Raw genomic sequence first — 53,686 nt, forward strand, 5'->3', positions numbered from 1 at the left:
CCCACTTCCGGGCGGCCGGCTCCCCGGCGGGTGTGCAGGTGCGCGGGTGCGCGGCGTCAGAACTGGAGTGCCCAGCGGTCCAGGTAGCCCTCGAAGTACTCGGACCCGCCGGTCACGCGCAGCCGCCACACGCCGTTGGCGATCCTGGCGGAGGCGTCGACGCCGTACAGGCGGTGGACGTCGTTGGACGGGCCGCTGAAGTCGGCGTCCTTCAGGCGGTAGGCGGTGCCGTCGGGTGCGATCAGGTCGATGACGAGGTCGTAGGGCCAGCTGTGGACGATGTCGACGGCGACGTCGAGGTTGGCCGGGCCGCGGCCGGCCACACCGGTGACGGTGATGGGGGAGAGGAGCGGCGCCTCCTCGACGGGGGTGTCCGTGTCGTTGGTGAACCGCGGGCCGGGCGGCCGGTTCGGGATGGTGCCGGTGTACAGCAGCCGGTCCGGGGTGCCCGGTTCCAATGCGCCGATGGATCCGCTGGTGGCGGCCGAGGTGAGTGCGGAGGCGACCTGGGCGGGTGTCGCGGTGCGGTGGTCCGCCAGGTAGAGCGCGGCGGCGCCCGCGGCGTGCGGGGAGGCCATCGAGGTGCCCGACATGGTGGTGTAGTCCTCGTCGTAGATGATCCCGGCCGAGGTGATCTCGTCGCCGGGCGCGTGCAGATCCACCAGCGGGCCGTAGTTGGAGTACGAGGCGACGTCGTCCTCGATGTCGGTGGCCCCCACCGTGATGGCGGTCGCCACCCGGGCGGGGGAGTGCTGCGAGGCGTCGATGCCCTGGTTGCCGGCCGCGACGGTGTACGTCAGACCGGAGGCGATCGAGTTCCGCACCGCGGTGTCGATCACCTCGTCGGGCTCGCCGCCCAGGCTCATGTTGACGACGGCGGGCTTGACGGCGTGGGAGGTCACCCAGTCGACGCCCGCGACGACCTGCTCGGTGGTGCCGCTCCCCTCGTCGTCCAGCACCCGGACGGCCACCACCGAGGCCTGCTTGGCCACCCCGTACGTCGCGCCCACCGCGGTGGCGGCCACGTGGGTGCCGTGGCCGTGGCCGTCGTCGGCCACGGCGTCCCCGTCGATGGCGTCGAAGCCGTAGGAGGCACGGCCGCCGAAGTCCTCGTGGGTGATCCGGATGCCGGTGTCGACGACGTACACCGTCACCCCCTTCCCGCCGCCGGCCGGGTAGTCGAAGCGGTCGGTCAGCGGCGGGCGCCGCTGGTCGACGCGGTCCAGCCCCCAGGAGGGCGGTGCCGGCTGGCTCCCGTCGGCCGAGACCCGGTGGTTCTGCGACACCAGCGCGACCGCCGGATCGGCCGCGAGCCGCCGCGCCCCGCGTTCGGAGAGCCGCACCGAGAACCCGCGCAGCGCCGTGTCGAAGGTCCGCCCCAGCGCGCCGCCGTAGCGGGCGGCCAGCGAAGCCCCCAGCGGGGCGACCGGCTCCGGTGCCGCCCCCGCCTTCTGCGGAGCGAGCACCACGAGGTAGCTCCCGGCGATCGCCCCCGGCGTCCCGGCCCCCTTCACCACCCCCTCCGGGCCGCTCGCCGCCGCCGGCACCGTGCCTCCCGCCCCCAGCAGCAGGGCCGCCGCCCCCGCGGCCAGCCCGAGCAGAACCCGCCGTCGTGCAGTCATCGCCAACCCCCTGTCCCCCCCGTGGGCGAGCAGCCCGCCGCCCTCGCCCTTGTCAGTCAACTACCCTTTGCCAACAGGAGATTGACGCTCAATCAGAAACATGAAAAGCGGGAAGAATGTGCCACGGGCCGGTCCGCCGTCCGGCGTAGCGGAGCTGGCCCGGGCCGTTTCCACGGGGAGTGCGGGCGGTGGAGGTGGTTTCGATCCGGGCCGTCGGGTAGCCGCGTCAGCAGCAGCCAGCCGACCCTCTGGAGGAGCCATGCTGTCAGGACGAACCCCCGTGACCGCCGGTCGTCCGCACCGCGCGAAGGCCGCTGTGCGGGCCCACGTGCAGGCCGCTGCGCAGAGGAGGGCGGCGGCATGACGGAGTACGGCTACTTCCTGTCCTGCGAGGAGTACACGCCGGCCGAGCTGTTGGAGCAGGCGCGGCTCGCGGAGCGGTCCGGGTTCACCCGGCTGGCGATCTCCGACCACTTCCACCCGTGGACGGACGAGCAGGGCAACAGCCCGTTCGTGTGGTCGATGATCGGTGCGCTGTCGCAGGTCTGCGAGCTGCCGGTGACCACCCTCGTGACGTGTCCGACGGTGCGGCTGCACCCGGTGATCACGGCGCAGGCCGCCGCCACGTCCAGCGTGCTGACCGGGGGCCGGTTCCGGCTGGGGGTCGGCACCGGCGAGGCGCTGAACGAGCACGTGGTGGGCGGGGCTTGGCCCTCGTTCGCGGAGCGGGCGGAGATGCTCGCGGAGGCCGTCCGGGTGATGCGGGCGCTGTTCGCCGGCGGCACCGTCAACCACCGCGGCCGGCACTACACCGTCGACCACGCCCGGCTGTACACCGCGCCCGAGGGCGAACTGCCGGTCTACGTCTCGGCGTTCGGCCCGCGTGCGGCCCGGCTCGCGGCGGACCTCGGCGACGGCCTGGTGACCACCGCGCCGGATCCCGAACTACTGCGCGCCTACCGCGAGGCCGGCGGCACCGGCCCCACCCTGGCCGGGACGAAGGCCTGTTGGGCCCCCGACGAGCAGCGCGCCGCGGCCACCCGCCACCGGCTGTGGGCGAGCGAGAGCCTGCCCGGCGAGCTCAACCAACTGCTGCCCACGCCCCGGCACTTCGAGCAGGCGATCGAGCTGGTGCCGGAGTCGGCAGCCGCCGAGGCGGGCGGCAACGGCCCGGACCCGCAGGCGCACCTCGCGCTGCTGCGGCCGTACGCGGAGGCCGGGTTCGACGAGGTGTACGTCGGCCAGATCGGCGGTCATGTCGAGGAGTTCTTCGCCTGCTACCGCGACCACGTGCTGCCGGAGCTGGCGGGCTGACGGCGCGCGTCGGCCGGGCCCGGTCGGGCCCGGCCGACCGCCGTTGGTCCGGTTGTGGTCGGGCGTGGCCGACCCGGTCGTGGTCAGGTCTCGCTGGCGATCTCGATGCAGGCCAGGTCGATCTGGTCGGCGAGCTGGCGGACCAGATCCGCGAGCGCCGCGGTGGTCACCGGGTCCAGCGCGTTGTCGTCCCGTTCCGCCCATTCCTGCCACTCGTCGGGCAGTGCCCGCAGGAGTTCGACCACCTGCAGGGCGGGAATGGCCAGATCACCGGAGAGTCCGCAGATCACCGGAACGCTGAGCCGCCCCATGGTGTCCACCTCCTTCTGCGCTTCCTGTCTCCATCTTCGTACTCCACCGGGCGTCTGCCCCGGCGCGGGCGGCGGAAACGGCCGTGACGGCGGCGTCGACGCGGACGCCGCCGCCACGGCGAGGGCTACGGCTGCGGTTCGGAGCGGGAGCGGCCGCGTCGACGGTGGCTGGTGTCGCACAGCGGGTAGCGGCGGCTGCGGCGGCAGGTGCAGACGGCGACCACCGGCCGGTCGCAGGACAGCGTCGACCCGTCGGGAAGCAGCAGTTCCACCGGGCCGTCGATCAGCAGCGGGCCGCGCTCGGTCAGCCGCACGCGGGGCACGGGCCGGGCCGGCGGAACGGGCCGGCCGGGCGGCGTGGGCGGCTCGCGGCCGGCGTCAGCGGCGGACACCGCGCACCACCACCAACTCCTCCGCCCGGACGCCGGGTTCGATCAGGCCGGCGCGTTCGAACCAGTCCGCCCGGGAGGTCATCACCGGGCCGAACTCCTGCGTCTTGCGGGCGGCGACGCCGACCTGCAGCCCGGCGGCCCGCAACTGCCGGACGGTGGCTTCGGGTCCGGCCAGCGAGGACTGCACCAGCAGCAGCACGCCGCCGGGCGCGAGCAGCGGCGGCACCTGCCGGCACAGGCGGTCGAGCAGCAGCCGCCCGTCCGGCCCCGCGTCCCAGGCGACGGCCGGCCCGCGGACCGGTGTCCGGGCGCCGTTGGCGGGGACGTAGGGCGGGTTGGAGAGCACCAGGTCGAACCGTCCGTCGGGCACGGGCGCGGTCAGGTCGCCGCGCCGCAGGTGCACCGGCAGCCGGTGCAGGCGGGCGTTCAGCCAGGCCGTCGCCAGCGCCCGGCGGGACAGGTCGACGGCGGTGACCCGGCAGCCGCGGCGGGCCGCGGCCAGCGCGAGGGCGCCGCAGCCGGTGCCGAGGTCCAGGCACCGGGCGCCGCCGCGCAGCGGCTCCCGTCCCAGCGCCTCCAACAGCAATGCGGTGTCCCCTTGCACGGGGTACACACCAGGTGGTCTGAGCAGCAGCATGGCCACGCGTATGCCCGCAGGGCGGACACCGACACCTCGGGACGCACGGTGCCGCCGGCCGCCCCGGATCAGAGGGTCGCCGTGCGGTCGGCCAGGTCGTCGACGACGGCGGCGAGGGTGCCGCGGCGGGCGAGGGCGGCGCGCTGGCGGTCGGCGCCGGTGCCGGCCGTGAGGAGCCGGGCGGCGAGGCGGTGGGCGAGCGGGAGGTCGTGGGTCAGCAGGAGGGCGGGGGTGGCGAGGTCGAGGAGGGCGGTGAGGAGTTCGCGGGCGGGGAGGAGGGCCCCGGTCTGCGGGTGGGGGAGGCGGGCGTCCAGGGCGTGGGCGGCGGCGCTGTGGTGCGCGCGGCGCAGCGCCGTGTCGGGCATCGGCCGGACGGGGTGGCGCTGGTCGAGCAGGGTGTGGGCGAGGCCGCGGAGCAGGACGGCGAGCAGGACGACGGTGTCGAGGTCGGCGGAGGTGTCGGCGACCCGGATCTCCAGGGTGGGCAGGTGGGTCGACGGCCGGGCGTACCAGAAGACGGCCCGGCGGTCGGGGATGACGTCGTGGGCGATCAGCCGGTCGAGCGCGGCGTGGTAGCCGGCTTCGTCGAGGACCGGCGCGGGCCCGAACGTCGGCCAGTGGGAGTACCGTTCGGGGCGGATCGCGGCGGTGCCGCGGTCGGTGCCCTCGCAGAACGGGGAGTTGGCGCAGACCGCCTGGAAGAGCGGCAGCCAGCCGCGCAGCCGGGCGCTGAGCGCGAGGGCCTGACGGACCGTCAGGTCGCCCAGGTGGACGTGGCAGCCGGAGAGTTCCGCGCCGACCTGGTCGGCGACGCCGTCGACCCGCCGGGCCATGTCCAGGTAGCGGGCGTTCGGGGTGATGGTCAGCGGGTGCCGGCTGGGCAGGACGGGGGTGCCGGTGGCGATCAGCCGGCAGCCGGCCCGCTCGGCACCGGTGAGCAGCGCGGTGCGGGACTCGGTGAGTTCGGCGCGCAGGGCGTCGGCGGTGGTGACCGGGCGGGTGCACGCCTCGACCTGGGAGGCGAGGAACTCGTGCTGGGCGCGTTCTCCGAGGGCGCGGGCGGCGTGGGCGAGCACCGGCGCGGCGGCCGGCACGGTGGTGCGGCTGTGCGGGTCGGTCAGGACGAACTCCTCCTCGACGCCGAACCGCAGGGGCACGGCGGGGGGCGGGTCGAGCTGGAGGTTCATGCGGGATGCCCCGGTTCGAGGTCGGTGACGTCGCGGAGAGTGAGGGCCGGGCCGGGCACGTGGGGGGTTCCGCCGTCACCGATCGGGTCGAGCAGGAACGCGGTGTGGTCGCCGCCCTCGACCCGGCCGACCACGCGGCCGGCGAACCAGGCCGCCGCGTCGGCCAGCACGGGCACCCCCGCCGGCCCGGGGCGCCACGCCGCGCGGGCGAACTTGTCGACGTCGTCGCCGGTCGTGCCGCCGAACAGCGCGGCCAGCGCCCGTCCGGCGTCGTCGGAGGTCAGCAGGTGCACGGCCAGGACGCGGGCCCGGGACGCCACCCGGTAGGTGTGGTTCGCGTGCGACAGCCACACCGCGAACCGCACCGGGCGGATCGAGCACTGCGACCCGAACCCGACCAGGCAGCCGGCCCGGGCGTGGTCGGCCCCCGCGGTGACCACGTACACGGGCGGGTCCAGCAGGTCCAGGAAGGGCTCGGGGCCGTTCATGCGGTCAGTCCTCCTCCGGCAGCGGGGTGCGCAGCGAGCTCGCACCGGCCCGCCAGGCGTCGAGCTGGTGGGCGGCGAGACGGTCCTCGGCGCGGCCGTAGGCGAGCGCGCCGAACGCGATGTCCCGCTCGGGGCAGCCCGGCCGGGCCACCAGCGGGTCGATGACGGTGTGCCGGACGAGCTGCTCGTGGACGGCGTCGGCGAGCACGTGCTCGCGGTAGAACAGCGTGCCGCGCGGCGACCCGCCCAGACGTTCGAACGCGGCGGCGAGCCGGGCCGCGCCCGGCGGCGAGGTGATCTCCACGGCCGCGAACTGGCCGACCAGCGCGCCCCGCAACGACCGGTGCAGCCCGAACAGCGACATCGTGTTGACCACCGCGAGCGCCGGGCCGGGCACCGCGTCCAGGTACGCGCCGTACGCCGGGTCGAGCCCGAAGTCCGCCATCATCGCGGCGAACAGTTCGGCGTGCGCCCGCTCGGGCCGGCCCGCCCCGTACTCGTCGTACTGGACGGCGACCAGCGCGGCCTTCGCCGGGTTCGGCAGCCGGGGCACCGCCCACATCTGCGGGTCGGCCTCCTTCAGGTGGTACGGCGAGCGGTGCACCAGGTACTCGCGGGCCTGCGCCCTGGTGCCCGCCGCCAGCAGGTGGTGCGAAGGCCCGTCGCCGTCCGGCGGCTCCGCCAGCAGCCCGGCCAGCACCTCGGCGAGCGGCGGCGGGGTGCCCACCTCGCGGCGCAGCGCCGACAGGAACACCTCCTCCAGGGCGGCCCGCAGGGCGAGCAGCGCCGGTGACCACTCCCAGGCGTCGTCCACGCCCGCGAAGCCCCGGTAGTGCAGCTCGTAGCAGACGTACAGGGCGAGCTGGAGGTCGTCGCCCCACGGGTCGGCGGCCGGCGGCAGCTCCGGCAGCGGGTACCGGTCGCGGCCCAGCAGCGCCGACAGGACGGCCGCGGAGAGCGGGCCGCGGGGCGCCGGCAGCGGCGGGGCGGCCGGGAGCACGTCAGGGGTGAGGGTCATCGCAGGTCTCGTTCCGGGCGCAGTTCCAGGACACAGCACTTGGGTCCGCCGCCGGCCTTCCGCAGCTCCGGCACGGCGACCGGCACGGGCTCGTAGCCGGCGGCCCGCAACTGCTCCGCGAGGCCGCGCGCCCCGTCCGGCAGCACCACGTGCCGCCCGTCGCTGACGGCGTTCAGGCCGAACGCGGCGGCGTCCGCCGCCCGGGCGAGGATCGCGTCCGGGTACAGGCGGCGCAGCACGCGCCGGCCGGCCGCGGAGAAGGCGTCCGGGTAGTACATGATCCGCCGGTGGTCCAGCACCGCCAGCGCGGTGTCCAGGTGGTAGTACCGCGGATCGGTCAACTCCAGTGTCACGACCGGGAGTCCGAGCATCCGCTCGGCCTCGCGGTGGGCCGCGGGAGTGGTGCGGAAACCGCTTGCCGCGAGGATCCGCGGGCCGGCCACCAGCAGGTCGCCCTCGCCCTCGTTCACCTCCGTCGCGGTGCGGACCCGGCGGAACCCGGCCGCGGTGAACCAGCGCAGGTGCGCCGCCGACTCGCCCGCCCGCTGCGGGTGCCGGAACCGCGCCACCAGCACGCGCCCCGCCACCACCGTCGCCCCGTTCGCCGTGAACACCATGTCCGGCAGCCCGGGCTCGGGCTCCAGCAGCTCCACCCGGTGCCCCAGCCCGCGCAGCACCGCCGCCAGGCCCTCCCACTGCCGCAGCGCGGCGTCGCGGTCCACCGGCCGCGCCGGATCCATCCACGGGTTGATCGCGTACTCCACCGCGAAGTGCTCCGGCGGGCAGAGCAGGTAACGCCGCCGCCCCGCCCGCGGCGGGGGCCTGGTGTCGACCGGTCGTACGTCCATGCGCCACGTCTGTCCTGCTGCGACGGGACGAAACGGGTGGTGTGCGCCCCCGCCGCGGGACGCGCGGCGCGGAAGGAGGGTAGTGCTGCCGGGGGCAGGGCAGACGGGAGCCGGAGGTGGAACCGACGATGCCCGGACGCACAGGTGGCCGGAGGGACGGCAGGACGCGGGCACCGCTGGGCAGCCGCCCGGTCCGGCCGGCGGTCCGGCGCGCCCCCGCACCGGCCGGACCCGAGCGGGGCGGCCTGGACCGGCTGGCCGGGCGCGCGTGGCGGCTGCTCGCCGTCGCCCTCGCCGGGTACGTCGGGTTCCTGCTGGTCAGCCGGCTGCTGCTGCCCGTGGTGGCGGTGTTCGTCGCGCTCGTGGTCACCGCCGTGCTGCGCCCGCCCGTCGACCTGCTGGCCCGGCGGATGCCGCGCGTGCTGGCCGTGCTGCTCGCCGTGCTGGGCGCGCTGGTGCTGCTCGCCGGGGTGGCGGCACTGATCGCCCTGGTGATCCGCTCCCAGGCCGGCCAGCTCGGCGGGCAGGTGCGCGGCGGCCTGGACCGGCTGGAGCACTGGCTGGAGGGCCCGCCGTTCCACGCCCGCGCCGGCACCCTCGGCGACCTGCGGCAGCGGCTCGGCGAGCTGATCAGCTCGCACCGGCAGACCGTGCTCTCCACGGCCGTCACCGGTGCCGGGTTCGTGGTCGAGGCGGCCGCCACCGGCGCGCTCGCCCTGTTCTGCGCCGTGTTCTTCACCCACTCCGGCGAGCGGATGTGGAGCTGGGGCACGTCGCTGCTGCCGGCCCGGACCGGGGCGCTGTGGCGGCGGGCCGGGCACGCCGCGTGGCGCACCTTCGCCGGCTACACCCGGGGCCTGTTCCTGGTCGCGGGAACCAACGCCGTCCTGGTCGGCGTGGTGCTGGCCGCGCTCGGCGTGCCCCTCGCCGTGCCGCTGGCGGGCCTGGAGTTCGTGGCGGCCCTGATCCCGCTGATCGGCTCGCCGATCGCCCTCGCCGTCGCCTCGCTGGTCGCCCTCGCCACCCGCGGCCCCGTGACCGCCCTCCTGGTGCTCGCCCTGATCGTGGTGATCGGCCAGCTGGAGGGCCACGTCCTGCACCCCCTGGTGATGGGCTGGGCAGTCCGCCTCCACCCCGTCACGGTCGCCCTGGCCGTCGCCGTCGGCGGCACCCTCGGCGGCATCGTCGGCGCGGCCGTCGCGGTGCCGGTGCTGTCGGTGGGCTGGGCGGTGTTCCGCGAACTCCACGGCCCCGGCAGCGGCTGACCCGCCCGGCGAACCGGGACGGCCGTCGTCGCGAGGAGCTTGGCCGGCGGGCCCGGCTCGCCGCTGCGCGCGTCCTGGCGGGGCCCGGCGGGGTGCACGCGATGCGGACGCCCACCCGGGACTCGCGGGTTCCGGCCGGACGCGCGTGGTCTCCGGTGGCCCGCGACGCCCTCAAGCAGGCCTGAGTGCGGGCCTTCCGACGAGGACCGAAGGGACTGGGGCGTACCGGTCGGCGCGGATGGGCTCCGCGGGCGGCGGTCCGGCGACCGGGGCAGGTGGTCGCCCGGTCACCGGGCCGCCGCCCGAGCCCCACGACCGTCGATCAGCAGCGGGCCGGGCCCCGCCCACCGCACGTTCCGACAGGAGTGCACGACGCCTTCGTCCGCACCGGCCTCACGGCCTTCGGCCTGGCGCTCGCGACCGGGGCGCTGACCGCCGCCGGGGCCTCGCGCGCGGCGACGGCCCCGGCGGCCACGCGGGGCTCAACGCCGGCGGCGCGTCGCTCGCCAGCAACACCGACGGCCGTGTGACGATCAAGAACATCTGCACCTGCACGATCCGGGCCACGGTCTCCGTCGACTGGGCGTGGGACCCGAGCTGCATCACCATCAACGCGGGCCGGACCCTGAGCATCCACCGGGACCCGGAGGAGGACCGCGCCGAGTACGCCTACGAATGCTGAGCAGTTCCGACCGGCTCGTCCGGGCACGCGGCCGGAGTCCCTGGGCAGGGGCCCCGGCCGGCGGGAGGAGCGGCGGCCCTCACTCCTGGGCGAGGCGGGTCAGGAGGGCCAGGAGGGTTCGGCGTTCGGCCGGGGTGAGCGGGGCGAGGAGGTGCTCGTTGGCGCGGTCGGCGAGGCGGGCGCAGGTGCGGAGGAGGCGGAGGCCGTCCGCGGTGGCGGTGACGGCGTTCTTGCGGCGGTCGCGGGGATCGGGCTCGCGCACCACCAGGCCCTCGCGTTCGAGGTGGTTGAGGAGCAGCACGACGTCCTTCGGGTCGAAGCCCAGGCGACGGACCAGGTCGGCCTGGGCGAGGGGGCCGTCGTCGGCCACGTTCGCCAGGACCGCGTAGTGCTGGAGCTTGAGGCCCTCGGGGGCGATGGCCTCGGCGACCAGCGCCCGGCCCCGGGCGGCGACGCGGCCGGCGAGCCAGCTCGGCAGGGACTGGAGGTGGGCGAGGGTGCCGGGGGGCTCGGGGTCGCGCTGGGCGGGGCTCATGGAGGAAAGCCTAGCGGAAAACATTGGGCATCCCAATGAACACCGGCTAGGGTGCAGACCGTTGGGAGTTCCAATGGATTCGTCCTCCTGGAGGTGTGCGTTGCGTCGCGTCCGCTACGAGAAGAACGGCGGCCCCGAGGTGCTGTTCGTCGAGCAGGCCCCGGAACCCGAGCCCGGCCCCGGCGAGCTGCTCGTGCGCTGCGAGGCGATCGGGGTGACGCTGCCCGCCGTCCGGAAGGTGCGCGAGGGCAAGGAGCCGGCGCCGCTCGGCGGGGAGGTGGCCGGAACCGTCGTCGCGCTCGGGCCGGGGACGAGCGGGTTCGCGGTCGGGGACCGCGTCACCGGGCTGGCCTTCGCCGGCGGCTACGCGGAACTCGCGGTGGTGCACCGGGCGACGGCGTCCCACGTCCCGGCGTACGCCACCGCCGTCGACGCGGTGGCGCTGGTCCGCAGCGGGCTGGTGGCGCGCGGCGCCCACCGGGCGGGGCGGCCCGTGGCCGGAGAATCGGTGCTGGTCACCGCCGCCGCCAGCGCGGTCGGCGGGCTCGCGCTGCAGTACGCCCGCAACGGCGGGGCCTCGCGGGTGGTCGCGGCGGTCGGCGACCCCGCGAAGGCGGACTTCGTCCGGGGGCTCGGCGCCGACGAGGTGGTGGTCTACGGCGACGCGTCCTGGGGCGAGCCGGTCGACGTCGTGCTGGACGGCGTCGGCGGCGCACTGCTCGCACCGGCCGTGCGGGCCCTGGCGCCGGGCGGGCGGCTGGTCGCCTTCAGCTCCGGCGGCGGCTCGGTCGACGCCTTCGAACTGCTGGTGCGCAGCGCCTCGGTGATCGGCTTCCAGATGGCGGCGATCGCCCGCGACCAGCCGGAGCGGTACGCCCGTTGGCGCGAGGAGCAGTGGGAGGCGTTCCGGAGCGGCGTGCTGCGCGCCCCTGTGCATGTCGTGCTTCCGCTCGCCGACGTCGCGCGTGCGCATGCGCTGGTCGAGGGGCGGGTGAATTGCGGCAAGGTGGTGCTGGTGCCGTGAGGTGCGGGGGCAGTGGGGGGCGTTCCGGGGCGGCGCGCTGCGCGTCCCTGGGCACGTCGTCCCTGCTCGGCGAGGTCGCCCGTGCTATGCGCGAGTTGCGGCAAGGTGGTGCTGGTGCCCTGACCGGCCCTCACCGGGGGCGGGGTCGGCGCAGGGGGCGGAGCAGCAGGGCGGGCAGGGCCGGCAGCCGGCGGGCGGCGGCCAGCAGGCCCCGGCAGAGCGGGCCGAGGACGGCGCGGACCAAGTGGTACCGCATGGTGCGAAGCCGCAGGTCGAGTTCGACGTCGACCCGCAGCTCGGCCTCCAGGGCGGCCAGCCGCTGCCGTTCGCCGGGGGAGAGGGTTGTGCCGTCCACCGTGCTCACCGCCACTCGTCCACCGTCCCGGAGCCGCCGGCCGACCCGCTGCCGAGTCCTCCCCGGGGCCGGCCCGCGCCGCCGGTCGCGGCACCGCTCACGCCACCGCTGAGGCCGCCGGTCGCGGCGCCGGGCAGCGGCCCGCCTGCGCCCGAGCCGGACATCGCGCCGAGCGAGCAGAGCGCGCACAGCGCCGTCCAGGTCGCCGCCCGCAGCCGGTACGCGGCCCGGCGGGCGACGGTGGCCGCCTCGTGCCCGGCGGTCATCGCTCACCGCCGCCGGGGTGGGCCAGCAGGCTGTCGTCGAGGGAGGTCAGCAGGTCGCCGACCGAGGCGTGCACCTCCACGGCGCCGGCCCCGCGCAGCTCGGCGGCCGCGAAGCCGCCCGTCTCGACGGCCACGCACGGCGTGCCCGCCTCGTTCGCGGCCCGGACGTCCCACACGCTGTCGCCGACGAAGACCGCCCGCCCGGCGGGGGCCGAGGCGCGCTCCAGGGCGCTGTGCACCAGGTCGGGGGCCGGCTTCGAGGCGGCCACGGAATCCGCGTCGGTCACCGCGAACACCGCGTCGTCGGCGTCCAACGCCGTTCGCAGCACGTCGAGTTCGCGGCCCGAGGCGGAGGTGCAGAGGACCACCCGCCAGCCCCGGGCGGCGCAGGCGCGCAGCAGGTCGGCGGCGCCGTCGAAGGCCCGCAGGGCGGGCCAGTGCTGGGCGTACAGGGCCAGGTGGGCGGCGCTGATCGCGTCGTCGTCCGAGCGGTCCCGGTCGGTGCCGAGCAGGTGGTCGAGCAACTGGTCGCCGCCCATGCCGATGGCGCGGTGGACCGGCGCGGCGTCCACCAGGTGGCCGTACTGCCGCAGCGCCTCCCACCAGGCGAGGGTGTGCAGGTAGGTGGTGTCCACCAGGGTGCCGTCCACGTCGAACAGTGCGGCGGCCGGGGCGTCCGCAGCCATGGCTCTCCTCCTCCGGACGGGGCGGTCGGTGCCGTCCGATCTGCGCCGGAGCCGTTCCGGCGCGCCGCCCCGTCTACCCCGGCCGCCGCCGCGCACACCCCTCAGGTCCGGCGACGGCCCGTTTTCGCGTGGGCGGGGCGGAAAGACGCGGTGTCGGAAAGGGGGAGCGAACGATGGTGCCCGAGGACGGCAGGGGCCGGCACGAGACCCCGAACGAACGCGCGGACCGGCGCTGGACGGAACTGCTCCAGGAGGTCCGGGTGGTGCAGACCGGTGCGCAGATCCTGTTCGGCTTCCTGCTGAGCGTGGTGTTCATGCCGCGGTTCGCCACCCTGTCCGGCTTCGAACGCGACCTGTACGTGGTCACGGTCGTCCTCGGCGCGCTCGCCACCGGCGCCCTGATCGCCCCCGTCGCCTACCACCGGCTGCTCGCCGGACGCCGCCTCAAGCCCGAACTCGTCGACGCCACCTCCCGGGTCGTCGCGCTCGGCGTGGTGCTGCTCGCGCTGACCGTCGGCTCAGCCCTGCTCCTGCTGCTGCACGTCGCCATCGGCGGCCCCGGCGCCGGGCTGATCGTCGCCGGGGTGATGGTGTGGTTCGCGGTGTGGTGGCTGCTGCTGCCGTGGCTGCTGATGCGCCGCAACGACCCCCGCAACGGGCGCTCCGGCGACCCGGACCCCGACCCGCACGGTGATCCGGGCCCCGGCCGGTCCGGCGACCCGGACTCCGACCGTCCCGGCCGCCCCCGCAACGGCCGCTCCGGTGATCCGGACCCCGACCCGCACGGTGATCCGGACCCCGGCCGGTCGGGACCGGACGCGGGGCCGCGGGACCCGGCCGGCCGCCGGGTTTCCGGCCGCCGCAGGCGGTCAGACGCCCGCCATGACAACGAGTGAACCCCGCACCGTCGTGATCACCGGCGCGTCGGCCGGCGTCGGACGCGCCGCGGCCCGGGCCTTCGCCGCGCGCGGCGACCGGGTGGCGCTGCTGGCCCGCGGCAGCGCCGGACTGGACGCCGCCCTCGCCGAGGCCCGGGAGGCCGGCGTCCGGGCGATGGCGGTCACCGTGGACCTGGCCGACCCGGACGCCGTGGAACGCGCCGCCGAGAGCGTCGAACGCGCCCTCGGCCCGATCGACGTCTGGGTCAACGCCGCCCTGGCCTCGGTCTTCGCGCCGTTCATGGAGATCAGCCCGTCCGACTTCCGTCGCGTCACCGAGGTCTCCTACCTCGGCTACGTGTACGCGACCCGGGCCGCGCTGCGCCGGATGCTGCCGCGCGACCGGGGCTGCGTGGTACAGGTCGGCTCGGCGATCGCCTACCGCGGCATCCCGCTGCAGAGCGCGTACAGCGGCGCCAAGCACGCACTCCAGGGCTGGAACGAGGCGCTGCGCTGCGAACTGCTGCACGAGCGCAGCGCGGTGCGCTGCACCATGGTGCAGCTGCCCGCCGTCAACACCCCGCAGTTCGACTGGGTGCGCTCCCGGCTGCCCCGGCAGGCCAGGCCGGTCGCCCCGGTGTACCAGCCGGAGCCGATCGCCCGGGCGATCCTGTACGCCGCCGACCACCCGGGCCGCCGCGAGTACCGGGTCGGGGCGTCGACCGTCGCCACCCTGCTGGCCAACGCGGTCGCGCCCGGCCTGCTCGACCGCTACCTGGCCCGCACCGGCTGGGACTCCCAGCAGACCGACCGGGCGCGCGACCCCGACCGCCCCGACAACCTGTGGACCCCGCAGGACGCCGCCGTCGACCACGGCGCGCACGGCCGCTTCGACCCGGAGGCGCACGCCCACGCCCCGCAGGCCTGGGCGGACCGCCACCGCGTCCCGCTGGCCGCCGCCGCGCTGCTCACCGGCGCGGTGCTCGCCGCCGGTCTGCGCCGCCGCCACGACTGACAGCACGGCCACGGCGGTCGGTGCGACGGCCGTGGCACGGCAGTCGGCCCGGCCCCGCAGTGGTTGCGGGGCCGGGCCGGTGCTTGCGCGGGTCAGCGCTTGAAGGCGCCCTTGAGCCGGTCGACGCCCTCCTTGAGCTTGTCCTTCGCCTGGTCGGCGGTCTGCTTGGCCTGGGATTCGGCCTGGTCGGCGCGGCCTTCCTGTTCCAGCCGCTCGTTGCCGGTGGCGGCGCCGGTCTTCTCCTTGGCGGCGCCGACGGCTTCCTCGGCCTGGTGCTTCAACTTGTCGGAGGCGTCACTCATGGGGGGTGTCCCTTCTGGGTCGGTTTCGGGTGTCAGTGGGTGAAGCGGTGCCGGGGCCGGCTGCGCGGCCGCTGGGCCGTGCCCGCCGGGTCGGTGGTGGTGGTCGGGGCGGTGACGGTCGGGTCGGTGCTCGCGCCGGTCCGCCGGCTCGGGTCGGCGGTGCGGTCGACGGCGACCGGCTGGTCCGCCGCGGCGACGCGGCGGCGGTGCCAGCGCAGGCCGCCGGCCATCAGGGCGATGCCGGCGCAGGCCATCAGCGTCAGGGCGATTCCGGCGAGGAACGCGCCGAGGGTGTTGACGGTGCCGATGTTGTTGTTGAGGACCGTCACCCCGGTCTCGGGTCCGCCGCCGAGGTTGTCGGCGATCAGCAGTCCGGCGAACGCGCCGGAGGCGGCGAACAGGAGGAGTCCGAGCAGCAGCATGGTCCGAGTCCTTTCGCTTGCTCCGTTGCTCCGTGTCGTGGCGCGTCTGCCCGGCCGGGCGGGCCTCAATCAGTCCGGCCCGGGCCGGCGGCCCTCAGTCGGGCCGGCGGACGCTCCAGTTGTCGACGAGGTGCGGCGCGGCCCGGTCGGCGGCGAGGCGCAGCCCGTGGCCGGGCTCGCCGGACGCGCCGGGCGTGACGGTGCCGCCCGCCGGGTCGAGGACGCCGTCGAACAGCAGCGACTCGACCCGGACGTGGTCGTGGAACCACTCCAGGTGCCGCACCCCGGGCCGGGCGGCCGCGGCGTGCGCGTGGACGTGCGGCGCACAGTGCGCGGACAGCGGAACCCCGGCGGCCTCGGCGACGGCGGCGGCCCGCAGGAAGCCGGTGAGGCCGCCGCAGCGGGTGGCGTCGGCCTGCAGGCAGTCGACCGCGGGCGCCATGGCGGCGAAGTAGCGCGGCTCGTCGCCGTACTCCCCGGCCGCGACGTCGGGGGCGGCGGCGGCGCGGACGGCGGCCAGGCCGGGCAGGTCGTCGGACGGGACGGGTTCCTCGAACCAGGTGACGCCGTCCTCGGCGAAGGCGTCCGCCAGCCGGATCGCCTGCTTGGCGGTGAACGCGCCGTTGGCGTCCACGTACAGGGCGGTGTCGGGGCCGATCGCGCGGCGGGCGGCGGTGATCCGCTCCAGGTCGCGTTCGGGGCGGGTGCCCCGGGCCTCGCCGATCTTGATCTTGACGCGGGGGATGCCCTGTCCGTCCGTCCAGCCGCGCAGTTGACGCTCCGTCAGCCGGTCCGGGTAGCTGGTGAACCCGCCGCTGCCGTACACCGCGACGGGCCGGGAGCGGCCGCCGAGCAGGCGGACCAGCGGCAGGCCGAGCAGCCGGGCGGACAGGTCCCACAGGGCGACGTCCAGCGCGGACAGCGCGTAGCTGCCGGCGCCGGGGCGGCCGGCGTTGCGCAGGGCGCGGCGCATCGCCTCGTAGGCGCCGGCCGTGTCGAGCGCGTCCCGGCCGAGGACGGCGGCGGCCAGCGGCTCGCGGACCAGCGCGGCGGTGGCGGGCGCGCCGTACGTCCAGCCGAGGCCGGCCGTGCCGCCGCTGCGGGCCTCGACCAGGACCAGGGTGGTGGCGTCCCAGGACAGCGTGCCGTCGGCCTCCGGGTGGTCGGTGGGGACGGTGTACACCCGGACCGTCAGGCGGTCGACGGGGAAGGGTGGCTGACGGTCGGTCATGACGCCTCCGCGGGGCTGCGCAGGCCGCTGCGGGCGCCGGCGGCGAGGACGGACGCCGCCCGGTCGACCAGGGCCATGATGGTGAGCGCGGGGTTGGCCGCGCCCTGGGTGGGCAGCACGCTGCCGTCGGTGATCAGCAGGTTCGGCACCGCGAAGGTGCGCAGGTCCCGGTCGACCACGCCGTCCTCGGGGCGGGCGGCCATCCGGCAGCCGCCGACCAGGTGCGCGTACCGGTCGATGGTGATCACCTCGGTGGCGCCGGCGGCTGCCAGGATCGCCTCCATCACGCCGCGCGCGGCGGCGATCAGCTGCCGGTCGTTGTCGCACTGCGAGTAGGAGAAGTGCGCGACGGGCAGTCCGTGCCGGTCGGTCTCCTCGGCGAGCGTGACCCGGTTGTCGGCCTGCGGCAGCAGTTCGGCCATCGCCCCCAGGGTCGCCCAGTGCACGTAGTCGGACAGGTAGCGGCGCAGCTGCGGCCCCCAGTGGCCCTGGGCGACGACGTGCTCGGCCCAGGTGATGGGCAGCGGCGAGATGTTCTGGACGGTGAAGCCGCGCCGGTACGGCTTGGCGGGGTCGGTCTCGTAGAACGCCTCGGTGGTGACCTCCGGCGGCGGCGCCTTGTACATCCGGATCTCCTGGTCGAACCGGCCGGAGGTCTGCGGCGCGCCCTGCACCATGACGTACCGTCCGACTCGGTCGTGGTCGTTGCACAGGCCGTTCGGAAAGCGCTTTCCGGCTGAGTTGAGCAGCAGCCGCGGCGTCTCGATGGCGTACCCGGCGACGGCCACCGTGCGGGCCCGCTGGAGGCGTTCACGGCCGCCGCGCAGGTAGCGCACGCCGCGGGCCAGCCCGTCGGGGCCGAGTTCGACGGCGGCGGCCATCGCGTCGGCGCGGATCTCCACGCCGTGCGCCAGCGCGTCGGGGACGTGGGTGATCAGCGGGGAGGCCTTCGCGTTGACCTTGCAGCCCTGGAGGCAGAAGCCCCGGTACACGCAGTGCGGGCGGCGTCCGAAGCGGCCGTTGGCGATCGCCACCGGCCCGACCCGGGCCTCGATGCCGAGCGCCGCCGCGCCGCGCAGGAACACCTCGCCGTTGCCGCCCACCGGGTGCGGCGCGTGCGGGTAGGCGTGCGGCTCGCCCCACGGCCAGTACTGCCCGGCGACCGGCAGTTCGGCCTCCAGGCGTCGGTAGGACTCCCGCAGGTCGGCGTAGGCGAGCGGCCAGTCCGCGCCCACGCCGTCCCGGCTGAACGTCTCGAAGTCGGACGGGTGGAAGCGGGGCGTGTACCCGGCGAAGTGGACCATCGAACCGCCCACGCCGCGCCCGGAGTTGTTCGACCCCATCGGCACCGGGTCGGTGCCCGCCAGCACCCGCGGCTCGGTCCAGTACAGCTGGTGCGAGCCGTACTCGTCGCTGACCCAGTCCCGCAGCGGGTCCCAGAACGGGCCGGCCTCCAGCACCACCACCGACCAGCCGGCCCGGGCCATCCGCTGGGCGAGCACCGAGCCGCCCGCGCCGCAGCCGACGATCAGCAGGTCCACCTCGTCCTCGTCGCGGAACGTCCGCATCCGCTCGACCAGCCGGTGGTCGAGGCCGAGCCCGCCGGGCGGCAGCAGCCACGCGGAGGCGTTGCGGCGCCGCACCGAGCGCTGGCGCCGGGCGGTCTGGCGGAGCGTCGCCAGCGCGGCCCGGGCCTCGCCGTGCCGGCCGGGGTCGGTGACCGCGGGCAGCGGCGGCGGGTCGGGCCGGTCGGCGTCCGGGGCCTGCGGGTGCGCGTCGGCGACCTCCCAGGTCTCGCGCCTGCCGATGCCGAGCCGGGCGTAACCGGACGGGAACGCCGGGCCGCCGAAGCCGATCTCGTCCCAGGCGGCGGGGTGGCTGTAGTAGGCGGTGCAGGCGTAGCGCGTCCACAGGCTCCAGACGTGCTTCGCGGGCCAGCCGTGCCAGCGTTCGGCGCGCCGCACCTTCTCGATCAGTCCGTCCTGTTGCCGTTCCGTCAGGTCGGCGAAGGCCGGGCGGCCGGGCAGGGCGCGGGCGTCCTCGTCGAGCGCCCGTACGGTCTCCGGCCAGGCGCGGTCGTCGGGCGGCAGGTCGGCGTAGCGCCAGCCGTCGGTCTCGCGTTCGGCGAGCCGGGAGTCGATCATGGGCAGCAGGTCCACCGGCGGGTCGTCGAGCAGCCGGTTCAGCAGGGCGCGGGCGCAGGCCTCCTCGGCGGGGGAGAACAGCCGCAGCGGCGGCCGGGGGCCGGCCACCCGGGAGGTGACGACGGCCGCGGTCGCCGGGTCCCAGTGCCGGCGCCGGTCCATGGAGTGGTAGCCGGGGAACCGCTCCACCGCTCAACTCCCTTCCGGGCCGGGGCCGTTGCCTTCGCGGCGGAGCACGGCGGCGACCAGGCCCATGCCGCCGACCATGCCCATCAGCAGGGGTGCGAACAGCGGCGGGCCGGTCTCCAGGTTGAACCGGGCCATCCGCCACCCGCCGGGCTTCTCCAGCAGGCCGCGCAGGTGCAGCCAGAAACCCTGCACACCGTTGGCGGCGACGGCGGCGGAGACCACCGGCAGCACGGTGCGGGCGGCCCGTTCGTCGAGGGCGGCGGCCAGGCCGGCGCCGGCGCCGAGCGGGCCGAGCAGCACCGGCCACCACATCATCCGGTTGCCGAAGCCGGCCCGGTCGTGTTCGAGGTAGATCTCGGCGGCCGTGACCACCGAGCCGCCGGCGGTGGCCAGCGCCAGCGAGCGCTGGAACCGGCCGGTGCGCACGGCCTCCAGGGCGGCGGTCAGCACGGCGGTCACCGGCTTCCGGCGCGGTGCGGCAGCAGTTCGGCGAGCTTGGCGCGCAGGCCGCGCTTGACCACGGCGGCCCGGTCGCTGTCGCCGCGCAGCACCGACTCGGCGGCGTCCTTGATCTGCGACCAGTCGGCGTGCGGCGGGATCGGCGGCACGGCCGGGTCGGTGCGGACGTCCAGCACGCAGGGCCGGTCGGTGGTCAGCGCCCACTCCCACGCGGCGCGGACCTTGCCGGGCTCCTCGACGCGCAGGCCGCGCAGGCCGATCGACTCGGCGAAGTCCGCGTAGCGGACGTCCGGGAGCGCCTGCGAGGGCAGGAACTGCGGGGCGCCCTGCATGGCGCGCATCTCCCAGGTGACCTGGTTGAGGTCGCAGTTGTTGAGCACGCAGATCACCAGCCGGCGGTCCGTCCACTGCTCGAAGTACTTGGCGACGGTGATGAGTTCGGCCATGCCGTTCATCTGCATCGCGCCGTCGCCGACGATCGCCACCACCGGCCGGTCGGGGCAGGCGAACTTGGCGCCGATCGCGTACGGCACGCCCGGGCCCATGGTGGCGAGGGTGCCGGACAGCGAGCCGCGCATGGTGCCGCGCATCCGCAGGTGCCGGGCGTACCAGTTGGCGGCGGAGCCGGAGTCGGCGGTGACCACGGCGTCGTCGGGCAGCAGCGGGTCGAGCGCGTGCACCAGGTACTCGGGGTTGATCGGGTCGGCGGGCACCTTCGCCCGCTCCTCCATCACCTGCCACCAGCGTTCGGTGTTCTTCTCGACGCCCCGCCGCCAACCGCGGTCCTTCTTGCGGCGCAGCAGCGGCAGCAGCCGCGACAGCGTGTCGGCGGAGTCGCCGACCAGGTTGACCTCGTTCGGGTAGCGCAGCCCGACCATGAACGGGTCGGCGTCGATCTGCACCGCCCGGGCCTGGCCGAACTCCGGCAGGAACTGGGTGTACGGGAAGTTGGAGCCGACCGTCAGCAGGGTGTCGCAGTCGCGCATCAGCTCGTACGAGGGCCGGGTGCCGAGCAGTCCGATGGAGCCGGTCACGTACGGCAGGGTGTCGGGCAGCACGTCCTTGCCGAGCAGGGCCTTGGCCACGCCCGCGCCGAGCACGTCGGCGACCTGCTCCAGCTGCGGCCGGGCGTGCCGGGCGCCCTGGCCGACCAGCATGGCGACCTTCGTGCCGGAGTTCAGCACCTCGGCGGCCCGGTCGAGGTCGGCGTCCTCCGGGACCGGCCGGGAGCGCGGCAGGCCGAGGCTGGACGGCACCATCTTGAACGCGTGCTCCGGGGCCTCCTCGGGGAGCTCCTGGACGTCCGCCGGGATGATCACGGCGGTGACGGTGCGGTACAGCGCGGCGGTCCGGAAGGCCCGGTCGAGGACGTTCGGCAGCTGCTGGGGGACCGTCACCATCTGGCAGTAGGCGGAGGCGACGTCCTTGTACAGGCTGAGCAGGTCCACCTCCTGCTGGTAGGAGCCGCCCATCGCGGTGCGGTCGGTCTGTCCGACGATCGCCACCACCGGCACGTGGTCCAGCTTGGCGTCGTACAGCCCGTTCAGCAGGTGGATCGCGCCGGGCCCGGAGGTCGCCGCGCACACCCCCACCCGGCCGGAGAACTTGGCGTACCCCACGGCCTCGAACGCCGCCATCTCCTCGTGCCGGGCCTGCACGAACTCCGGCCGGTTGTCGGCCCGCCCCCAGGCCGCGAGCAGCCCGTTGATGCCGTCCCCGGGGTACGCGAAGACCTGGTCCACCTCCCACTCCCGCAGTCGCGCCAGCACCTGATCGGCCACGTTCCTGGTCACGGGACGTCCCTCCTTCGCACGCGGACACCACTGCCGTGCGTCTGGCCGCGAACCGGGAACGGAAACGTGCGGCGGCCGAAACGGCGGTGCGCCCGGGGGAGCTCAGGGGGTGCCGAACACCCGGGCGAGGTGGTGGTGGAGGACGGCGGTGGCCGCTTCGGCGGTGCGCTGGGCGAGCAGGACGCTGAGGCCGAGGCCGGCGGAGAGGGCGAGCAGGACGACGGCCTCGTGGTGCGGCTCGGGGACGCCGGCCGCGGCGAGGTGGGAGACCAGGAACGCCTCCATCTCGTTCGGCGCCGCCAGGAAGGACTGTTCGGCGAGCGCCGGGTCGGTGACCGAGAGGACGGCGTACGCGGTGTGGACGAGGTGGAAGGCGCGGCTCTCCTCGTCGGTGGGGACGGCCTCCAGCAGCACCGCCTCGACGACCTCACGCGGGGACGGCGGCGCGGTCGACGCTGCCGCGGCGGCCCGGACGCGGTCGCGGACGCGTTCGCCCATGCGGACGCCGAGGCGGGTGAGGGTGTCCAGCAGGAGCTGCTCCTTCGTCCGGAAGTAGTACTGGACCAGGCGGACGGAGACGCCGGCCTCCTCGGCGACGGAGCGCATGGTGACGGCGTGCAGGCCGGTCCGGGCGGCGTCCCGCAGCAGGGCGTCGATGATCAGTGCCCGCCGTTCCTCGTGGTCGACCAGCTTCGGCATCCCGGCCCCTTCGAACGTTTTTGTGGTACAACCATACCACCAAAGCACCGGGAGGGGCCCATGACCAGGACCAGCGTCGGACACTTCGTCAGCGAGGAGGCCCGCCTGCGGTTCCTCGACGCCTACGACCGGGCCATGGACCTGTGGCCCGCCCCGCACCGCGCCCTGGACGTCGAGACCTCCTACGGCACCGTCCACATCCACCGCGCCGGGGCGGCGACCGGCGAGCCCGTCGTCCTGCTGCACGGCCACGCCGGCCACCCCGCCAACTGGCACCCGCAGGTCGCCGCGCTCGGCGCGCACCACCCCGTGTACGCGATCTCCACCCTCGACGACCCCGGCCGCAGCGTGCAGCGCGCGGTCGCCGCCGGACCGGACGAGAACGCCGCGTGGCTCGGGGAGGTGCTGGCCGGGCTCGACCTGGACCGGGTGCACCTGGTCGGCGTCTCCTACGGCGGCTGGCTGGCCCTCAACCAGGCGATCCGCGCGCCCGAACGGCTGGCCTCCGTCGCCCCGCTGGACCCCGGCGGCATCGAGAAGGTCCCGGCCCGGTTCTACCTCCACATGGTCGCCGGCCTGTTCGGCCTGCTCGCCCCGCGCCGCCTGCGTCCCGCCCTGGCCCGCCTGCTCGCCAACCCCGCGCTCGCCGCCCCGCCGGAGATGCTGGCCCCGCTGATGCTCGGCATGCGGACCTGGAAGCCCGCCGCCCGCCCGGCCGCCCCGCCCTTCACCGACGAGGAACTCCGCCGCGTCGCCCTCCCCGTCCTCGCCCTGATCGGCGCCCGCAGCGCCCTGCTCCGCCCCCGCCGGGTGCTGCGCCGGGTCACCGCCCTGATCCCGCACGCGCAGGCCGAGATCGTCCCGGGCGCCGGCCACGGCCTCACCCTGGAACGCCCGGACGTCGTCAACGCCCGCCTGCTGGCCTTCTTCGCGGCCGACCGGGCGGTCGGCGCGCCCGATTGACGGAGCCTCGGCCCCCGCCCGCGGCTCCCTGCGCGGCGGCGCGCCCGCGTCAGGCCAGGGCGGCGATCGCGGCGAGCAGGCCGGCCAGGCCCACCAGGAGCCAGGTGACGTAGTCGCCCAGCAGGCCGGAGTGGAGGCGGCGGAGCGCCCGGACCGGGTGGCGGGACCAGGCCGGGGCCGGGAGCGGGCCGCGGAGCGCGGCGGCCGCCAGCGCGCAGGCGAGGACGGCGGAGAGCAGGCCGAGCAGCAGGCCGCGGGCGGTCCACTCGGCGGGCGGGGCGACCAGCGCGGGGAGCGCGGCGGCCTCGTGCAGAACGGCGTCCAGGTAGCCCGCACGGTCGGTGAACCGGGCCGCGGCCGCAGCGAGTTGGCGGGCCGGCGGCGGCCACAGGCCGATCGCCAGGCAGGCGGCCAGCAGGACGGCGGGGACGGCGAGGACCGGCAGCGGGAGCGGGCGGGTCGGGTCGCGGACCTCCGGCTCCTCGCCCTCGCCGGTGGTCTCCGGCTCGTCCGGGTGCTCGGCGGGGTGCCGCCCCCAGCCGCCGAACACCCGGGCGCAGGCCCGCAGCACCGCGCCGCCGGTGACCGCCGACACCAGCACGTACAGGGCGGGCAGCCACCACGACCACGCGCCGGCCGCGTCCTCCGCGAGCGCCTTGCCGAGGCCGGTGCCGAACGGCGGCAGGCCGGCCAGCGCCAGCCCGCCGAGCGCGAACAGGACCGCGGTGAAAGGGAGTTCGCGGCCACGGCCGAACAGCCCGGGTTCGTCGACGGAGCCGAACCGGTCCAGCAGCACCCCGCACAGCCCGAACAGGGCGGCCTTGCAGCCCGCGTGGCCGGCCAGGTACACCGCCGCGCCCGCCGCCCCGGCCGGCGTCAGCAGCGCGAACGAGGCCAGGAACAGGCCGACGTGACCGACCGTCGAGAACGCCAGCAGCCGCTTCAGGTGCCGCTGCTGCCAGCACATCACCGCCCCGACCAGCGCCGTGCCGACCCCGAGCGCCAGCAGCACCGGCCGGGCCGCGTCGGCCGGCACCCCGCCCGGGCCGGCGAACACCGTCCCGTGGATGCGCGCCGCCCCGTACACGCCGAGCTCCACCATCACGCCCGACAGCAGCATGCACACCGGGCTCGGCGCGACCGCGTGCGCGTCCGGCAGCCAGAAGTGGAACGGCGCGGCGGCGGCCTTCACCAGCGGGCCGGCCAGCACCAGGACGAACGCGCACCGCACCAGCGCGTCCGGCGGACGGGCGTCGAGGGCCCGGCCGAGCTGCGCCAGGCCGAGCTCGCCGGTGCGCGCGTACAGCAGGCCGATGCCGAGCAGCGAGCAGTACGCGGCGAGGGAGTTGACGATGCCGAAGGCCAGCGCACCCTGCAGCGGACGCGGGTCCTCGATCCGGAAGCCGGTCAGCGCGTACGCGACGGCGCCCATCAGCTCGAAGAAGACGAACGCGTCGAACAGGTCGCCGGTGAGCGCGAACCCGCACATCCCGGCGGAGAACAGCAGCAGCAGCGCCGGGTACACGCCGCCCCGCCGCCCGGCCGGCTCCTCGAAGTACCGCCAGGAGTAGCCGACCACCGCCAGCACCAGCACCGCCGCGACCAGCGCCAGCAGCACCCCGATCCGGTCGGCGGCCAGCACGATCCCCACCGACGACCCGGCCACCGGGCGCCAGCCGCCCAGCCAGGACACCGACACCCCGTCACCGGTGCGCACCCACAGCGCGGCCAGGCACAGCACCTGCGCCAGCGCGCAGCACCCGGCCAGCGCGTCCCGCGCCGTGCGCGGCAGCCACCGCCCGGCGGCGGCCAGCAGCGCCGCGCCCAGCAGCGGCACCGCGACGGACAGCGGCAGCAGATCGGCGGCGCCCGGCACCCCGTCAGCCCCGCAGCCCGGTCAGCCGCTGCGGGTCGACCGTGCCGTGCCGCTTGCGCAACTGGATCACCAGCGCCAGCAGCAGCGCCGTCACCGTCGCGCCCACCACCACGTCCGTCAGCGCCAGTGCCTGCACCACCGGATCGACCACCGGCGCGTCCGTCGGCAGGTCCGAGAAGACCGGCGCGGTTGCCCCCGAACGGTAGCCGACCGCCAGCAGCAGCACGTACGTGGACGACTGGCACACCGCCAGGCAGCCCACCGCGTGGATCAGGTTGCGGCTGGTCACCAGCCCGTAGCAGCCCACCAGCAGGATCCAGCCCGCCGCCAGGTACGCCATGACGCCCATTCAGCCCTCGCCCCGCTCCGCCGTCTCCACGGCCTGCTCCAGGAAGTGCGCCAGCAGCACGACCACCCCGGACGCCACCTCCACGCCGACCGCCGCGTTCACCACCGCCACCAGCCCGGAGGACGCCAGCGTGTTGAACGTCCCCCACGGCAGCACGTTCTGCAGGTACGCCCCGCCCGCCGCCAGGCCCGCCAGCCCCAGCGCCGCGAACGAGCCCGCCGCGACCGCGTCCGCCACGTCCAGCACCGCCAGCGGGCGCACCCGCCGCAGCGCCCGGTAGTCCGCCGCCACGTACGCCAGGTGCAGTCCGGTCGCCAGCACCACGCCGCCCTGGAAGCCGCCGCCCGGGCTGAGCGCCCCGTGCGCGACGACGTACCCGCCGGTCAGCAGCGTGAACGGCAGCAGCGCCGCGCCCAGCAGGCGGGTGCTCGGCAGCACCCGGGCCGGGCCCGGCCGGCGGCGGTGCTCGTCCCGGGCCAGGCGCAGCAGCAGCGTCGCGGCCAGCACCGACGCGAACAGGATCGACTCCTCGCCGAGCGTGTCGAACGCCCGCTGGTCGAAGTTCACCGAGGACACCGCGTTCGCCGTCCGGTGCGCCAGCGCCGCCGCCACCGCCCGCGCCCCGTACGGGTGCCGGTCGCCGCCGAAGGCCGGCAGGCGCAGCGCGGCGGCGGTGAACGCGACCGCGAAGCCGGCCGCCGCCGTGCCGAACAGCGCCAGCCGGGCGGCGGGTCTCACCGCCGCTCCCGGTGCTCGTCGGTCCGCCCCGGCCCCTCGGTCCGCCCCGGCCCGTCGGTCCGCCCCGGCCCGTCTTCGGCCTGTCGGCGGCGGACCTTGCGGACCGTCAGCAGGATCAGCAGCGGCGTGATCGCGGTGCCCACCCCGAGCTGCGACAGCGCCACGTCCGGGGCCTGCAGCACGGTGAACAGCAACGCCAGCGCCAGGCCGAGCCCGGCCAGCACCACCGCCTGCCGGGCCGGGTCGCGGGTCAGCGCCGCGAGGGTGGCGAACGCGGCGGTCAGCACCAGCGCGACGGCGATCAGAGCGGTCACCGCGGCCGCTCCCGCTCCTGACGGACGGTCAGCCGCCCGACCGCCATGGTGGTCACCGGGCCCGCCGCGAGGACCAGGGCGCCGATCAGCAGCAGCTTCAGCGCGGCCCGACCCGGCCCGGTGTCCACCGCCACGGCGACGGCCGTCAGCGGCCCGCCGAGCGTGCTCGCCACCGCCAGCGCGTGCAGCCGGAGAAGGCGGCCCGGCAGCCTGGCGAACGCCGCTCCCGCCAGCAGCAGCGCCGCGCTCCCGGCGGACAGCAGTACCAGGGCCGCCGCGTGACGGCCCGTCATCCGGAGCCCTCGTCGGCGGCGTCCCGGTGCGGCTCGCCGGCCAGCAGGCGGGTGAAGACCAGCGTCCCGGCCGGCGCGAGCACCGCCAGCACCAGCGCCAGGTCCCCGTACGACGGGCGCGACAGCCCCTGCGCGAGCAGCAGGAACAGCACCGTCACCACCGGCCCGGCCAGAGCGACCCCGGCGAGCCGCTCCTCCGGCGGACCGACGGCGCACCGCCACAGGCAGGGCGCGAGGACGGCGGTGTCCACGACCGCGGCGACCAGCCAGGCGTTCACCGCCCGGCTCCCGGGAAGGGCGCCGGCGGTCGCTCCGGCCGGGCCGGGGTGCACGGCGGGGGCGCGGTCACCGGACGGTCCTGCGACGGCCCGTCAGGGCGTGCTCCAGCACGCCCGGTTCGGGGGAGAGGGCGTGGACCCGGGCGGGAGCGGCGGACACCGCGTAGCCGCCCGGGGTGGCCGAGTAGAGGGCCAGCGCCCAGGCCGGGCCGGTGCGCCCGGGCAGCGGGAGGTCCCGCAGGGCCGGGCGGGCGCGGGACGGGCGGAGCGTGAGCGCGGCCAGGCGGCAGGTGTCCGCGAGCACCGCCGGCGGCCAGCGCCACAGCGCGGCCCACAGGCCCGCCCCGCCGCCCGTCCGGGCACCGGAGGCGCGGCGGACCGGTCGGGCGGCGAGCGCTCCGAGCAGGGCCAGCAGGCCGCCGACCAGCAGCTCCAGGGCATCGACGGTGGAGATCAGCACGCTGTACAGGCCGCACAGCACCACCCACCACACGGCCGTCTCCGCCACCGCCGCCCACCACCGCATGCCGCTGCTCCCGGGCCGGTCCCGCCGCACGCGGGAGTGCCTGTTCCGACCCCGCAGGACGCTAGCCCCGTCCGGCCCGGCCCCCCGCGCTCCGCGCCGCCGCCCGGACCGGCGCCACCCGATCGGCGCAACCGGGACCCGGTCCGCCGGCCGCCCTGGGCCCGAACCGCGCCGCCGGGCCGGAGCGGCGGTTCAGCCGGCCGAGCCGCCCGGCGGGGGAGTGGCCGGCTGCGGGGTCGGTTCCGGCTCGTTCGGAACGGGCGGCGACAGCGGCGGGTCCGGGTCCGGCGGCAGCGGGGACGGGCCCAGCGGGTCCGGCGGGTCGGTGGGCCGCGGCGGGCTGTCCGGGGGCTCGGGGGGCCGCACGTCGGGGTCGAAGGGGGTCGGAACCGTCATCGCTCTCACCGTCCCAGCGCGTTCTCCAGCTGGTGCTTGTTCATCTTCGACCGGCCCTTGATGTTGCGCTGCCGGGCCTCGTTGTACAGCTGGTCGTAGGTCGGGCCCTTCGACCCGGTGTGCGAGCGCTTGCCGCCGCGGTGCCCGGACGACACGTCCTTCACCGAACTGCGGGACGCGGTGCGGCTCTCGCCGTGCCTGGCGCGTTCCTTGTTGACGGTGCGGGCGGCGATCTCCTCGGCCCGCTTCTTGCTGGCGCCGCGCTCCAGCTGGCTCTCCTTGATGTGCTCGTACTGGCGCTCCCGCTTGGGGCTCGAACCGGCAGGCATGACCGCTCTCCTCTCGTCGCCGTACGGGGTCACGCGCACGCATACCCGGATCGACCGGGGCGAATCGGATTCAAATCCGGCCGATCGGGTACGAGTGGAGCGTCGCACCGAACGCTTCGCGCCAGGTGCGGCCCGACCCGCAAGGTCGCCAGCCACGGCATGCGAGCCGCGTGCCGGGAGCCGTCCGCCTGAAGAAGCCGGGCACCACGGTTCTCGCCCGTCCCACCGCCGCCCCGTGCGGCCGCCCCGTCCGGGCCCCGTGCCCGGCGTGCGGCGAGCCGTCCTTCCGGGGGCGCGGCGACGGGCCCCGCGCCGTCCCCGGGAGATGACTCCCCGTGACCACCACGACCCACCGCCAACCGCCGTCCCGCAACGGGGGCGGCGGACAAGAGCACGCCCGGACCCGCGAGGACGAGCAGCCCCCGGCCGGCTGCGACATCGACCCGATGTACCGGCCGACCCGGCGCGAGATGCGCGCCATGGGCAAGTTCGAGTCCCGCGAACTCAGCGACGCCCTGTTCCGACGACTGCGCGAACTCCCGCGCGAGAGTTCGACGTTCAGCTACGTGCGGGGCACCGTCATCGAACTCAACATGCCGCTGGTGCGGTTCGTCGCCGCGCGGTTCCGGCACCGCCCCGAGGAGCTCGACGACATCCTGCAGGTCGGCACCATCGGCCTGATCAAGGCCGTCGACGGGTTCGACCCGGACCGCGGCGTCGAGTTCGTCACCTACGCCATCCCGACCATCTCCGGCGAGATCAAGCGGTTCTTCCGCGACACCTCGTGGCCGCTGCGGGTCCCGCGCAGCGTCCAGGAACGCTACCTGGCCGCCGCCCGCGCCTCCGACCGGCTCGAACAGTCCCTCGGGCGGCTGCCCGACACCGCCGAACTCGCCGAGGAACTGCACCTCACCGAGGCCGAGGCCGCCGAAGGGCTGGACGCCGGGCGGCTGTGCCGCTGCGACTCGCTGGACTCGCTGCGCGACGACGACTCCGACGACGCCGGCAGCGCCCTGATCAACCGGCTGGGCAGCTGCGACCCCGAACTCGAACTCGCCGAACTGCGCGTGGTGGCCCGCCCGTTCCTCGCCGAACTGGCGGAACGCGAACGCACCGTGCTGCTGCTGCGGTTCTGGGGCGGACTCACCCAGAGCGAGATCGCGAGCGAGATCGGCGTCTCCCAGATGCACGTCTCGCGGATCCTCTCCGCCACCCTGACCCGGCTGCGCGAACAGATCGAGGGCGACGGGCGGCCGCCCCGCGACGGCCCCGCCCCGGACGCTGATTGAGCCCCCGGCCCGCCGGGTAGCCGCGCGGGCGAGCCACCCCAGGTGGAGGACCAACGCCGTTCGGCAGGAGGTGTTCGGACGTGGACGCACAGCCTGTCAGCGGCGCCCCGCTCACCGTCGCTCTGCACCGCCCCCCCGGTGCACTGGTGGTGCGCCCCGAAGGCGAACTCGACCACGACAGCGTGGGCCCGCTCCGGGACGCCTTGGAGCGGGCCGTCGCCGACCCGCCCGCCCGCCTGGTGGTCGACTGCGGCGGCCTCGACTTCTGCGACTCCACCGGCCTCAACCTGCTGCTGCGCGCCAACGTCGCCGCCCGGCGGGCCGGCGTCCCGCTGCTGCTGGCCGCCCCCGGCTCGGTGGTGGTCCGGATGCTGGAGATCACCGGCGCGGACGAGGTGCTGGCCGTCCGCCCGACCGTCGCGGACGCGCTCGCCGCGGACCCCGCCGCGCTCCCCGGCCCGGCGGACGGGTACGGCGACGGAGACGAGGAGCACTGATGAACCGTCCCGCCGCCGAGGGCGAGAGGCACGCCGGCGACCGCGCCGAGGAGCCTCGGGACAGTCGCGCCGAGGAGCCCCGCGAGGGCCGCACCGAACGCCGCAGCCTCGCCCTGGACGCCGCCCCCGGGGCGGTCGCCCGCAGCCGGGAATTCACCCGGCTCGCCCTGCTGGCCTGGGGCTGGCTGCCCGCCCGGGACGCCGACGGCCGGGCCGCCGCCGAGGACGTCCTGCTGATGACCAGCGAACTCGTCACCAACGCCTGCCAGCACGCGACCGGCCCCTACGCGCTGGAACTGACCCGCTGCGGACCGCTGCTGCGGGTCGCGGTGCGCGACCGCGACGACCGGCGGCCGGTGCTGCGCGCCCCGCACGCCCCCGCCCAGCCCGGCGGCCACGGCCTGCGGGTGGTCGACCGCCTCGCCGCCGCCTGGGGTTGCGACCCGGCGCCGGACGGCGGCAAGCGGGTGTGGCTGGAGGCGCTGCGCCCTCCGGCGGAACCCTGACCGGAAGGGTGCCACAGTGGAGAGGACCCGCCGTGAACTCCCGGGGCCCCCGCCCGTCGGCCCCGTCGACCGGACCCGAGGTGGTGGCCACGTGGACAGCACGCCCGACCCGGGGGCGCCGGAACCCGAGCGGCCCCCGCAGGAGCACGCCGCACCCGACGGCGCCGCGCTGCGGCGCCTGCTGGCCGGGCTCACCGCCGTGCGCGACGGAGACCTGTCGCTGCGGCTGCCGGACGCGCCCGGCGTGCTGGGCGAGATCTCCGGCGTCTACAACGACATGGCGGAGCGGCTGGCCCGGCTGAACGCCGAGGTGACCCGGGTGGCCCGCGAGGTCGGCACCGAGGGCATGCTCGGCGGCCAGGCCGAGGTGCCGCAGGCGGTCGGCGCGTGGCGGGAGCTGGCGGACTCGGTGAACGCCATGGCCGGCAACCTCACCGCGCAGGTCCGCAACATCGCGCAGGTCACCACGGCGGTGGCCCGCGGCGACCTGACCCGCACCATCGCGGTGGACGCCCGGGGCGAGATCCTGGAGCTCAAGAACACCGTCAACACCATGGTGGAGCAGCTGAGTTCGTTCGCCGCCGAGGTGACCCGGGTGGCCCGGGAGGTCGGCACCGAGGGCATGCTCGGCGGGCAGGCCGACGTGCGGGGCGTGTCGGGGACGTGGCGCGACCTGACGGACAGCGTGAACTTCATGGCGGGCAACCTGACCGCGCAGGTCCGCTCGATCGCCCAGGTGGCGACCGCGGTGGCGCGCGGCGACCTGACCCGGAAGACCGACGTGGTGGCCCGCGGCGAGATCCTGGAGCTGAAGAGCACCGTCAACACCATGGTGGACCAGCTGAGTTCGTTCGCCGGCGAGGTCACCCGGGTGGCCCGGGAGGTCGGCACCCAGGGCATCCTCGGCGGGCAGGCCGACGTGCGCGGGGTCTCCGGCACCTGGCGCGACCTGACCGACAACGTGAACGTGATGGCGGCCAACCTGACCGGGCAGGTCCGGTCGATGGCGCAGGTGGCGACGGCGGTGGCGCGCGGCGACCTGTCGCGCCGGGTCACCGTCGAGGCGGCCGGCGAAGTCGCCGAACTGGTCACGGCGCTGAACGCCATGGTGGACACCCTGTCGGCGTTCGCCGCCGAGGTCACCCGGGTCGCCCGGGAGGTCGGCACCGACGGCACCCTGGGCGGGCAGGCCCGGCTGCCGAACGTCGCCGGCACCTGGAAGGACCTCACCGACAGCGTCAACTTCATGGCGCACAACCTGACCAGCCAGGTCCGCAACATCGCGCAGGTCACCACGGCGGTGGCCCGCGGCGACCTGACCCGCAAGATCGACGTGGACGCCCGGGGCGAGATCCTCGAACTCAAGAACACCGTCAACACCATGGTGGAGCAGCTGAGTTCGTTCGCCGCCGAGGTGACCCGGGTGGCCCGGGAGGTCGGCACCGAGGGTCGGCTCGGCGGGCAGGCCGAGGTGGAGGGCGTCTCCGGCACCTGGAAGCGGCTGACCGAGAACGTCAACGAACTCGCCGGGAACCTGACCCGGCAGGTCCGGGCGATCGCCGAGGTCACCAGCGCCGTCACCGCCGGCGACCTGACCCGGTCGATCACCGTGGAGGCGTCCGGCGAGGTCGCCGACCTGAAGGACAACGTCAACGTGATGGTCGAGTCGCTGCGCGAGACCACCCGGGCCAACCGCGAGCAGGACTGGCTGAAGACCCACCTGGCCCGGCTCACCGGCATGATCCAGGGCCGCCGCGAGCCCGCCGCCGTCGCCGAACTGCTGATGGACGAACTCTGCCCGCTGCTCGGCGCCCAGTACGGCACCTGCTACCTCGCCGAGGCCGGACCCGCCGAGAACCGCCCCGGCGACGGCCGCTCCGGCGAGGGCCGGGCCGCCGGGGACGGAGCCGACCGGCCGACGCTGGTCCGGGCCGCCGGCTACGGCCACCCGGAGGCCGACGCGCCGCGCCGGTTCGGCCTCGGCGAGTCGCTGATCGGCCAGGCCGGGCGCAGCCGCCGCCCGATCGCGATCACCGAGCTGCCGCCCGGCTACGCCGAGATCCGCTCCGGCCTGGGCTCCGGCCCGCCCCGCGAGCTGCTGATCCAGCCGATCGCCATGGAGGACCGGCTGCTCGGCGTGGTCGAGGTCGCCACCCTGCACCACTTCACCGACCTGCACCGGGACTTCCTGGAACGCCTCGCCCAGGACATCGGTACCACCCTGGCCACCCTGCTGGCCAACGCCCGCACCGACGAACTGCTCCAGGAGTCGCAGCGGCTGACCGCCGAACTCCAGGCCCGCTCCGAGCAGTTGGTCGACGGCCAGGAGGAGCTGCGGCGCTCCAACGCGGAACTCGGCGAGAAGGCCGAGCTGATGGCCGCGCAGAACCGCGACATCGAGGCGAAGAACCTGCAGATCGAACAGGCCCGCCGCGAACTCGAGGAACGCGCCCGCCAGTTGACGTCCGCCTCGATGTACAAGTCGGAGTTCCTGGCGAACATGAGCCACGAACTGCGCACCCCGCTCAACAGCCTGCTGATCCTCGCCCAGCTGCTCGCGCAGAACCCCGAGGGCAACCTGACGGGCAAACAGGTCGAGTACGCGGAGGTGATCCGCTCGGCCGGCTCCGACCTGCTGCAGCTCATCAACGACATCCTCGACCTGTCGAAGGTCGAGGCCGGCAAGCTCGACGTCACCGTGGAGCCGTTCCCGCTGCGCGAACTGCTCGACTACGTCGACACCACCTTCCGGCCGCTGGCCGCCGAGAAGAACCTGGAGTTCCGGATCACCACCGCGCCCGGCGCGCCCGAGGAGCTGCGCACCGACCAGGCCCGGCTGCGGCAGATCCTGCGCAACCTGCTCTCCAACGCCGTCAAGTTCACCGACCGGGGCTTCGTCGAACTCGCCGTCGAGCCCGCCCCGTCCGGCGAACTGCCCGGCGGGCGGCGGGAGTCGGGCGCCGTCGCGTTCCGCGTCCAGGACTCCGGCATCGGCATCGGGGCGGACCACCTGGAGTCCATCTTCGGCGCGTTCCAGCAGGCCGACGGCACCACCAGCCGCAAGTACGGCGGCACCGGCCTCGGACTGTCCATCAGCCGCGAACTGGCCCGGCTGCTGGGCGGCGCGGTGAGCGCCGAATCCGTGCCCGGCGAAGGCAGCTGCTTCACCCTGCTGCTGCCCGCCCCCACCCCCGCCGAGCCCGCCGGCCCCACCGGGCCGGCCGAGCCGACCGAACGCCGCATCCTGGTGGTCGAACCCGACCCGCCGGGACTGCTCACGGTGCTCACCCGCAACGCCGTCGCCGGCCGCGACAGCGCCACCGCCGTGGACAGCGCCGCCGACCCCGACAGCGCCCTCGCCGCCCTCGACCGCCGCCCGCCCCGGCTGGTGGTCCTCGACCTCGCGCTGCCCGGCGACGGCGCCCGCACCCTGCTCGCCGCCCTCGACGGCCGGCCCCGCCCGGTCCCCGTCATCGGCCACACCACCGCCCCCGACGCCCCGCTGCCGGACGGCGACCGGCTGGAGATCACCACCGGCCTGGACGAACTGCGCGAACGCATCGGCAAGGCCGTCGGCCCGCCCGCCGCCCGCCCCGCCCCCGCCGCGCCGCCCGCCCGCGCCGGCCGGCTGGCCGGCCGCACCGTCCTCGTCGTCGACGACGACTCGCGCAACGTGTACGCCCTCAGCACCGCCCTCGAACTGGAGGGCGCCACCGCCCTGCACGCCGCCAACGGCCGCACCGGACTCGCCCTGCTGCGCGCCCACCCCGAGATCGACCTGGTCCTGATGGACGTGATGATGCCCGAACTCGACGGCTACGCCGCCACCGCCGCGATCCGTGAGAGCGCCGAACACGCGCACGTGCCGATCATCGCCGTCACCGCCAAGGCGCTGCCCGACGACCGCGCCCGCAGCCTGGCCGCCGGAGCCGACGACCACCTCACCAAGCCCGTCGACGCCAACCGCCTGATCGCCACCGTCCAGCACTGGCTGGAGAGCTGACACCGTGTCGAAGCCCCGCGAGCCGCACCGGACGGGGACCGACCCGCGCCGGCTGCTCGCCCTGCGGCTGCGCCGCGCCCAGCAGGAGACCGAGGACCTGCGCGCCGCGCTCGCCGCCCGCCCGCTCACCGCACTCGCCACCGGCGTCCTCGCCGAACGCCTCGGCTGCGGGCCCGCCGAGGCCGGCAGCCAACTGCTCACGCTGGCCGAACGGGCCAGGCTCACCCCGCAGGAACTCGCCGCCGACATCCTCACCACGCTGCCCGGCGACGCCGACGGCACCGCCCCGACCGCCGCCACCGGCCCGCCCGTCCGACTGCCCGGCCGGCCCGAACCCACCGTCGAGGCCGCCCTCAGCCAGGCCGCCGCCATGGTCGCCGCCACCGCCGCCGTGCTGTGGACCGTCCGCCCCGGCGGCGTCCTGCACCCCGCCGCCGCCCCCGGCTTCAACGACACCGAACGCGCCGACTGGCGGCACGTCCCGCCCGGCGTCGACACCCCGGCCGGCCGGGCCCTGCTCCGGCGCGCCGAGCAGGGCCCCGAAGGGCCCGTCACCTCCGCCCTCGGCGCCGCCCGCGCCCCCTACCGCCTCGCCGTGCCCGTGCACCGCACCGAGGGCCCCGCCGCCGTCCTCGAACTCGCCTGGCCGGAGCGCCCCGCCGAGCCCAGCACCGCCGAACGCCGCCGCCTGCACGCCGTCGCCGAGGTGTGCGCCCTCGCCCTCGCCGACGGCGCCCCCGACCCCGGCCCCGACCCCGCCGACACCTCCGCGCTGGACGCCGCCCTCGCCCCCGCCATGCTGCTCGACCCGGAACCCGCCCACGGCACCCCCGCCGACTTCCGGCTGGCCCGCGTCAACGCCGCCTTCACCGACCTCGCCGACCGGCCCCCGCACCGCCTCGAAGGCCGCACCCTCACCGAGGCCTACCCGCTGGCCTGCGCCGACGGCCTGCTCGACCTGCTGCTCGGCGTGCACGCCACCGGCCGCCCGGTCCACCGCGACAGCCTCGCCCTGACCTTCCTGTCCGGCCAGACCCCCGTCCCCGTGCTGCTCGACCTCGCCGCCGCCCGGCACGGCACCCGCCTGCTGGTCAGCTGGCAGCCCGCCGCCGGCACCGACCGCACCGACCACCTGCTGCGCACCGCCCAGCGCCTCAGCCACCTCGCCGGCTTCGAGGAGGACCTGCGCACCGGCGAGATCCACTGGACGCCGCGCACCGCCGAACTGCTCGGCCTGCCCGCCGGCACCGAGCCCGTCCCGCTCGCCGCCCTCGCCGCGCACGTCCACCCCGACGACGAACAGACCGTCCGACGGGTCGTCAACTCCGCGACCCGGCACGGCCGCGCCGACTCCGCCGTGTTCCGGATGCGGCACCTCAGCAGCTACACCCACTACGTCCGCCTGGTCGCCGAACCCGTCCTCGACGTGCACGGCCGCACCGCCGTCGTCCGCGGCGCCTACCAGGACGTCTCCGCCCAGCACTGGACCGAGACCGCGCTCGCCGCCACCACCGAACGCCTGGCCGACACCCGGCAGCAGGCCGCCGAGAACCACCGCCTCGCGCTGCGCCTGCAGCAGGCCATCCTGCCGCCCGCCCCGCCGCCGCTGGAGGACGCCGGACTGCACGCCGCCGTCCGCTACCGGCCGTCCTCGCAGCAGGACCGGGTCGGCGGCGACTGGTACGACATCACCCTGCTGCCCGACCGCACCGCCCTGCTGGTCGTCGGCGACATGGCCGGGCACGGCGTCGAAGCCGCCACCGGCATGGTCGCGCTGCGCCACGCGCTGCGCGGCCTCGCCCACACCGGCGCCGGCCCGGGCCGGCTGCTCGGCTGGCTCAACGAGGCCGCCGAGGACCTCACCGCCGCCACCGCCACCGCCGTCTGCGCCCGCTACCACCCCGACACCCGCACCCTCGACTGGGCCCGGGCCGGCCACCTGCCGCCGCTGCTGGTGCGCGACGGCGCCGCCCGCCCGCTGCCCGTGCCGCACGGCATCCTGCTCGGCGCCACCGACCGCGCCGACTACGCCGAGGCCCGGCTCGCGCTGCGCCCCGGCGACATCCTGGTGATGTACACCGACGGCCTGGTCGAACGGCGCGACCAGTCCGTGGAGGAACCGCTCGCCCACCTCGCCCAGGTGCTCGCCGAACCCGCCGCCGACCTGGACGCGCTGCTCGACCGCGCCCTCGAACTGAGCTGCGCCGACACCGACGACGACACCTGCCTGATCGCCGTGCAGGTCCTCGACGAGACGAACGGCGGCGCGGACAAAAGGGTTTGAGCCGGAGCGAACCGGTCAGACGCTCGGCAGGCCCGCAGCGGGCCGGCGGTCCCCGCCCGATCACCGGCAGGACGACCGCCCAGCGACCGAGGAGGTACGACCGCGATGCTCGCCATGCTGTTGGTGCTGCTGCTGATCCTCATCCTGTTCGGCGCCGGTTTCGCCGTGAAGGTGCTGTGGTGGATCGCCCTGGCCGTGCTGGTGCTGTGGCTGATCGGCTTCATCGCCCGCAGCGCCGAGAGCGGCGGCCGACGCGCCCGTTGGTACCGATGGTGACCCACGAGAGACGGAGGAGACACGCATGAGCATGGTCCAGGAATCCATCGAGGTGGACGTCCCCCTGCACACCGCCTACAACCAGTGGACGCAGTTCGAGGACTTCCCCAACTTCATGGACGGCGTCGAGCAGGTCACCCAGCTCGACGAGCGCCACAACCACTGGCGCACCAAGATCGCCGGCGTCAGCCGGGAGTTCGACACCGAGATCGTCGACCAGGCGCCCGACCAGAAGATCGCCTGGCGGACCGTCGGCGGCGACGTCCAGCAGATGGGCGTGGTCAGCTTCGCCCGGCTCGACGACGCCCGCTGCGAGGTGCGCCTCGCCATGGACTACGACCCGCAGGGGATGGCCGAACACGCCGCCGACACCATGGGGATGATCGACCGCCGGGTCCGCGGGGACCTGGAGCGGTTCAAGTCCTTCGTGGAGGAGCGCGGCGTCGAATCCGGCGGCTGGCGCGGACGCATCCGCCCTTCCTGACCCGCGCCACCCGTCCCGCCCCCGGCCCCGTTCCGGCCGGGGGCGGACCCGTGCGCCCGGCGCCGTGTTTGGCATCCGGGGGAGTGGACACCCGCCCGACATGGAACAACCACTCCACCAAGGCCCCGCCGACTGGCTGGACGCCCCCGGCCGCTGGACGTTCCTCGACCCGGCCGCGGAACGCCTCGCCGACCTCGTCCGGGCGCTACCGCTCGGCCGCGCCCGCGACGTGCTGCACGGCGTCCCGCTCGGCCACCCCCTGCACCCGGCGCTCGCCCAGGTCCCGATCGGCTGCTGGCTGGCCGCCGGACTGCTCGACGCCACCCGCATCGACGACGCCGCCGCCCGCCGGCTCACCGCCGCCGGGCTGCTCACCCTGCCGCCCGTCCTGTGGGCCGGCTGGGTCGACTGGGCCAGGCTGCCGCCGGTCCAGCGCCGCACCGGACTCGTGCACGCCACCAGCGCCGTCACCGCCGCCCTGCTGCACCTGCGCTCGCTGCGCGCCCGCCGCCGCGGCCACGGCCTGCGCGGCCGCCTGCTCGGGCTGAGCGGCACCACCGTCGTCGGCCTCGCCGCCGCGCTCGGCGGCCACCTGGCGTACCGTCAGGCCGCGGGCGCCGCCCACGCGGAGGCCGAGTTCCGGCTCGCCCCGCCCGACTGGCATCCGCTCGGCGCCACGGCCGACTTCCCGGTCGGCGTCCCGGTCCGCCGCCACCTGGGCGAGGTCGCCGTCGTGGTCGTGCACGGCGCCGACGACGGCTGGACCGTCCTCGCCGACCGCTGCACCCACATGGCCGCGTCCCTCGCGGGCGGCGAGCTCGTCGACGGCTGCCTCCAGTGCCCGCTGCACCAGTCCCGGTTCCGGCTGGCCGACGGCCACCCCGTGCAGGGCCCCGCGACCGCGCCGCAGCCCCGGTTCGAGACCCGGGTGCTCTCGGACCACCTGGAAGCCAGGCCGCCGCTGTGAGCGCCGTCGACGACCTGCTCGAAGAACACGGCACCACCTACGCCGAGCAGGCCGGCATCCGGCTGCGCGACACCCCCTCGCCGCTGTACCGCCTGCTCGTCCTCACCCAGCTGTGCGCGATCCGGATCCGCGCCGACACCGCCGTCGCCGCCGCCCGCGAACTCTCCGCGGCCGGCTGGCGCACCCCGGACGCGATGGCCCGGTCGACCTGGCAGCAGCGGGTCGACGCGCTCGGCCGCGCCCACTACGTCCGCTACGACGAGAGCACCGCCACCGCGCTCGGCGAGGCCGCCGACCTGGTCCGGGAACGCTGGCGCGGCGACCTGCGGCGGCTGCGCGAGGAGGCCGGCGGCGCCCCCGCCGCGATCGGGCGGCTGCTCCAGGAGGTGCCCCGGATCGGCCCCGTCGGCGCGGACATCTTCCGCCGCGAGGCCCAACTGCCGTGGCCCGAACTGCGCCCGTTCTTCGACCGCCGCGCGCTGGGCGCCGCCGCCCGCCTCGGCCTGCCCGAAACCCCGGACGGCCTGGCCGAGTTGGTTCCCGCCCACGACCTCGCCCGGCTCTCCACCGCGCTGGTCCGCGCCGCCCTGGCGGGTTGATCCGATCGGCGGGCGGCCAGGTGTGTGCCACCGTCCTTGCCGGGCAGACGCGCTGACGGCACGTCCGGAACGGCCGGACGTGCGCAGATCGCAGTGACGGAGGCAGAGATGTCCGCACCGCAGCGCCCGGAGACAGCAACCGCCACGGTGGAGACCGGTGTCCCCGGCAGACTCGACCGGCTGCCCTGGTCACCCTGGCACTGGCGGATCCTGATCGGCCTCGGCACGGTCTGGATCCTGGACGGCCTGGAAGTGACCGTGGTCGGCAACCTGGCCGCCCGGCTCGCCGAGCCCGGCAGCGGCATCGCGATCAGCACCGCCCAGGTCACCACCACGGCCGCCGCGCTGTACGTGGCCGGCGCGTGCTGCGGCGCGCTGTTCTTCGGCTGGCTCACCGACCGCCTCGGCCGCAAGAAGCTGTTCATGCTCACCCTCGCGGTGTACCTCGCCGCGACCGCCGTGACCGCGCTGTCCTGGACGGCCTGGTTCTTCTTCCTGTGCCGGTTCTTCACCGGCTTCGGCATCGGCGGCGAGTACGCGGCGATCAACTCCGCCATCGACGAGCTGATCCCCGCCCGGGTCCGCGGCCGGATCGACCTGATCGTCAACGGCAGCTTCTGGATCGGCGCGGCGCTCGGCGCGTTCGCGTCCATCGCCCTGCTCGACACCTCGCTGTTCGCCACCGACGTCGGCTGGCGGCTGGCGTTCGGCATCGGCGTGGTGCTCGGCCTGGTCATCCTGCTGGTGCGCCGGCACGTCCCGGAGAGCCCGCGCTGGCTGTTCACGCACGGCCGCCGACGGCAGGCCGAGGAGATCGTCGCCGAGGCCGAGCGGATCGTCGAGGAGGAGACCGGGAAGCCGCTGCCTCCGGTGGAGGAGCCGCCGATCCGGGTCCGCCAGCGCGGTCCGGTCGGCTTCGTCACCATCGCCCGGACCCTGGTCGCGCACTACCCGCGGCGCACCGTGCTCGGCCTGGCGCTGTTCATCGGGCAGTCGTTCCTGTACAACTCCGTCACCTTCGGGTACGCGGCGATCCTCACTTCCTTCTTCGACGTCCCGGCCGGGAACACCGGCTACTACTTCGCGGTGATCGCCGTCGGCAACTTCCTCGGGCCGCTGCTGCTCGGGCACTTCTTCGACTCGATCGGCCGCAAGCCGATGATCGCCGGCACCTACATCGGCTCCGGCGTCCTGCTGTTCGGCACCGCCTGGCTGTTCCAGCGCGGCTCGCTGGACGCCACCACCATGACCGCCTGCTGGACGGCGGTGCTGTTCCTCGCCTCCGCCGGGGCCAGCGCCGCCTACCTGACCGTCAGCGAGATCTTCCCGCTGGAGACCCGGGCGCTGTGCATCGCGTTCTTCTACGCCGTCGGCACCGCCGCGGGCGGCATCTCCGGCCCGCTGCTGTTCAACGGGCTGGTCTCCAGCGGCGAGGTCAACGACGCGACCCTGGCGTTCTGCATCGGGGCGGCCCTGATGACGCTGGCCGGCGTGGTGGAGGCGCTGATCGGCGTCAAGGCCGAACGCCGCAGCCTGGAGTCGCTGGCCGCGCCGCTCAGCCAGGTCGGCGGGCGGACCTGACGGCGCGTCGGGCGGCGGAACCCGGGGGCCGGGCGCCCGGGCGCCGCCGCCCGACGGCGGGTCAGCCCAGGGTCCAGCGCTGGGCGGCCGTGCCGTTGCAGGTCCACAGCTGGAGGCGGGTGCCGTCGGCGGACGAGCCGTTGGGGGAGTCCAGGCACTTGCCGGAGCCGGTGTTGACGAAGTCGTGGCCGGAGCCGTACGTCCACTGCTGGGCGCCGGTGCCGTTGCAGGTGTAGAGCTGGATCGCGGCGCCGTCGTCGTGCGAGGCGGCGTTCACGTCCAGGCACTTGCCGAGGGCGCGGACGGTGCCGTCGGTGCCGACGGTCCACTGCTGGGCGGCGTTGCCGGTGCAGTTGTGCAGCTGGATCGGGGTGCGGTCGGCGCTGGAGGCGCCGGCGACGTCCACGCACATGCCGCCGGGGCCGGTGATCCGGCCGGTGTAGGGCAGCGGGCCGGTGCCGGAGGAGGTGACGTGGACGTAGTCGACGACCATGGTCTGCGGGAAGGCGGACGTCCCGTCGGGGCTGCCGGGCCAGTCGCCGCCGACCGCCAGGTTGAGGATCACGAAGAACGGGTGGTCGTAGACCCAGCGGTTGCCGCCCAGGTCGGCGGGGGTGCGGGTCTGGTAGGCGCGGCCGTCCACCGACCAGGTGATCGCGCCGGGGCTCCAGTCGACGGCGAAGGTGTGGAAGTCGTCGGCGAAGGACTGCCCGGCGGGCAGCGAGTAGGGCGCGCCGATGCCGCCCGCGCCGGAGTACCCGGGGCCGTGGATGGTGCCGTGCACGGTGCCGGGTTCGCGGCCGATGTTCTCCATCACGTCGATCTCGCCGCTGTTCGGCCAGCCCGCCGTGCCGATGTCGTTGCCGAGCATCCAGAACGCGGGCCACATCCCCTGCCCGCGCGGGATCTTGATCCGGGACTCGAAGTGCCCGTACGCCTGGGTGAAGGTCCGGGCGGTGTTCAGCCGGGCGGAGGTGTACTGGCAGGCGCCGTACCAGCAGGACAGCCCGGCGTCGGTGGTGCGCTTCGCGGTGATCACCAGGTGGCCCTGGCCGTCCAGGGCGGCGTTCGCGGCGCCCGCCGTGTAGTACTGGAGCTCGTGGTTGCCGTTGCCCGAACCGCCGGTCTCCAGCGTCCACTTGGCGGGGTCGACGGCCGAGCCGGCCGGTCCGTCGAAGTCGTCGCCCCAGCTCTGGGCGGCGAGCGGCGGCGGCTCGGCCGGACCGGCGGCCCGGGCGGCGCCGGAGGGGGCGGCGGCCAGCAGTGCGCCGGCCAGCAGGAGGACGAGGCCGCCGAAGCGGCGCCGGCGGGGTGACGGTGCATCAGTCATGGAGGAACCCGCTTCCGGGAGCGCTCTCCGCGGCGGTGGGCCGCCGCAGGTGGGCCTGACATGGTACGGACACGGAATCGCCATGGCAACGTCAACTACCGGTCCCGGGCGGAGGAGTCGGACACCAGGAGCACCCCGCCCGGTCCGGCTGATCACCCGTCAATGGCCGGCGCACGGCTCGCAACCGCCACGGGCGGGCGTCAGCCCCGGCGGCCCGGGAGCATGGACAGCGCCCGGGAGCGCTGGGCGACGAGAGCGTCGTAGCTGCCGTCGCGCTCGGCCCAGCGGTGCCCGAGGACGCCCTTCACGAGGACCTCGCGCGGGGTCGGGTCCTGCGCGAGCAGGCCCATGACCTCGGTGGCGAAGTCGCCCAGCGGCAGCGCGTGCGGGTTCACCTCCTCCTGGCCCGCCGTCGCGACCGCCGGGGGCACCAGCTCGACGACCCCGACGCCGGTGCCGTCGAGCTGCGCACGCAGGGCCTCCGAGTAGGCGTGCACCGCCGCCTTCGACGCGGCGTAGCTGGGCATCGGCGGGAACGGCAGGAAGGCGATGCCGGAGGTGACGGTGACGAACGTGCCGGCACCGCGCCCGACCAGGTGCGGAGTGAAGGCGTCGACGACCCGGATCGTGCCGAGCAGGTTGGTGTCGACGGTCGTCACCGCCGTCCCGAAGTGCGCCGGGTCGAGCAGGTCCTCCAGGAGCATGACGCCCGACATCGTCACCACGGTGTCCAACTCGGGGTGGCGGGCGAGCACGACGTCACGGGCGGACGCCACGGAGGCGTCGTCGGTGACGTCGATGCGGGTCGTGCTGAAGCCTTCCGCGGCGAGCTCCGCGAGCGCCGCCGGATTGCGGCCGGCCACGGCCACGGTGCTGCCCGCCGCGGCGAACCGCCGGGCCAGTTCCCGTCCGATGCCCGAGGTGCCGCCGACGACGAGAACGGTGCGCTGGGAGAGATCCACGAGATCGTCCTTCCGGTTCCGGGCCGCCGCCGGCGGCCGGTCCTCATGCGAACAGTGCTCTCGCAGTCTCGGCCCGATCCGCCGGGCGCGGCAGGGCCCCGGTCCTCCCTGGTCCTGCCAGGGCCCCCTCCGGGGTCCGCGCACCGCATTACGGTGGCGGTATGAAGGACGAGGAATCCGGGAACCGGCTCGGCAGCTACCTGCGGGCCCGGCGCGAGCTGGTCTCCCCCGCACAGGCCGGGCTCCCGCCCGGGGGCAACCGCCGGGTCCCCGGCCTGCGCCGGGAGGAGGTCGCCCTGCTCGCCGGCATCAGCCCCGACTACTACCTGCGCCTGGAACGCGGCCGCGACCGGAACCCGTCGCCGCAGGTCCTCGAAGCACTCGCCCGGGTGCTGCGGCTCGACGACGTCGAACGGGCCTACCTGCTCGGCCTCGCGGCGACGCGACCCAGGACGCCGCGGCGCAAGCGGCCCGAGCACGTTCCGGCCCGGGTGCACGAGCTGCTCGCCCACCTCCAGCTCCCGGCGTTCGTCGAAGGGCGCGCGTTCGACGTCCTGGCTTCCAACCCCATGGCGGTCGCCCTCTCCCCGCGCCTGCGGCCCGGCCGGAACCGGCTCCGCTCCCTCCTCCTGGACCCGGAGGAACAGGCCTTCCACCAGGACTGGGAGACCGCCACCGCCGACTTCGTCGCCGCCCTCCGCACCACCATCGGCGACGACACCGACGACCCCAGGTTCGTCGAACTCGTCGGCGAACTCGCCCTGTCCAGCCAGCAGTTCCGCACCCTGTGGGCCCGCCACGACGTCCGCACCCTCGGCGGAGGCACGACCACCGTGCACCACCCCGTCGTCGGCGAACTGCGCCTGCACCGCGACAAGCTCCCCATCGACGACGTCATCCTCGTGGTCTACTACCCCGACCGGGGCAGCGACAGCGACGAGAAGCTGCAGCTCCTCGCCGCACTCGCCCACCCGGGCCCCGTCGCCACCGGGCCCGACCGCACCCGCGACGGCTGACCGTGCGCCTCGGGCCCCGGCGGGCCGCTCCCCGCCGCCCCTCCGGCGGGGACGGCCTCCGACCGACCGCCTGCCGGCCGCGATTCCCCAGTGCTCACGGGAGGTTCCAGGCGGCGAGGACCGGGTTGCCGTTCTCCGTTCCGAGGATGGCCAGGGTGCCGGGGTGGGGGTGGCCGAGGAGGCCGGCGGCGGCCGGGGGGAGGCCGAGCCAGCGGGCGGCGAGGATGCGGGCGAGGTGGCCGTGGGCGACGACCGCGACGTCCCCGTGCGGGAGGAGGGGGCGGATCCGGGCGAGGGCGGCGTCGGTGCGGGCGGCCACCTGGTCGAGGGTCTCACCGGGGTGGGTGACGCCGTCGCGCCACAGGTCCCAGCCGGGGCGGGTCTCGTTGATCTGGTCGGCCGTCAGGCCCTCGTAGCCGCCGTAGTCCCACTCCAGCAGGTCGGGGTCGGGCCGGACGTCGGTGAGGCCCGCGAGTTCGGCGGTGCGCAGGGCGCGGCCGAGCGGGCTGGAGAGGACCGCGACCGGGCGGCGTTCGGCGAGGCGCGGCGCAAGTGCCATGGCGGAGGCCTCACCGGCGGCGGTCAGCGGGACGTCGGTGCGCCCCGCGTGCCGGCCGGTGAGGCTCCACTCGGTCTGGCCGTGCCTGATCACTATCAGCTCTCCCATGGAAGGAGAGGTTAGTTGACGACCCGTCGGAACGGACGGGTCACGGGCAGGACGCCCGGTGGCGGGGCCCGGCGGGAAGGAGCGCCACTGCTCGGGCGTGAGCCCGCCGCCGGCGCGGGCGCAGGCCCGGGCGGCGGCGGTGGCCGGGTCGACGGCGAGGCGCCGGAACGGGACGCGCAGACCGGTGGTGTGCAGGGCGGCGCCGTCGGGGCTGAAGGACAGGCCGTGGATCGGGTCGCCGTCGGCCGGCCGGCCCAGGCGAGCGGCCGGCCGGTGGTCGGGTCCCACAGGTGGACGTCCTCGCCGAGCGCCGCCACGGCCAGGGTCTCTCCGTCCGGCGAGACGCCGGTGCCGTCACCTCGTGCGCGCCGGGCGGGGGAGGAGGGTGCCGAGGCGGCGGGTGAGCGCCCCGTCCCACAGGACGACCCGGCCCGAGGCGTCGGCGGCGGCCGGCACGGCGTCGTCGGCGGTGAACGCCGGCGCGGTGCTCCCGCCGGGGCCGGGCGTCCGGAACGACGGGACGCCGGAGGGGAGTTCGACGACGGGCCCGGTGGAGGTGAGCAACATCCGCCCGCCGGGCCGGGCCGCGGCGGAGTCGAGGGCCCGCACGTCGCCGGACAGCGGTTCGAGCGAGGCCGTCCTCTCCCGCCGTACGGTGATCACCGACTGGGACCCGGTCCGGAAGGTCCGCAACTGCTGACGCGCCCTGCCCCCGGTCGGCACTCCGCCGGTCGGTAATTCGGTGGACGGATGACGGCCCGTCACGGAACGCTGACGGCATGACTGCAGATCAGCGCGCCGCGGCGCGCCTTTGGCCGGCCGGGGCGCTGGCGCCGGGGGCCCGGGTCACGGTGGTCCGGGACGAGGAGCGCGGGGGGCCGTGGCAGCGGGAGTTCCGGGGCACCGTCGACGATCTGGGGGCCCCGGAGCCCGTCGGCCATCCCGCCGCCGAGGAGGGCGAACTGGCGTACTGGATCCGGTTCGACGAGCCGCAGTTCGACAGCGACGGCGACGGGCCGTACCGCAAGGCGCTGATCTGGGCCCGGTACCTGCGCGGTTGAGGCGGGAGCGGGCGGCGGTGGAGGCGGGAGCCGCCCGGCGGCCCGGCCCCCGTGGCCGGGACCGGACGTCGCCGGGCGCGCCACCCCCACCTGGAGACTGGTCAACGCCGGCGCGGATGGCCAGCATGGGTACTCGTCCGCACGCGTCACCCCCCGCCACCCCCGCGTCCAGGAGGCCCCCGTGCCGCACGCCCAGCGCCGACCGAGCCACTCCGCCGGCCCGACCGACACCCCGCTGCTCCTCGACACCGTCGGAGGGAACTTCGACCGGACGGCCCGGGCCCACCCCGACCGCGAGGCCCTGGTCGAGTGCGCCACCGGCCGGCGCTGGACGTACGCCCAACTCGCCGCCGACGTCGACGCGGTGGCGCTCGGCCTGCACGCCAGGGGCGTCCGCCGCGGCGACCGGGTCGGCATCTGGGCGCCCAACCTGGCCGAGTGGACGCTCACCCAGTACGCCACCGCCAAGCTCGGCGCGATCCTGGTCACCGTCAACCCCGCCTACCGGTCGCACGAACTCGAGTACGTGCTCAACCAGGCCGGGGTGCGCCTGCTGGTCGCCGCCTCCCGGTTCAAGTCCTCCGACTACGCGGCGATGATCGCCGAGGTGCGCCCGCGCTGCCCCGCACTCGCCGACGTGGTGCTGGTCGACGGACCCGACTGGGACGACCTGCTGGTGACGGGCCGTCGGGGCGACCCGGCGGTGCTGGCCGACGTCGCGCGCGAGCTGGACCCCGAGGACCCGATCAACATCCAGTACACCTCCGGCACCACCGGCTTCCCCAAGGGCGCCACGCTCTCCCACCGCAACATCCTCAACAACGGTTACTTCGTCGGCGAGTTGTGCGGCTACACCGAGCAGGACCGGATCTGCGTCCCGGTGCCGTTCTACCACTGCTTGAGTAATGGAACACCTAGGCATATAGACATGACCTGGGAGAACGCCGAGAATGACGCAGATGGAAGCGGACAACGCCGTCACAGACCCGGCCAAGTTGATGGACATCCTTGCTCGCAAATCCGTGAAGCTGGACGGTCGGCGGGGCGAGCTGTCGACCGATGCTCAGGAAGCGCGCGGCCGACAGTGGGCTGACTGGAACGGCTTGACCGTTCGGAAGGTCTGGACGGAGAAAATCAGTGCGTCGAAGGGGTTGAAGCGGCCGGACTACGACCGGGCGCTCGCCGCGCTGGCCGCAGGCGAGATCGGCACCCTGTGGTGCTACAAGCTGGACCGCTTCAGCCGGATGGGAGCGCTGGCGGTTCTGACAGCCCTGGAGGCCATCAACGGCGGGCGGATCATCTTCGGTGAAGATGGTCTGGACTCCGCCAACCCGGATCACCGACGCATGATCATGTGGCGGGCGGAGGATGCGCGGGAGGAGTCCGAGCGGATTTCGACGCGTGTGACGGACACGAAGGCGTTCCAGCGCGACAGTGGCGAATGGGTGTCCGGACGAATCCCGTACGGACTGGTTGCCAACAAGGATCGCAAGCTCGTCGCCGACGAGTCCCCTGCCCATCCCGACGACCCCAGTAAAGGGTCCAAGGCAAGCGTCGTCCAGCGGATCTTCCGAGACGCCGCGTCGGGTGAGTACAGCCTGCGCAAGATCGCGGCTGACTTGTACGACGACGGGATCCCGTCGGTCACGGGGGGGCGCTGGAGCCAGAACACCATCTACCGCATGCTGCACAACCCTGCCTACAGCGGGTGGCAGGTGCGGAAGTTGGGCAACGGGCCGGGCATCATCCACACAGACGCGAAGGGGCGCCGCGTGCAGGTGGGTGCGGTGCTGATCACCGATGCGCTGCGTTCGGCCGCCACGCGGGCCATTGCGGGACACGCGAAGCCCGCGAAGGTGGAGACCCGCGGTCGGGCGCGCCACCTCCTCACTGGGCTCGCCAAGTGCGCGAACTGCGGCAGGTCGATGCCACGCGAGAGCCGGTCGTATGCCTGCGGCGCGCGACTCAGCGGCGGCAAGCCGTGTGACCGCCAGGCATGCGCTTTCGCACCAGCGGTGGAGGCATACGTCCTGCAAGCGTGGCTTGACCGGCTCACCAACTCCGAGCCGGATGACCTGTTGCTGGCCATCGTCGCCGAGCGCTGGGCCGCCTTGACGAAGCCTGTCGAAACCGCCGAAGCGGAAGAGGCACGCGCGGTGCTGGCGGCTGCGGAGGCCGTCATGGAGCGTATGCTCCGTGACCGACGGGCGGGGCTGTACGAGGGGGCGGCAGCCCGCTTCTTCGAGCCGGCGTGGCGGGACGCGGTACAGGACGTGGACAACGCACGCGAGGCGCTCCGTGCGCACGCGGGCCCCAGCATCAACATCGGCTTCCTGATGGACGAGGAGAGCGCGCGCGAGGCGTGGGAGGCGGCAGACCTTCCCCTCCGCAGGGACCTGCTCAGGCTGGCCATCGACCGCGTGGAGATCTCGAAAGCAACACACCGCGGGGCCTTCAACGGGCACGAGCGCGTGACGATCCGATGGGCGTCTGTTTCGTGACCGGGAGGAGCGCGCGCCCCGCCCATCACCCGGTCGAGTGACACCAGACGCGCGGAACTTGTGGGCTGTCAGTGGCGCATGCCAGAGTATGGACGTCCCCGGGAAACCGGGGGTGAGCCGTCTGGAGGCTGGCCTTCCTGGCTCTGCGTTACCTGGGTGCCCATGGTCCCTCCTCCCTGCGCGAGCGGGGGTCGTCCGAGGTGGTCATCGGTGCACAGGGCTGCACTTGCAGGACCACTTCCCCGCGCGAGCGGGGGTCGCCCGGTTCTCCACGTGGCAGGGAGTGGGCAAGCAACACCCCTTTCCCCGCGCAAGCGGGGGTCAGCCAGTTCTCTGCGAGGCAGCTATCGGGCAAGCAACATCCCCTCCCCGCGCGAGCGGGGGTCACGCCCCGTCGGTTCACAGCCGGCGGGGCGTCTGCGTCCGCGGCCACCCGTCAGACCGCATCCTCCGCCGTGAGTTTGGCCCTGCCTCTGAGCTGCGGAAACGACCAAAGTGTCGAACTAGACCCCTATTTTCAGTCTCTCTATAACGCGTTAGAGAGAAAGGGAAAAGAGTGGTTAGTTTGGCACTTTGGACACTCCGGCCCGCCCGACAGGCAGACCCAAACGCGGCGCTCAGTAACTGTATTAGGGAGGAAGACGGACTGCGACGCTGGCGAGTGGCGCGGCGTCCGCGTCTCCTCCTGCCGACGGTCGGCAGCGCTCCCTGTGCTCCCCGTACTCTCCTCCGGGTCGAGCACGGGTAGAGCGCGCCGGCCGTCCCAGCTGTGAGTCCTGGGAGACGAGGGGGCCTGTAAAGCCCTCGGTGCGGAGCGCCTGGCGTGGTTCGATTCCACGGCACAGCACGCGGAGGACGTAGGCCATGGAGAGCCGGCACGGATAACGTGCGAGGTGTGGATCCCCTACCGACGGTTGGCGGTGTCGAGAACCGCCCGTCCTCAGCAAGGCGAGCCGGAGCGATCCGGACGCTTGCGCGGAAACGCTGTGTGGATCAGCTCCCGCCCCTGCCGCTGGCAGGACAGCGGGGTTCACGGGTTCGAATCCCGTCCGCGACGGCTCGTCACTTGTCCGTGCTGGTGTAAACGGCAACACGCCCGCCTCTGGAGCGGGTAACTCCGGGTTCGAATCCCGGGCACGGAGCTTTCCCCGGTACCCGGAATTCCCGGGTCGCACGGCCCGCCGGGGGCAGAAACGCACCCGCGCTCACGGCAGGTCGGTCCTGCCTGCGGGTGGCTACTGGTCGTAGCTCAGCTTGGCCGGAGCGCCCGCTTTGGGAGCGGGAGGACGCAGGTTCGAATCCTGTCGACCAGACCTACTACGAACGCCCCTGGAGGCACCTATGGCCCGCGGCACCATCGCCGTCAGCATCTCGGACCGCGCCGGCACTGTGCTGCCCGCTGCGACCGTCGGAGACCCCGTCAACGGCCACGTGGTGGCAAACGACGGGCGGGTAGGGCTGCTGGTGCGGAACACCGGCTCCACGGTCGGGCGCACCGTGACTGTGCGGCTCTCCGGCACTCTCGACGGCCAGGCCGTCAGCGCGACGCGGACGAAGACCCTCGCGGCCGGCGCGGACGCGCTCTTCGGGCCCTACCCGAAGGACATGTACACCGCGTCCCTGCTGGTCGACGTCGACAACGCCGAGCTGACGATCCGCGCGATCAAGATCGGCTGACGTACCAACTGGCAAGCCCCGTACCGGGATTCGGTGCGGGGCTGCTTGCGTTGTGGAGGAGAGATGAGCCGAACGAAGACCCGCCTGCGGCACGTGAAGCACCGAGAGGTTCGCCGCTTCTGGCACGGTGCTCGTGGCGCGGTGCGTGAGGCGCTGTCTGCCGGCCGCGAACCGGCTCCGATCCGTCCCCGGCACAGCGTGTTGTGGGAGCTGTCCTGAGAGGCCGTCTGCTGGGCCGTACAGCCCGTAAGAGGTTCACCTGCGGGTGCTGCGACTGGAGCCGCTCAAACAGCGCTCAGCGCGCCGCCGAGCACCGCGCATGGCGTCGTGAGTGGGAGGTCGACGTCAGCCGGCGCTAGGGCTGTCGGACCTCAGTGGCACGAGCCGGAACGTGGCCTGGACGTACGTTTGCAGGCCGGTCCCGCCGTGCTGCTGATGCTCCAGCCGGTATCCCGCGGCCTCGATCCGCTGGAGTGCTGCAGCGAGCTTTCGGCCGTCATCTCCGGGGACGTGGAAGATCTTCCGAATGTAGATCGTCTGCCCCGCCTTGAACGCCCGCGCTGCCGCCGCATCCACCGCCGCCGCCGGCTCCCGCCGCTTCCCGAATGGCCACATGCCGCGGAGCGTACCGCAGAGCCCCGACAGGAGGCAGCCCAATGGTGTGGTCAACGAGCAACCGCAGAGCGGCACTTCCGCGCGATTGGCCGCGGATCCGGCGGCGCATCTTGCGGCGCGACAAGGGCGTTTGTACGGCGGTCTTCAGCGACGGTCGGCAGTGCGGACGTCCCGCGACGGACGTGGACCACATCGTCCCGGGGAGCGACCACAGGGACGCCAACCTCCGTGCTCTGTGTGGCTGGTGCCACGCCCACAAGAGCGCCAGCGAGGGCGGCGCTGCAGCCGGTCTGCGAGCTGTGTCCAGCGCCCGCCCAACGCCCACACACCCAGCCTTGGAGGACTGATGACGGACCCGCAGGGCGCACACGTGGAGCTGGTGGACGAAGACGACGGCGACGGCGACGGCCTGATGCCCACCGTCGTGCGGGTCAACGGTGTTGCAGTCGGGCGACTGGCTGAGGCGCCGCAGGTCCGGATGCACGACGACGGGCCTACCACGGTCACGCTGGTGCTGCAGCCGAGACGACTTGACATCAGGCGTGCGAGTGTGCATCAGCCGCCTGCGCCGCGCCTGCCGTTCGGCTTCAAGGCCAGTTAGGCGGGCCTAAGTTGGTCAATAGAAGCAAGATCATCAACGGAGTTAGGGTGCCCTAACTTGATCTTGCCGACCATGATCAAACTACCAGGGGGTAACCCCCAATTCGATCATACGGGCATCGTAAAGGTGCTGGGCACCGCTGTCTGTACGGGTCTGGGGATCTGGCGCGAGGCGGCCGGAGGCTGCCCATAGCGAGCCGAACTCGACCGCGCTGGAGTGATGGAGACCCCCGGTCGGGAGGCGGGCGTACAGCTCGCTGGCCGTCACGCTTGACGAATAGTCAGCCACATAAGTGCAGGTGGGAGGCTTGAAAGTGTGACCGCCGCCCCGTACGATAGAGGCATGACCCGGACCTGTGAGCACTGCCGCGAGCCCCTCGCCATCATGGCGCGGAGCCACACGCGGACCTGCTCCCCGCGGTGCCGGAAGGCGCTGAGCCGGGCGACGAAGCGCGCCGCGAGCGCCGCCCCCGAACTTCCCAACGAGATGACGACTGCTGCCCGTTGGGTCCGCTACGACTCCACGAAGCGCCCGCTGACGACCGCCGGCATGGCAGCGTCCAGCACCGACGCCGCGACGTGGAGCACCTACGCCGACGCCGTGAACTCTCCGGCCGGCGTGGGAGTCGGGTTCGTCCTCTCGGACGCCGACGACGTGGTCTGCATTGACCTGGACCACTGCATCCGCCCTGACGGCTCCCTGGAGTCTTGGGCAGCGCCCATCGTCCGGGCCGCGGGCACCACCTACGTAGAGGTGTCCCCGTCCGGCGACGGGCTTCACATCTGGGGCCGCGCGGATGTCCGACAGGGACGCCGCATCCGGCGCCAGGACGGTACGGCCGTGGAGATCTACGGCACCGGCCGCTACATCACCGTGACGGGCCGCCGACATGGCTCGTGCTCGTCCACTCTCGCGGACCTCTCCGCGCTCATCACCACGCTGACGGCGTAGCACTCCCGACAGGGGACGGCCGACGCTGTCCCGAACGGGAGGTTCCCGTATGGACCTGTACCGCGAACGCGCACACCTTGTCGCGCTGCTGGCGGCCGACTACCCGTCGACGATCGGCTACCACGATCCCGACGAGCCGGAGTGGGCTGTCGTCATTGTGGATCTTCCGACCGGTCAGGTCAGTTGGCACGTCGCACCCAATGACATGGACCTCTTCGGCCACGTTGCGCGATCCGACATCAACACGTGGGACGGGCACACGACGTATGAGAAGTACCGGCGCATCCGGCAGCACAACCACCGTTCGGCGGCGGTCTGATGGCCGGCCGCGGACCAGCCCCGAAGGACCCGTCGAAGCGGCGCCGACGCAACACCGACGCGGTCCCACTGCTCAAGCTGGAACCGGACGACGAACTCCGCGGCCCCGAACTGCCAGCCGGCGTACTCGGCGAGGACGACGGAGAGCCGGTCGACTGGCACCCGATGACGAAGGCGTGGTGGACGTCGTGGAGGACGAGCGCGCAGGCGCAGACCTTCACGGACACCGACTGGCTGTTCTTGATCGATACGGCGTTGATGCATCACACGATGTGGGCGAAGGGTCGTTGGGAATTCGCTTCTGAAGTCCGGCTGCGTGCCGCGAAGTTCGGCGCGACTCCCGAGGACCGGGCGAGGTTGAAAATCCAGGTCGACGCACCCGGAACCGCCCGTACCGCCGCCTCAACGACTCCCGCCGGCGTTACGGACATTTCCTCTCGCCGCGCCCGCCTGACGAGCTAGGGGGACCATGCCGCGCGCTCTGGTGCGCGCCCCCGGTCACGATCGCAGCCGCTCCCTGGGATGGCTCGCGCTCGCATGGATGGAGTACTTCGTTGTGCACGGCCCTGGCGACGTCCAGGGCGAGCCCGTGCGCCACGGTGACGAGTATTCAGGCTTCGTAGCCGACTGCTATGCGGTCGATGACGACGAAGGCCGGCTTCTCTACGACTCGGCCTTCTTCTCCCGCCCGAAGGGCTGTGACAAGTCCGGTCTTGGCGCCCGCATCGGCCTCTTCGAGGCTTTCGGCCCTGCCCGTTTCGACGGCTGGGCAGAGGGCGGGGAAGTTTACGAGGACCCGTGGGGACTCGGCTTCTCGTACGTCTACGAGCCTGGCGAGCCGATGGGCAAGCCGGTCAAGGTCCCATATCTCCGAATCATGGCGACGGAGGAAGGTCAGACCGGCAACGTCTTCGACACGATTTACTTCAACCTGACCGATGAGGCGTCACCTCTCAGTCAAGTTCCCGGCGTTGACGTCGGAATCACACGTATTAACCTCCCTGACGGCGGAGAAATCATGCCGTCGACCGCCTCTTCGTCGTCGAAGGATGGCGGTAAAGAAACGTGGGTTTGCTTTGACGAGACCCACCTTTACAACACGCCCGAGTTGCGGCGCATGTATTCGACCGTCACGCGCAACCTACGCAAGCGGAAGAAGAACGCGCAGACGTGGTATCTCGAAACCACGACAATGTTCGCGCCCGGGCAAGATTCCGTTGCAGAGAAGACCTACGAGGAAGCGGAAGCAATCCGCGAGGGTCGGAAGAAGCGCGGTCGCTCGCGCCTCATGTACGACCACCGTTACGGCGAGTGCAAGAACCTGAAGAACGAGCAGGAACTCCGCGCGGCCCTTTGCGACGCCTACGGCGACGCGATGGAGTGGATCGACCTTGACGCCCTGGTCGACGATTTTTATGACACGCGCAATGATAGCGCGGACGGTAGAAGATATTTCCTGAATTCCCGCACCGTCGCGTCGGATGCGTGGATGGATCCGGACGCGTGGGCGCTCTGCCGGAAGGCCGAGCTGCTCGCGGATGAGGACCTGGTCACGCTGGGCTTCGACGGCTCAATCCGCGACGATGCAACGGCACTTGTGGCCTGCCGCGTCTGGGACGGGCATCTCCAGGTGCTCGGCGTCTGGGAGAAGCCCGAAGGTCCCGAGGGCGAGGGCTG

At 74.5% G+C, this 53,686-nt stretch carries 60 protein-coding genes, 2 tRNA genes and 1 pseudogene (1 of these 63 cut by a window edge); 30 read left to right on the forward strand and 33 right to left on the reverse strand.

Annotated elements, in window-relative coordinates:
• Window positions 1-56: 56 nt before the first annotated feature.
• Window positions 57-1,622, reverse strand: a complete 1,566-nt coding sequence (locus tag ACFV1L_RS09900) for a S8 family serine peptidase (protein ID WP_380364611.1) — start codon at window positions 1,620-1,622, stop codon at window positions 57-59.
• Window positions 1,623-1,982: 360 nt separating this feature from the next.
• Between ACFV1L_RS09900 and ACFV1L_RS09905 the strand changes: the two genes are divergently transcribed.
• The gene (locus ACFV1L_RS09905; RefSeq protein WP_380364613.1) at window positions 1,983-2,936 is read left to right on the forward strand and encodes a TIGR03557 family F420-dependent LLM class oxidoreductase; all 954 of its coding nucleotides are present in this window, start codon (window positions 1,983-1,985) and stop codon (window positions 2,934-2,936) included.
• An 83-nt stretch (window positions 2,937-3,019) separates the two neighbouring features.
• Here the strand turns inward: ACFV1L_RS09905 and ACFV1L_RS09910 are convergent, their stop codons facing one another.
• The 7 genes from ACFV1L_RS09910 to ddaH form a co-directional block, all read right to left on the reverse strand.
• Window positions 3,020-3,247 (reverse strand): DUF6213 family protein, encoded by a 228-nt coding sequence (locus ACFV1L_RS09910; RefSeq protein ID WP_380364615.1) that lies wholly within the window; start codon window positions 3,245-3,247, stop codon window positions 3,020-3,022.
• 125 nt (window positions 3,248-3,372) lie between these two features.
• Window positions 3,373-3,639: a CDGSH iron-sulfur domain-containing protein gene (locus ACFV1L_RS09915; RefSeq protein ID WP_380364617.1), complete on the reverse strand. Its 267-nt coding sequence runs from the start codon at window positions 3,637-3,639 to the stop codon at window positions 3,373-3,375.
• Window positions 3,626-4,243 carry a HemK2/MTQ2 family protein methyltransferase gene (locus ACFV1L_RS09920; RefSeq protein ID WP_380364619.1) on the reverse strand — a complete coding sequence of 206 codons (618 nt, stop codon included), beginning with the start codon at window positions 4,241-4,243 and terminating at the stop codon, window positions 3,626-3,628. The genes ACFV1L_RS09915 and ACFV1L_RS09920 overlap by 14 nt, the downstream gene beginning before the upstream one ends.
• A gap of 101 nt (window positions 4,244-4,344) precedes the next feature.
• Window positions 4,345-5,463, reverse strand: a complete 1,119-nt coding sequence (locus ACFV1L_RS09925; protein WP_380364621.1) for a YbdK family carboxylate-amine ligase — start codon at window positions 5,461-5,463, stop codon at window positions 4,345-4,347.
• Window positions 5,460-5,951, reverse strand: a complete 492-nt coding sequence (locus ACFV1L_RS09930) for a flavin reductase family protein (RefSeq protein WP_380364623.1) — start codon at window positions 5,949-5,951, stop codon at window positions 5,460-5,462. Before ACFV1L_RS09930 ends, ACFV1L_RS09925 begins: the two co-directional genes overlap by 4 nt.
• A gap of 4 nt (window positions 5,952-5,955) precedes the next feature.
• Window positions 5,956-6,969 (reverse strand): iron-containing redox enzyme family protein, encoded by a 1,014-nt coding sequence (locus ACFV1L_RS09935; protein ID WP_380364625.1) that lies wholly within the window; start codon window positions 6,967-6,969, stop codon window positions 5,956-5,958.
• The gene (gene ddaH / locus ACFV1L_RS09940) at window positions 6,966-7,817 is read right to left on the reverse strand and encodes a dimethylargininase (protein WP_380364627.1); all 852 of its coding nucleotides are present in this window, start codon (window positions 7,815-7,817) and stop codon (window positions 6,966-6,968) included. The genes ACFV1L_RS09935 and ddaH overlap by 4 nt, the downstream gene beginning before the upstream one ends.
• A 128-nt stretch (window positions 7,818-7,945) precedes the next feature.
• Here ddaH and ACFV1L_RS09945 point away from each other — a divergent pair, with 128 nt between their 5' ends.
• Both ACFV1L_RS09945 and ACFV1L_RS09950 read left to right on the forward strand, forming a co-directional pair.
• On the forward strand, window positions 7,946-9,082 hold the full coding sequence (locus ACFV1L_RS09945; RefSeq protein WP_380364629.1) for an AI-2E family transporter: 1,137 nt from the start codon (window positions 7,946-7,948) through the stop codon (window positions 9,080-9,082).
• A gap of 526 nt (window positions 9,083-9,608) precedes the next feature.
• Window positions 9,609-9,764 (forward strand): hypothetical protein, encoded by a 156-nt coding sequence (locus tag ACFV1L_RS09950; protein ID WP_380364630.1) that lies wholly within the window; start codon window positions 9,609-9,611, stop codon window positions 9,762-9,764.
• Between the two features lie 79 nt (window positions 9,765-9,843).
• On the opposite strand, the gene ACFV1L_RS09955 is transcribed toward ACFV1L_RS09950, so the two are convergent.
• Window positions 9,844-10,299 carry a MarR family winged helix-turn-helix transcriptional regulator gene (locus tag ACFV1L_RS09955; protein ID WP_380364632.1) on the reverse strand — a complete coding sequence of 152 codons (456 nt, stop codon included), beginning with the start codon at window positions 10,297-10,299 and terminating at the stop codon, window positions 9,844-9,846.
• 100 nt (window positions 10,300-10,399) lie between these two features.
• On the opposite strand from ACFV1L_RS09955, the gene ACFV1L_RS09960 reads away from it, so the two are divergent.
• On the forward strand, window positions 10,400-11,323 hold the full coding sequence (locus tag ACFV1L_RS09960) for a zinc-binding alcohol dehydrogenase family protein (protein ID WP_380364634.1): 924 nt from the start codon (window positions 10,400-10,402) through the stop codon (window positions 11,321-11,323).
• A gap of 130 nt (window positions 11,324-11,453) precedes the next feature.
• Here ACFV1L_RS09960 and ACFV1L_RS09965 read toward each other — a convergent pair whose 3' ends face one another.
• The 3 genes from ACFV1L_RS09965 to ACFV1L_RS09975 are packed head-to-tail and all read right to left on the reverse strand — an operon-like array spanning window position 11,454 to window position 12,630.
• Window positions 11,454-11,678: a hypothetical protein gene (locus ACFV1L_RS09965; protein ID WP_380364636.1), complete on the reverse strand. Its 225-nt coding sequence runs from the start codon at window positions 11,676-11,678 to the stop codon at window positions 11,454-11,456.
• Window positions 11,679-11,683: 5 nt separating this feature from the next.
• Window positions 11,684-11,944, reverse strand: coding sequence for a hypothetical protein (locus tag ACFV1L_RS09970; protein ID WP_380364638.1), 261 nt, complete (start codon window positions 11,942-11,944; stop codon window positions 11,684-11,686).
• Window positions 11,941-12,630, reverse strand: a complete 690-nt coding sequence (locus ACFV1L_RS09975) for an HAD family hydrolase (protein ID WP_380364640.1) — start codon at window positions 12,628-12,630, stop codon at window positions 11,941-11,943. Before ACFV1L_RS09975 ends, ACFV1L_RS09970 begins: the two co-directional genes overlap by 4 nt.
• Before the next feature lie 173 nt (window positions 12,631-12,803).
• Here ACFV1L_RS09975 and ACFV1L_RS09980 point away from each other — a divergent pair, with 173 nt between their 5' ends.
• Window positions 12,804-13,526: a DUF6328 family protein gene (locus ACFV1L_RS09980; RefSeq protein ID WP_380364642.1), complete on the forward strand. Its 723-nt coding sequence runs from the start codon at window positions 12,804-12,806 to the stop codon at window positions 13,524-13,526.
• Window positions 13,513-14,523, forward strand: a complete 1,011-nt coding sequence (locus ACFV1L_RS09985; protein ID WP_380364644.1) for an SDR family oxidoreductase — start codon at window positions 13,513-13,515, stop codon at window positions 14,521-14,523. The genes ACFV1L_RS09980 and ACFV1L_RS09985 overlap by 14 nt, the downstream gene beginning before the upstream one ends.
• Before the next feature lie 92 nt (window positions 14,524-14,615).
• Here ACFV1L_RS09985 and ACFV1L_RS09990 read toward each other — a convergent pair whose 3' ends face one another.
• The 7 genes from ACFV1L_RS09990 to ACFV1L_RS10020 form a co-directional block, all read right to left on the reverse strand.
• The gene (locus ACFV1L_RS09990; RefSeq protein ID WP_380364646.1) at window positions 14,616-14,825 is read right to left on the reverse strand and encodes a CsbD family protein; all 210 of its coding nucleotides are present in this window, start codon (window positions 14,823-14,825) and stop codon (window positions 14,616-14,618) included.
• A 32-nt stretch (window positions 14,826-14,857) separates the two neighbouring features.
• A complete protein-coding gene (locus ACFV1L_RS09995) occupies window positions 14,858-15,247 on the reverse strand; it encodes a hypothetical protein (RefSeq protein ID WP_380364648.1) in 390 nt (129 codons plus the stop codon).
• A 94-nt stretch (window positions 15,248-15,341) separates the two neighbouring features.
• Window positions 15,342-16,478: an enolase C-terminal domain-like protein gene (locus ACFV1L_RS10000; RefSeq protein ID WP_380364649.1), complete on the reverse strand. Its 1,137-nt coding sequence runs from the start codon at window positions 16,476-16,478 to the stop codon at window positions 15,342-15,344.
• Window positions 16,475-18,811, reverse strand: coding sequence for a GMC family oxidoreductase (locus tag ACFV1L_RS10005; RefSeq protein ID WP_380364651.1), 2,337 nt, complete (start codon window positions 18,809-18,811; stop codon window positions 16,475-16,477). Before ACFV1L_RS10005 ends, ACFV1L_RS10000 begins: the two co-directional genes overlap by 4 nt.
• Before the next feature lie 3 nt (window positions 18,812-18,814).
• Window positions 18,815-19,270, reverse strand: a complete 456-nt coding sequence (locus ACFV1L_RS10010) for a hypothetical protein (RefSeq protein WP_380364653.1) — start codon at window positions 19,268-19,270, stop codon at window positions 18,815-18,817.
• Window positions 19,267-21,063 carry a thiamine pyrophosphate-requiring protein gene (locus ACFV1L_RS10015; protein ID WP_380364655.1) on the reverse strand — a complete coding sequence of 599 codons (1,797 nt, stop codon included), beginning with the start codon at window positions 21,061-21,063 and terminating at the stop codon, window positions 19,267-19,269. Before ACFV1L_RS10015 ends, ACFV1L_RS10010 begins: the two co-directional genes overlap by 4 nt.
• Window positions 21,064-21,165: 102 nt before the next feature.
• On the reverse strand, window positions 21,166-21,762 hold the full coding sequence (locus ACFV1L_RS10020; RefSeq protein WP_380364656.1) for a TetR/AcrR family transcriptional regulator: 597 nt from the start codon (window positions 21,760-21,762) through the stop codon (window positions 21,166-21,168).
• Between the two features lie 60 nt (window positions 21,763-21,822).
• Between ACFV1L_RS10020 and ACFV1L_RS10025 the strand changes: the two genes are divergently transcribed.
• Complete coding sequence (locus tag ACFV1L_RS10025; protein WP_380364658.1) at window positions 21,823-22,725, forward strand: alpha/beta fold hydrolase; 903 nt, start codon at window positions 21,823-21,825, stop codon at window positions 22,723-22,725.
• A gap of 49 nt (window positions 22,726-22,774) precedes the next feature.
• On the opposite strand, the gene ACFV1L_RS10030 is transcribed toward ACFV1L_RS10025, so the two are convergent.
• From ACFV1L_RS10030 to ACFV1L_RS10070, 9 genes are all read right to left on the reverse strand, one after another.
• On the reverse strand, window positions 22,775-24,601 hold the full coding sequence (locus ACFV1L_RS10030) for a complex I subunit 5 family protein (protein WP_380364660.1): 1,827 nt from the start codon (window positions 24,599-24,601) through the stop codon (window positions 22,775-22,777).
• A gap of 4 nt (window positions 24,602-24,605) precedes the next feature.
• On the reverse strand, window positions 24,606-24,950 hold the full coding sequence (locus ACFV1L_RS10035) for a sodium:proton antiporter (protein WP_380364661.1): 345 nt from the start codon (window positions 24,948-24,950) through the stop codon (window positions 24,606-24,608).
• Window positions 24,951-25,688 (reverse strand): MnhB domain-containing protein, encoded by a 738-nt coding sequence (locus ACFV1L_RS10040; RefSeq protein ID WP_380364663.1) that lies wholly within the window; start codon window positions 25,686-25,688, stop codon window positions 24,951-24,953.
• A complete protein-coding gene (locus tag ACFV1L_RS10045; protein ID WP_380364664.1) occupies window positions 25,685-26,002 on the reverse strand; it encodes a Na(+)/H(+) antiporter subunit B in 318 nt (105 codons plus the stop codon). Before ACFV1L_RS10045 ends, ACFV1L_RS10040 begins: the two co-directional genes overlap by 4 nt.
• Complete coding sequence (locus ACFV1L_RS10050) at window positions 25,999-26,295, reverse strand: cation:proton antiporter (protein WP_380364666.1); 297 nt, start codon at window positions 26,293-26,295, stop codon at window positions 25,999-26,001. The genes ACFV1L_RS10045 and ACFV1L_RS10050 overlap by 4 nt, the downstream gene beginning before the upstream one ends.
• Window positions 26,292-26,573, reverse strand: a complete 282-nt coding sequence (locus ACFV1L_RS10055) for a monovalent cation/H+ antiporter complex subunit F (protein ID WP_380364668.1) — start codon at window positions 26,571-26,573, stop codon at window positions 26,292-26,294. Before ACFV1L_RS10055 ends, ACFV1L_RS10050 begins: the two co-directional genes overlap by 4 nt.
• Window positions 26,574-26,640: 67 nt before the next feature.
• A complete protein-coding gene (locus ACFV1L_RS10060) occupies window positions 26,641-27,099 on the reverse strand; it encodes a hypothetical protein (protein ID WP_380364670.1) in 459 nt (152 codons plus the stop codon).
• 192 nt (window positions 27,100-27,291) lie between these two features.
• Window positions 27,292-27,495: a hypothetical protein gene (locus ACFV1L_RS10065; protein ID WP_380364672.1), complete on the reverse strand. Its 204-nt coding sequence runs from the start codon at window positions 27,493-27,495 to the stop codon at window positions 27,292-27,294.
• Between the two features lie 5 nt (window positions 27,496-27,500).
• Complete coding sequence (locus ACFV1L_RS10070; RefSeq protein WP_380364673.1) at window positions 27,501-27,824, reverse strand: plasmid stabilization protein; 324 nt, start codon at window positions 27,822-27,824, stop codon at window positions 27,501-27,503.
• Between the two features lie 335 nt (window positions 27,825-28,159).
• On the opposite strand from ACFV1L_RS10070, the gene ACFV1L_RS10075 reads away from it, so the two are divergent.
• From ACFV1L_RS10075 to ACFV1L_RS10120, 10 genes are all read left to right on the forward strand, one after another.
• Entirely contained in the window at window positions 28,160-29,113 is a 954-nt protein-coding gene (locus ACFV1L_RS10075; RefSeq protein WP_380364675.1) for a SigB/SigF/SigG family RNA polymerase sigma factor, read from the forward strand.
• An 80-nt stretch (window positions 29,114-29,193) separates the two neighbouring features.
• Window positions 29,194-29,610: an STAS domain-containing protein gene (locus ACFV1L_RS10080; RefSeq protein WP_380364677.1), complete on the forward strand. Its 417-nt coding sequence runs from the start codon at window positions 29,194-29,196 to the stop codon at window positions 29,608-29,610.
• A complete protein-coding gene (locus ACFV1L_RS10085) occupies window positions 29,610-30,116 on the forward strand; it encodes an ATP-binding protein (protein WP_380364679.1) in 507 nt (168 codons plus the stop codon). The genes ACFV1L_RS10080 and ACFV1L_RS10085 overlap by 1 nt, the downstream gene beginning before the upstream one ends.
• Window positions 30,117-30,207: 91 nt before the next feature.
• On the forward strand, window positions 30,208-34,119 hold the full coding sequence (locus ACFV1L_RS10090; RefSeq protein ID WP_380364680.1) for a HAMP domain-containing protein: 3,912 nt from the start codon (window positions 30,208-30,210) through the stop codon (window positions 34,117-34,119).
• Between the two features lie 4 nt (window positions 34,120-34,123).
• Window positions 34,124-36,403, forward strand: coding sequence for a SpoIIE family protein phosphatase (locus tag ACFV1L_RS10095; RefSeq protein WP_380364682.1), 2,280 nt, complete (start codon window positions 34,124-34,126; stop codon window positions 36,401-36,403).
• Between the two features lie 105 nt (window positions 36,404-36,508).
• Complete coding sequence (locus ACFV1L_RS10100) at window positions 36,509-36,679, forward strand: hydrophobic protein (RefSeq protein ID WP_380364684.1); 171 nt, start codon at window positions 36,509-36,511, stop codon at window positions 36,677-36,679.
• Window positions 36,680-36,704: 25 nt separating this feature from the next.
• Window positions 36,705-37,163, forward strand: coding sequence for an SRPBCC family protein (locus tag ACFV1L_RS10105; protein WP_380364686.1), 459 nt, complete (start codon window positions 36,705-36,707; stop codon window positions 37,161-37,163).
• 100 nt (window positions 37,164-37,263) lie between these two features.
• Entirely contained in the window at window positions 37,264-38,130 is an 867-nt protein-coding gene (locus ACFV1L_RS10110; RefSeq protein WP_380364688.1) for a Rieske 2Fe-2S domain-containing protein, read from the forward strand.
• Window positions 38,127-38,729 carry an endonuclease gene (locus ACFV1L_RS10115; RefSeq protein ID WP_380364690.1) on the forward strand — a complete coding sequence of 201 codons (603 nt, stop codon included), beginning with the start codon at window positions 38,127-38,129 and terminating at the stop codon, window positions 38,727-38,729. The genes ACFV1L_RS10110 and ACFV1L_RS10115 overlap by 4 nt, the downstream gene beginning before the upstream one ends.
• Window positions 38,730-38,837: 108 nt before the next feature.
• Window positions 38,838-40,310, forward strand: a complete 1,473-nt coding sequence (locus ACFV1L_RS10120) for an MFS transporter (RefSeq protein WP_380364692.1) — start codon at window positions 38,838-38,840, stop codon at window positions 40,308-40,310.
• A 61-nt stretch (window positions 40,311-40,371) separates the two neighbouring features.
• Here the strand turns inward: ACFV1L_RS10120 and ACFV1L_RS10125 are convergent, their stop codons facing one another.
• Complete coding sequence (locus ACFV1L_RS10125; RefSeq protein WP_380364694.1) at window positions 40,372-41,640, reverse strand: ricin-type beta-trefoil lectin domain protein; 1,269 nt, start codon at window positions 41,638-41,640, stop codon at window positions 40,372-40,374.
• 200 nt (window positions 41,641-41,840) lie between these two features.
• Window positions 41,841-42,602, reverse strand: a complete 762-nt coding sequence (locus ACFV1L_RS10130; protein ID WP_380364696.1) for an SDR family oxidoreductase — start codon at window positions 42,600-42,602, stop codon at window positions 41,841-41,843.
• Window positions 42,603-42,763: 161 nt separating this feature from the next.
• Between ACFV1L_RS10130 and ACFV1L_RS10135 the strand changes: the two genes are divergently transcribed.
• On the forward strand, window positions 42,764-43,618 hold the full coding sequence (locus tag ACFV1L_RS10135) for a helix-turn-helix transcriptional regulator (RefSeq protein WP_380364698.1): 855 nt from the start codon (window positions 42,764-42,766) through the stop codon (window positions 43,616-43,618).
• A 94-nt stretch (window positions 43,619-43,712) separates the two neighbouring features.
• Here ACFV1L_RS10135 and ACFV1L_RS10140 read toward each other — a convergent pair whose 3' ends face one another.
• Window positions 43,713-44,285: a histidine phosphatase family protein gene (locus ACFV1L_RS10140; RefSeq protein WP_380364876.1), complete on the reverse strand. Its 573-nt coding sequence runs from the start codon at window positions 44,283-44,285 to the stop codon at window positions 43,713-43,715.
• 354 nt (window positions 44,286-44,639) lie between these two features.
• On the reverse strand, window positions 44,640-44,948 hold the full coding sequence (locus ACFV1L_RS10145) for a hypothetical protein (RefSeq protein ID WP_380364700.1): 309 nt from the start codon (window positions 44,946-44,948) through the stop codon (window positions 44,640-44,642).
• A 116-nt stretch (window positions 44,949-45,064) separates the two neighbouring features.
• Between ACFV1L_RS10145 and ACFV1L_RS10150 the strand changes: the two genes are divergently transcribed.
• The 6 genes and pseudogenes from ACFV1L_RS10150 to ACFV1L_RS10175 all read left to right on the forward strand — a co-directional run bounded on the left by ACFV1L_RS10150 (window position 45,065) and on the right by ACFV1L_RS10175 (window position 49,524).
• Window positions 45,065-45,346 carry a ferrous iron transport protein A gene (locus ACFV1L_RS10150; RefSeq protein WP_380364702.1) on the forward strand — a complete coding sequence of 94 codons (282 nt, stop codon included), beginning with the start codon at window positions 45,065-45,067 and terminating at the stop codon, window positions 45,344-45,346.
• 181 nt (window positions 45,347-45,527) lie between these two features.
• Window positions 45,528-46,244 (forward strand): annotated as a pseudogene (locus tag ACFV1L_RS10155) (AMP-binding protein); the annotation flags it as partial.
• Between the two features lie 61 nt (window positions 46,245-46,305).
• Window positions 46,306-47,847 (forward strand): recombinase family protein, encoded by a 1,542-nt coding sequence (locus ACFV1L_RS10160; protein ID WP_380364703.1) that lies wholly within the window; start codon window positions 46,306-46,308, stop codon window positions 47,845-47,847.
• A gap of 1,069 nt (window positions 47,848-48,916) precedes the next feature.
• Window positions 48,917-48,989, forward strand: a tRNA-Gln gene (locus tag ACFV1L_RS10165).
• 96 nt (window positions 48,990-49,085) lie between these two features.
• Window positions 49,086-49,160: transfer RNA gene (locus tag ACFV1L_RS10170), tRNA-Pro, on the forward strand.
• 28 nt (window positions 49,161-49,188) lie between these two features.
• Window positions 49,189-49,524 (forward strand): hypothetical protein, encoded by a 336-nt coding sequence (locus tag ACFV1L_RS10175; RefSeq protein ID WP_380364705.1) that lies wholly within the window; start codon window positions 49,189-49,191, stop codon window positions 49,522-49,524.
• A 345-nt stretch (window positions 49,525-49,869) separates the two neighbouring features.
• Here the strand turns inward: ACFV1L_RS10175 and ACFV1L_RS10180 are convergent, their stop codons facing one another.
• Window positions 49,870-50,139, reverse strand: a complete 270-nt coding sequence (locus ACFV1L_RS10180; protein WP_380364706.1) for a hypothetical protein — start codon at window positions 50,137-50,139, stop codon at window positions 49,870-49,872.
• Window positions 50,140-50,180: 41 nt separating this feature from the next.
• On the opposite strand from ACFV1L_RS10180, the gene ACFV1L_RS10185 reads away from it, so the two are divergent.
• The 6 genes from ACFV1L_RS10185 to ACFV1L_RS10210 form a co-directional block, all read left to right on the forward strand.
• Window positions 50,181-50,486 carry an HNH endonuclease gene (locus ACFV1L_RS10185; protein WP_380364708.1) on the forward strand — a complete coding sequence of 102 codons (306 nt, stop codon included), beginning with the start codon at window positions 50,181-50,183 and terminating at the stop codon, window positions 50,484-50,486.
• Window positions 50,486-50,740: a hypothetical protein gene (locus tag ACFV1L_RS10190; RefSeq protein WP_380364709.1), complete on the forward strand. Its 255-nt coding sequence runs from the start codon at window positions 50,486-50,488 to the stop codon at window positions 50,738-50,740. Before ACFV1L_RS10185 ends, ACFV1L_RS10190 begins: the two co-directional genes overlap by 1 nt.
• 342 nt (window positions 50,741-51,082) lie before the next feature.
• Window positions 51,083-51,691 carry a bifunctional DNA primase/polymerase gene (locus ACFV1L_RS10195; protein ID WP_380364711.1) on the forward strand — a complete coding sequence of 203 codons (609 nt, stop codon included), beginning with the start codon at window positions 51,083-51,085 and terminating at the stop codon, window positions 51,689-51,691.
• 49 nt (window positions 51,692-51,740) lie between these two features.
• Window positions 51,741-52,010 (forward strand): hypothetical protein, encoded by a 270-nt coding sequence (locus tag ACFV1L_RS10200; RefSeq protein ID WP_380364713.1) that lies wholly within the window; start codon window positions 51,741-51,743, stop codon window positions 52,008-52,010.
• Window positions 52,010-52,471 carry a hypothetical protein gene (locus ACFV1L_RS10205; protein ID WP_380364714.1) on the forward strand — a complete coding sequence of 154 codons (462 nt, stop codon included), beginning with the start codon at window positions 52,010-52,012 and terminating at the stop codon, window positions 52,469-52,471. Before ACFV1L_RS10200 ends, ACFV1L_RS10205 begins: the two co-directional genes overlap by 1 nt.
• A gap of 79 nt (window positions 52,472-52,550) precedes the next feature.
• A protein-coding gene (locus ACFV1L_RS10210; protein ID WP_380364716.1) for a terminase crosses the window boundary here: on the forward strand, window positions 52,551-53,686 show its 5' portion. 508 nt of this gene lie beyond the right edge of the window; 1,136 of the gene's 1,644 nt are visible here — the first part of the coding sequence; it begins with the start codon at window positions 52,551-52,553; the stop codon falls past the right edge of the window.

This window comes from Kitasatospora sp. NPDC059646 (genome assembly GCF_042734615.1).
Lineage (GTDB): Bacteria > Actinomycetota > Actinomycetes > Streptomycetales > Streptomycetaceae > Kitasatospora.

What these genes read in the sequence shown, in the direction of transcription:
- ACFV1L_RS09900 (WP_380364611.1), bottom strand. Translation starts at nt 1,622, where the DNA reads ATGACTGCACGACGGCGGGTTCTGCTCGGGCTGGCCGCGGGGGCGGCG.
- ACFV1L_RS09905 (WP_380364613.1), top strand. Translation starts at nt 1,983, where the DNA reads ATGACGGAGTACGGCTACTTCCTGTCCTGCGAGGAGTACACGCCGGCC.
- ACFV1L_RS09910 (WP_380364615.1), bottom strand. Translation starts at nt 3,247, where the DNA reads ATGGGGCGGCTCAGCGTTCCGGTGATCTGCGGACTCTCCGGTGATCTG.
- ACFV1L_RS09925 (WP_380364621.1), bottom strand. Translation starts at nt 5,463, where the DNA reads ATGAACCTCCAGCTCGACCCGCCCCCCGCCGTGCCCCTGCGGTTCGGC.
- ACFV1L_RS09930 (WP_380364623.1), bottom strand. Translation starts at nt 5,951, where the DNA reads ATGAACGGCCCCGAGCCCTTCCTGGACCTGCTGGACCCGCCCGTGTAC.
- ACFV1L_RS09935 (WP_380364625.1), bottom strand. Translation starts at nt 6,969, where the DNA reads ATGACCCTCACCCCTGACGTGCTCCCGGCCGCCCCGCCGCTGCCGGCG.
- ddaH (WP_380364627.1), bottom strand. Translation starts at nt 7,817, where the DNA reads ATGGACGTACGACCGGTCGACACCAGGCCCCCGCCGCGGGCGGGGCGG.
- ACFV1L_RS09945 (WP_380364629.1), top strand. Translation starts at nt 7,946, where the DNA reads ATGCCCGGACGCACAGGTGGCCGGAGGGACGGCAGGACGCGGGCACCG.
- ACFV1L_RS09955 (WP_380364632.1), bottom strand. Translation starts at nt 10,299, where the DNA reads ATGAGCCCCGCCCAGCGCGACCCCGAGCCCCCCGGCACCCTCGCCCAC.
- ACFV1L_RS09970 (WP_380364638.1), bottom strand. Translation starts at nt 11,944, where the DNA reads ATGACCGCCGGGCACGAGGCGGCCACCGTCGCCCGCCGGGCCGCGTAC.
- ACFV1L_RS09975 (WP_380364640.1), bottom strand. Translation starts at nt 12,630, where the DNA reads ATGGCTGCGGACGCCCCGGCCGCCGCACTGTTCGACGTGGACGGCACC.
- ACFV1L_RS09980 (WP_380364642.1), top strand. Translation starts at nt 12,804, where the DNA reads ATGGTGCCCGAGGACGGCAGGGGCCGGCACGAGACCCCGAACGAACGC.
- ACFV1L_RS09985 (WP_380364644.1), top strand. Translation starts at nt 13,513, where the DNA reads ATGACAACGAGTGAACCCCGCACCGTCGTGATCACCGGCGCGTCGGCC.
- ACFV1L_RS09990 (WP_380364646.1), bottom strand. Translation starts at nt 14,825, where the DNA reads ATGAGTGACGCCTCCGACAAGTTGAAGCACCAGGCCGAGGAAGCCGTC.
- ACFV1L_RS09995 (WP_380364648.1), bottom strand. Translation starts at nt 15,247, where the DNA reads ATGCTGCTGCTCGGACTCCTCCTGTTCGCCGCCTCCGGCGCGTTCGCC.
- ACFV1L_RS10000 (WP_380364649.1), bottom strand. Translation starts at nt 16,478, where the DNA reads ATGACCGACCGTCAGCCACCCTTCCCCGTCGACCGCCTGACGGTCCGG.
- ACFV1L_RS10020 (WP_380364656.1), bottom strand. Translation starts at nt 21,762, where the DNA reads ATGCCGAAGCTGGTCGACCACGAGGAACGGCGGGCACTGATCATCGAC.
- ACFV1L_RS10025 (WP_380364658.1), top strand. Translation starts at nt 21,823, where the DNA reads ATGACCAGGACCAGCGTCGGACACTTCGTCAGCGAGGAGGCCCGCCTG.
- ACFV1L_RS10035 (WP_380364661.1), bottom strand. Translation starts at nt 24,950, where the DNA reads ATGGGCGTCATGGCGTACCTGGCGGCGGGCTGGATCCTGCTGGTGGGC.
- ACFV1L_RS10050 (WP_380364666.1), bottom strand. Translation starts at nt 26,295, where the DNA reads ATGACGGGCCGTCACGCGGCGGCCCTGGTACTGCTGTCCGCCGGGAGC.
- ACFV1L_RS10060 (WP_380364670.1), bottom strand. Translation starts at nt 27,099, where the DNA reads ATGCGGTGGTGGGCGGCGGTGGCGGAGACGGCCGTGTGGTGGGTGGTG.
- ACFV1L_RS10065 (WP_380364672.1), bottom strand. Translation starts at nt 27,495, where the DNA reads ATGACGGTTCCGACCCCCTTCGACCCCGACGTGCGGCCCCCCGAGCCC.
- ACFV1L_RS10070 (WP_380364673.1), bottom strand. Translation starts at nt 27,824, where the DNA reads ATGCCTGCCGGTTCGAGCCCCAAGCGGGAGCGCCAGTACGAGCACATC.
- ACFV1L_RS10085 (WP_380364679.1), top strand. Translation starts at nt 29,610, where the DNA reads ATGAACCGTCCCGCCGCCGAGGGCGAGAGGCACGCCGGCGACCGCGCC.
- ACFV1L_RS10100 (WP_380364684.1), top strand. Translation starts at nt 36,509, where the DNA reads ATGCTCGCCATGCTGTTGGTGCTGCTGCTGATCCTCATCCTGTTCGGC.
- ACFV1L_RS10105 (WP_380364686.1), top strand. Translation starts at nt 36,705, where the DNA reads ATGAGCATGGTCCAGGAATCCATCGAGGTGGACGTCCCCCTGCACACC.
- ACFV1L_RS10110 (WP_380364688.1), top strand. Translation starts at nt 37,264, where the DNA reads ATGGAACAACCACTCCACCAAGGCCCCGCCGACTGGCTGGACGCCCCC.
- ACFV1L_RS10120 (WP_380364692.1), top strand. Translation starts at nt 38,838, where the DNA reads ATGTCCGCACCGCAGCGCCCGGAGACAGCAACCGCCACGGTGGAGACC.
- ACFV1L_RS10125 (WP_380364694.1), bottom strand. Translation starts at nt 41,640, where the DNA reads ATGACTGATGCACCGTCACCCCGCCGGCGCCGCTTCGGCGGCCTCGTC.
- ACFV1L_RS10135 (WP_380364698.1), top strand. Translation starts at nt 42,764, where the DNA reads ATGAAGGACGAGGAATCCGGGAACCGGCTCGGCAGCTACCTGCGGGCC.
- ACFV1L_RS10140 (WP_380364876.1), bottom strand. Translation starts at nt 44,285, where the DNA reads ATGGGAGAGCTGATAGTGATCAGGCACGGCCAGACCGAGTGGAGCCTC.
- ACFV1L_RS10150 (WP_380364702.1), top strand. Translation starts at nt 45,065, where the DNA reads ATGACTGCAGATCAGCGCGCCGCGGCGCGCCTTTGGCCGGCCGGGGCG.
- ACFV1L_RS10160 (WP_380364703.1), top strand. Translation starts at nt 46,306, where the DNA reads ATGGAAGCGGACAACGCCGTCACAGACCCGGCCAAGTTGATGGACATC.
- ACFV1L_RS10175 (WP_380364705.1), top strand. Translation starts at nt 49,189, where the DNA reads ATGGCCCGCGGCACCATCGCCGTCAGCATCTCGGACCGCGCCGGCACT.
- ACFV1L_RS10180 (WP_380364706.1), bottom strand. Translation starts at nt 50,139, where the DNA reads ATGTGGCCATTCGGGAAGCGGCGGGAGCCGGCGGCGGCGGTGGATGCG.
- ACFV1L_RS10185 (WP_380364708.1), top strand. Translation starts at nt 50,181, where the DNA reads ATGGTGTGGTCAACGAGCAACCGCAGAGCGGCACTTCCGCGCGATTGG.
- ACFV1L_RS10190 (WP_380364709.1), top strand. Translation starts at nt 50,486, where the DNA reads ATGACGGACCCGCAGGGCGCACACGTGGAGCTGGTGGACGAAGACGAC.
- ACFV1L_RS10195 (WP_380364711.1), top strand. Translation starts at nt 51,083, where the DNA reads ATGACCCGGACCTGTGAGCACTGCCGCGAGCCCCTCGCCATCATGGCG.
- ACFV1L_RS10200 (WP_380364713.1), top strand. Translation starts at nt 51,741, where the DNA reads ATGGACCTGTACCGCGAACGCGCACACCTTGTCGCGCTGCTGGCGGCC.
- ACFV1L_RS10205 (WP_380364714.1), top strand. Translation starts at nt 52,010, where the DNA reads ATGGCCGGCCGCGGACCAGCCCCGAAGGACCCGTCGAAGCGGCGCCGA.